The sequence below is a fragment of the Moraxella sp. CTOTU47616 genome (genome assembly GCF_032017465.1).
GTDB lineage: Bacteria > Pseudomonadota > Gammaproteobacteria > Pseudomonadales > Moraxellaceae > Faucicola > Faucicola tetraodonis.
Genome location: NZ_DALZPU010000007.1, coordinates 57672 through 115342, shown reverse-complemented (window position 1 = coordinate 115342; position 57671 = coordinate 57672). Strand labels below are relative to the sequence as shown.

General features: G+C 43.3%; 50 protein-coding genes, 1 pseudogene and 1 riboswitch (1 of these 52 only partly in view). Of the genes and pseudogenes, 29 read left to right on the top strand and 22 right to left on the bottom strand.

Annotated elements, in window-relative coordinates:
- Positions 1-72: pseudogene (locus RTS10_RS11010) on the top strand (glycine zipper domain-containing protein); its annotated part reaches 291 nt to the left of the window's first position; the annotation flags it as partial.
- 539 nt (positions 73-611) lie between these two features.
- Here RTS10_RS11010 and RTS10_RS09030 read toward each other — a convergent pair.
- The 5 genes from RTS10_RS09030 to dnaA form a co-directional block, all read right to left on the bottom strand.
- Entirely contained in the window at positions 612-1202 is a 591-nt protein-coding gene (locus RTS10_RS09030) for a manganese efflux pump MntP (protein WP_159373931.1), read from the bottom strand.
- A 95-nt stretch (positions 1203-1297) separates the two neighbouring features.
- A complete protein-coding gene (gyrB, locus tag RTS10_RS09025) occupies positions 1298-3790 on the bottom strand; it encodes a DNA topoisomerase (ATP-hydrolyzing) subunit B (protein WP_219331741.1) in 2493 nt (830 codons plus the stop codon).
- Positions 3791-4051: 261 nt separating this feature from the next.
- Positions 4052-5224 carry a DNA replication/repair protein RecF gene (gene recF, locus RTS10_RS09020; RefSeq protein WP_312540051.1) on the bottom strand — a complete coding sequence of 391 codons (1173 nt, stop codon included), beginning with the start codon at positions 5222-5224 and terminating at the stop codon, positions 4052-4054.
- A 52-nt stretch (positions 5225-5276) separates the two neighbouring features.
- The gene (gene dnaN / locus RTS10_RS09015; RefSeq protein ID WP_312540050.1) at positions 5277-6452 is read right to left on the bottom strand and encodes a DNA polymerase III subunit beta; all 1176 of its coding nucleotides are present in this window, start codon (positions 6450-6452) and stop codon (positions 5277-5279) included.
- Positions 6453-6556: 104 nt separating this feature from the next.
- Entirely contained in the window at positions 6557-7897 is a 1341-nt protein-coding gene (dnaA, locus tag RTS10_RS09010; RefSeq protein ID WP_312523185.1) for a chromosomal replication initiator protein DnaA, read from the bottom strand.
- Between the two features lie 502 nt (positions 7898-8399).
- Between dnaA and rpmH the strand changes: the two genes are divergently transcribed.
- The 9 genes from rpmH to RTS10_RS08965 all read left to right on the top strand — a co-directional run bounded on the left by rpmH (position 8400) and on the right by RTS10_RS08965 (position 17192).
- Positions 8400-8534, top strand: a complete 135-nt coding sequence (gene rpmH / locus RTS10_RS09005; protein ID WP_050326012.1) for a 50S ribosomal protein L34 — start codon at positions 8400-8402, stop codon at positions 8532-8534.
- Positions 8535-8776: 242 nt separating this feature from the next.
- On the top strand, positions 8777-9214 hold the full coding sequence (gene rnpA / locus RTS10_RS09000) for a ribonuclease P protein component (protein ID WP_095356243.1): 438 nt from the start codon (positions 8777-8779) through the stop codon (positions 9212-9214).
- A gap of 63 nt (positions 9215-9277) precedes the next feature.
- Positions 9278-9577: a membrane protein insertion efficiency factor YidD gene (yidD, locus tag RTS10_RS08995; protein WP_076776917.1), complete on the top strand. Its 300-nt coding sequence runs from the start codon at positions 9278-9280 to the stop codon at positions 9575-9577.
- A 181-nt stretch (positions 9578-9758) separates the two neighbouring features.
- The gene (gene yidC / locus RTS10_RS08990) at positions 9759-11450 is read left to right on the top strand and encodes a membrane protein insertase YidC (RefSeq protein ID WP_312540048.1); all 1692 of its coding nucleotides are present in this window, start codon (positions 9759-9761) and stop codon (positions 11448-11450) included.
- A gap of 152 nt (positions 11451-11602) precedes the next feature.
- Positions 11603-12994 carry a tRNA uridine-5-carboxymethylaminomethyl(34) synthesis GTPase MnmE gene (gene mnmE, locus RTS10_RS08985; RefSeq protein ID WP_312540047.1) on the top strand — a complete coding sequence of 464 codons (1392 nt, stop codon included), beginning with the start codon at positions 11603-11605 and terminating at the stop codon, positions 12992-12994.
- A 32-nt stretch (positions 12995-13026) separates the two neighbouring features.
- Complete coding sequence (gene nrdR / locus RTS10_RS08980; protein WP_036601355.1) at positions 13027-13551, top strand: transcriptional regulator NrdR; 525 nt, start codon at positions 13027-13029, stop codon at positions 13549-13551.
- A gap of 8 nt (positions 13552-13559) precedes the next feature.
- Positions 13560-14639: a bifunctional diaminohydroxyphosphoribosylaminopyrimidine deaminase/5-amino-6-(5-phosphoribosylamino)uracil reductase RibD gene (gene ribD / locus RTS10_RS08975; protein ID WP_312540046.1), complete on the top strand. Its 1080-nt coding sequence runs from the start codon at positions 13560-13562 to the stop codon at positions 14637-14639.
- 464 nt (positions 14640-15103) lie between these two features.
- Positions 15104-15772 carry a riboflavin synthase gene (locus RTS10_RS08970; protein WP_312385000.1) on the top strand — a complete coding sequence of 223 codons (669 nt, stop codon included), beginning with the start codon at positions 15104-15106 and terminating at the stop codon, positions 15770-15772.
- Between the two features lie 331 nt (positions 15773-16103).
- Positions 16104-17192, top strand: a complete 1089-nt coding sequence (locus tag RTS10_RS08965; RefSeq protein WP_312540045.1) for a CAP domain-containing protein — start codon at positions 16104-16106, stop codon at positions 17190-17192.
- A 52-nt stretch (positions 17193-17244) separates the two neighbouring features.
- Here RTS10_RS08965 and RTS10_RS08960 read toward each other — a convergent pair whose 3' ends face one another.
- Positions 17245-20067 carry a response regulator gene (locus RTS10_RS08960; RefSeq protein ID WP_312540044.1) on the bottom strand — a complete coding sequence of 941 codons (2823 nt, stop codon included), beginning with the start codon at positions 20065-20067 and terminating at the stop codon, positions 17245-17247.
- 136 nt (positions 20068-20203) lie between these two features.
- Here RTS10_RS08960 and fmt point away from each other — a divergent pair, with 136 nt between their 5' ends.
- The 3 genes from fmt to thrC all read left to right on the top strand — a co-directional run bounded on the left by fmt (position 20204) and on the right by thrC (position 24072).
- Complete coding sequence (gene fmt / locus RTS10_RS08955) at positions 20204-21220, top strand: methionyl-tRNA formyltransferase (protein WP_312540043.1); 1017 nt, start codon at positions 20204-20206, stop codon at positions 21218-21220.
- A 15-nt stretch (positions 21221-21235) separates the two neighbouring features.
- Positions 21236-22588: a 16S rRNA (cytosine(967)-C(5))-methyltransferase RsmB gene (gene rsmB / locus RTS10_RS08950; RefSeq protein ID WP_312540042.1), complete on the top strand. Its 1353-nt coding sequence runs from the start codon at positions 21236-21238 to the stop codon at positions 22586-22588.
- 68 nt (positions 22589-22656) lie between these two features.
- Positions 22657-24072, top strand: coding sequence for a threonine synthase (gene thrC / locus RTS10_RS08945; RefSeq protein ID WP_312540040.1), 1416 nt, complete (start codon positions 22657-22659; stop codon positions 24070-24072).
- A gap of 95 nt (positions 24073-24167) precedes the next feature.
- On the opposite strand, the gene RTS10_RS08940 is transcribed toward thrC, so the two are convergent.
- The 4 genes from RTS10_RS08940 to mpl all read right to left on the bottom strand — a co-directional run bounded on the left by RTS10_RS08940 (position 24168) and on the right by mpl (position 28085).
- Positions 24168-24914 (bottom strand): enoyl-CoA hydratase-related protein, encoded by a 747-nt coding sequence (locus RTS10_RS08940; RefSeq protein WP_312540039.1) that lies wholly within the window; start codon positions 24912-24914, stop codon positions 24168-24170.
- Between the two features lie 293 nt (positions 24915-25207).
- Positions 25208-25465 (bottom strand): GlsB/YeaQ/YmgE family stress response membrane protein, encoded by a 258-nt coding sequence (locus tag RTS10_RS08935; protein ID WP_036601338.1) that lies wholly within the window; start codon positions 25463-25465, stop codon positions 25208-25210.
- Between the two features lie 259 nt (positions 25466-25724).
- A complete protein-coding gene (locus RTS10_RS08930; protein ID WP_007116609.1) occupies positions 25725-26567 on the bottom strand; it encodes a ParA family protein in 843 nt (280 codons plus the stop codon).
- A gap of 84 nt (positions 26568-26651) precedes the next feature.
- Positions 26652-28085, bottom strand: coding sequence for a UDP-N-acetylmuramate:L-alanyl-gamma-D-glutamyl-meso-diaminopimelate ligase (mpl, locus tag RTS10_RS08925; RefSeq protein ID WP_312540038.1), 1434 nt, complete (start codon positions 28083-28085; stop codon positions 26652-26654).
- A gap of 293 nt (positions 28086-28378) precedes the next feature.
- Here mpl and gdhA point away from each other — a divergent pair, with 293 nt between their 5' ends.
- Positions 28379-29713, top strand: coding sequence for an NADP-specific glutamate dehydrogenase (gdhA, locus tag RTS10_RS08920; RefSeq protein WP_312540036.1), 1335 nt, complete (start codon positions 28379-28381; stop codon positions 29711-29713).
- A 79-nt stretch (positions 29714-29792) separates the two neighbouring features.
- On the opposite strand, the gene RTS10_RS08915 is transcribed toward gdhA, so the two are convergent.
- Positions 29793-30776 (bottom strand): YheT family hydrolase, encoded by a 984-nt coding sequence (locus RTS10_RS08915; RefSeq protein ID WP_284034847.1) that lies wholly within the window; start codon positions 30774-30776, stop codon positions 29793-29795.
- A 147-nt stretch (positions 30777-30923) separates the two neighbouring features.
- Positions 30924-31520, bottom strand: coding sequence for a YigZ family protein (locus RTS10_RS08910; protein ID WP_312540034.1), 597 nt, complete (start codon positions 31518-31520; stop codon positions 30924-30926).
- Positions 31521-31569: 49 nt separating this feature from the next.
- On the opposite strand from RTS10_RS08910, the gene RTS10_RS08905 reads away from it, so the two are divergent.
- Entirely contained in the window at positions 31570-32274 is a 705-nt protein-coding gene (locus RTS10_RS08905) for a pseudouridine synthase (protein ID WP_159375609.1), read from the top strand.
- Here RTS10_RS08905 and RTS10_RS08900 read toward each other — a convergent pair.
- Positions 32271-32930, bottom strand: coding sequence for a DUF2939 domain-containing protein (locus tag RTS10_RS08900; RefSeq protein ID WP_312540032.1), 660 nt, complete (start codon positions 32928-32930; stop codon positions 32271-32273). The genes RTS10_RS08905 and RTS10_RS08900 overlap by 4 nt on opposite strands.
- Before the next feature lie 253 nt (positions 32931-33183).
- Between RTS10_RS08900 and dnaJ the strand changes: the two genes are divergently transcribed.
- On the top strand, positions 33184-34350 hold the full coding sequence (gene dnaJ, locus RTS10_RS08895; RefSeq protein ID WP_312540031.1) for a molecular chaperone DnaJ: 1167 nt from the start codon (positions 33184-33186) through the stop codon (positions 34348-34350).
- A 220-nt stretch (positions 34351-34570) separates the two neighbouring features.
- Positions 34571-35377, top strand: a complete 807-nt coding sequence (gene dapB / locus RTS10_RS08890) for a 4-hydroxy-tetrahydrodipicolinate reductase (RefSeq protein ID WP_179286570.1) — start codon at positions 34571-34573, stop codon at positions 35375-35377.
- Between the two features lie 76 nt (positions 35378-35453).
- On the opposite strand, the gene RTS10_RS08885 is transcribed toward dapB, so the two are convergent.
- From RTS10_RS08885 to thiC, 3 genes are all read right to left on the bottom strand, one after another.
- A complete protein-coding gene (locus RTS10_RS08885; protein ID WP_095356265.1) occupies positions 35454-36065 on the bottom strand; it encodes a hypothetical protein in 612 nt (203 codons plus the stop codon).
- The gene (locus RTS10_RS08880) at positions 36062-37456 is read right to left on the bottom strand and encodes an AAA family ATPase (RefSeq protein WP_036590294.1); all 1395 of its coding nucleotides are present in this window, start codon (positions 37454-37456) and stop codon (positions 36062-36064) included. The genes RTS10_RS08885 and RTS10_RS08880 overlap by 4 nt, the downstream gene beginning before the upstream one ends.
- A 76-nt stretch (positions 37457-37532) precedes the next feature.
- Positions 37533-39551 carry a phosphomethylpyrimidine synthase ThiC gene (gene thiC / locus RTS10_RS08875; RefSeq protein WP_312116042.1) on the bottom strand — a complete coding sequence of 673 codons (2019 nt, stop codon included), beginning with the start codon at positions 39549-39551 and terminating at the stop codon, positions 37533-37535.
- 122 nt (positions 39552-39673) lie between these two features.
- A riboswitch (TPP riboswitch) is annotated at positions 39674-39776 on the bottom strand.
- Between the two features lie 230 nt (positions 39777-40006).
- Here thiC and RTS10_RS08870 point away from each other — a divergent pair.
- Positions 40007-41278, top strand: a complete 1272-nt coding sequence (locus tag RTS10_RS08870; protein ID WP_312540029.1) for a TolC family protein — start codon at positions 40007-40009, stop codon at positions 41276-41278.
- Between the two features lie 81 nt (positions 41279-41359).
- Here RTS10_RS08870 and pstS read toward each other — a convergent pair whose 3' ends face one another.
- A complete protein-coding gene (pstS, locus tag RTS10_RS08865) occupies positions 41360-42364 on the bottom strand; it encodes a phosphate ABC transporter substrate-binding protein PstS (RefSeq protein WP_312540028.1) in 1005 nt (334 codons plus the stop codon).
- A gap of 346 nt (positions 42365-42710) precedes the next feature.
- On the opposite strand from pstS, the gene phoU reads away from it, so the two are divergent.
- The 3 genes from phoU (at position 42711) to RTS10_RS08850 (ending at position 44903) form a co-directional block, all read left to right on the top strand.
- Positions 42711-43481, top strand: a complete 771-nt coding sequence (phoU, locus tag RTS10_RS08860) for a phosphate signaling complex protein PhoU (protein WP_076775614.1) — start codon at positions 42711-42713, stop codon at positions 43479-43481.
- A 140-nt stretch (positions 43482-43621) separates the two neighbouring features.
- A complete protein-coding gene (locus RTS10_RS08855; RefSeq protein ID WP_062333128.1) occupies positions 43622-44356 on the top strand; it encodes a phosphoglycolate phosphatase in 735 nt (244 codons plus the stop codon).
- Positions 44343-44903 (top strand): DUF4385 domain-containing protein, encoded by a 561-nt coding sequence (locus RTS10_RS08850; protein WP_050325310.1) that lies wholly within the window; start codon positions 44343-44345, stop codon positions 44901-44903. Before RTS10_RS08855 ends, RTS10_RS08850 begins: the two co-directional genes overlap by 14 nt.
- A gap of 39 nt (positions 44904-44942) precedes the next feature.
- Here RTS10_RS08850 and RTS10_RS08845 read toward each other — a convergent pair whose 3' ends face one another.
- Positions 44943-46436 (bottom strand): YifB family Mg chelatase-like AAA ATPase, encoded by a 1494-nt coding sequence (locus RTS10_RS08845; protein WP_312540026.1) that lies wholly within the window; start codon positions 46434-46436, stop codon positions 44943-44945.
- A gap of 208 nt (positions 46437-46644) precedes the next feature.
- Here RTS10_RS08845 and hemN point away from each other — a divergent pair, with 208 nt between their 5' ends.
- The 4 genes from hemN to RTS10_RS08825 all read left to right on the top strand — a co-directional run bounded on the left by hemN (position 46645) and on the right by RTS10_RS08825 (position 49604).
- Positions 46645-48123 carry an oxygen-independent coproporphyrinogen III oxidase gene (gene hemN, locus RTS10_RS08840; RefSeq protein WP_065253919.1) on the top strand — a complete coding sequence of 493 codons (1479 nt, stop codon included), beginning with the start codon at positions 46645-46647 and terminating at the stop codon, positions 48121-48123.
- A 12-nt stretch (positions 48124-48135) separates the two neighbouring features.
- On the top strand, positions 48136-48603 hold the full coding sequence (locus RTS10_RS08835; RefSeq protein WP_312540025.1) for a hypothetical protein: 468 nt from the start codon (positions 48136-48138) through the stop codon (positions 48601-48603).
- A gap of 21 nt (positions 48604-48624) precedes the next feature.
- Entirely contained in the window at positions 48625-48837 is a 213-nt protein-coding gene (locus RTS10_RS08830; RefSeq protein ID WP_128681029.1) for a hypothetical protein, read from the top strand.
- Positions 48838-48998: 161 nt separating this feature from the next.
- Complete coding sequence (locus tag RTS10_RS08825; RefSeq protein ID WP_312540023.1) at positions 48999-49604, top strand: class I SAM-dependent methyltransferase; 606 nt, start codon at positions 48999-49001, stop codon at positions 49602-49604.
- A gap of 10 nt (positions 49605-49614) precedes the next feature.
- Here RTS10_RS08825 and RTS10_RS08820 read toward each other — a convergent pair whose 3' ends face one another.
- Positions 49615-50187, bottom strand: coding sequence for a DUF4442 domain-containing protein (locus tag RTS10_RS08820; RefSeq protein ID WP_312540022.1), 573 nt, complete (start codon positions 50185-50187; stop codon positions 49615-49617).
- A gap of 108 nt (positions 50188-50295) precedes the next feature.
- Here RTS10_RS08820 and RTS10_RS08815 point away from each other — a divergent pair, with 108 nt between their 5' ends.
- The 4 genes from RTS10_RS08815 (at position 50296) to RTS10_RS08800 (ending at position 53547) form a co-directional block, all read left to right on the top strand.
- On the top strand, positions 50296-50679 hold the full coding sequence (locus tag RTS10_RS08815) for an HNH endonuclease (protein WP_145988447.1): 384 nt from the start codon (positions 50296-50298) through the stop codon (positions 50677-50679).
- A gap of 42 nt (positions 50680-50721) precedes the next feature.
- A complete protein-coding gene (locus RTS10_RS08810) occupies positions 50722-51078 on the top strand; it encodes a hypothetical protein (RefSeq protein WP_040403802.1) in 357 nt (118 codons plus the stop codon).
- A 206-nt stretch (positions 51079-51284) separates the two neighbouring features.
- Positions 51285-53123, top strand: a complete 1839-nt coding sequence (gene uvrC, locus RTS10_RS08805; protein ID WP_172460513.1) for an excinuclease ABC subunit UvrC — start codon at positions 51285-51287, stop codon at positions 53121-53123.
- Between the two features lie 67 nt (positions 53124-53190).
- Positions 53191-53547 carry a YkgJ family cysteine cluster protein gene (locus tag RTS10_RS08800; protein WP_312540021.1) on the top strand — a complete coding sequence of 119 codons (357 nt, stop codon included), beginning with the start codon at positions 53191-53193 and terminating at the stop codon, positions 53545-53547.
- On the opposite strand, the gene RTS10_RS08795 is transcribed toward RTS10_RS08800, so the two are convergent.
- The 3 genes from RTS10_RS08795 to RTS10_RS08785 form a co-directional block, all read right to left on the bottom strand.
- Positions 53544-54557, bottom strand: coding sequence for a hypothetical protein (locus RTS10_RS08795; RefSeq protein ID WP_312540020.1), 1014 nt, complete (start codon positions 54555-54557; stop codon positions 53544-53546). The two genes, RTS10_RS08800 and RTS10_RS08795, sit on opposite strands and share 4 nt — an antisense overlap.
- A gap of 140 nt (positions 54558-54697) precedes the next feature.
- Positions 54698-56005, bottom strand: coding sequence for a beta-ketoacyl-ACP synthase II (gene fabF, locus RTS10_RS08790; RefSeq protein ID WP_312540019.1), 1308 nt, complete (start codon positions 56003-56005; stop codon positions 54698-54700).
- Positions 56006-56255: 250 nt separating this feature from the next.
- Positions 56256-57485, bottom strand: a complete 1230-nt coding sequence (locus RTS10_RS08785; RefSeq protein ID WP_312540058.1) for an anhydro-N-acetylmuramic acid kinase — start codon at positions 57483-57485, stop codon at positions 56256-56258.
- Between the last annotated feature and the right edge of the window lie 186 nt (positions 57486-57671).

Genomic DNA, 57671 nt, shown 5'->3' with positions numbered 1-57671 from the left:
GGTGGCGCGATTGGCGCTGTAGCTGGCGGGGCAGCAGGTCATGAAGTCGGTGAAGCAGTCAATCCAACTGAAGCAGGCGAACAACGTAAAGAAGCTAACCCTGTTGCCAGTGGTACAGGTATGGCAGCCGGTGCCGCTACAGGCGCAGCGATTGGTGCGGTAGGTGGTCCCGTAGGTTCAGTGGTGGGTGGTGCAATTGGTGCCGTAGCAGGTGCAGCCACAGGTAATGCCGTAGCAAATACGCTTGAAGGTAATACAGAAGAAGATACCTACTGGCGCAATAACTACAATACCACGACTTACTATACCCAAGGCTATGATTACGATACCGACTATCGCTCAGCGTATGATTATGGTTACCGTGCCCGTCATCATTTTAATACCGCTAATGAGTTTGAAAGTGTTGAAAATGACTTACGTAATGATTGGGAACAATTCAAAGGTAGTTCTCGTTTGACTTGGGACCAAGCTCGCCTAGCAGCCCGTGATGCCTGGTATCGTATTGAGCGTTAATCTTTCGATTAAGTTAGCTTAAAATGAAAAAGACTTTCATTAATTTGAAAGTCTTTTTTATTTGAACTGTTAAAATCCGAGACAAAAAAGCTGGTCTATTAAATTACCATTTTGATGCCAATACCGATTAATACTAGCCCACCAAAAATTTCAGCCTTACTTTCTAGCCACGTGCCTGATTGCTTGCCCATAAATACGCCGATAAAGCTAAAAATACCTGTTACCACGGCAATTACCGCACAGGATACATAAGGATTGACTGGGATTAAATTTAAGGTAAATCCAGCTGCCATTGCATCAATACTGGTTGCAATCGCTAAAGTAGTCATGGTTTTATGCGTGATGACAACATTGGCATCATTGGCGATATCTAAAGCAATATTGTGCGGGGTGGAATCTTGTGATGCAGCATCTTCATCATCGCCAGATAAGGCTTCATACAGCATTTTTCCACCAAGCCCCACCAAAATAATGCACGCTATCCAAGGCGCCCAATTTGCGATAAATCCTAAGATTGAACGTCCACCGAGATAACCAATCAAAGGCATTAAACCTTGAAAGACGCCAAAATATACGCCTGCCATGACCGCAATTTTGGTCGTATCTTGGCGGTGTTTGGCACCGAGTCCAATCGCTACAGCAAAGGCATCCATCGATAAGGCTATCGCTAGCAGTAATAAGGCAATCATGTGATATCTCTTCTAAAAATTCAAGCTGAAATAAAACCACCTTATTACAACATAAGGTGGTTTCCATTGTATTAAAACACGACCCTAAAATTGGGTTAAATATCTAAGTTAGTCACCGTTAACGCATTCTCCTCAATAAAGGCACGACGCGGTTCTACATCATCCCCCATCAGACACGAGAATAAATGATCAGCAGCAATCGCATCTTCAATGGTGACTTTTAGCATATGGCGATTTTCTGGATCCATCGTGGTTTCCCATAATTGATCAGCGTTCATCTCGCCCAACCCTTTATAACGCTGAATCGCTAAACCACGGCGCGCATCACTCATAATAAATTGCCATAGATAACCCATGTCTTTGATCGGCAGTTTTTTATCGCCTTTAGCGACATAAGCGGTATCTGATAACATGTCTTTCCATTGGCTGGTTAAGCGATGCAAACGGCTATACTCACCTGAACCAATAAATGCGGTATCTAATAAGTACGCGTGTGGCAACTGATGGATAAAAATCGTCACGCGCGGTAGATAATAGGTTTTTTGATGATCGCCTTCTTGTTTGCTAAAGGACTCTAATTCAATTTGTGGGTCTAATCCGTCTGCCGTCACTGCTAGATTCTGCGCTAACGCTTCTACCCAATTTCGCATTTGCGCTTCATCTTCAATCATCGGTATGCTAAGTTTGCTGGTGATTGCCAACGCATCCAATACGGCGCTTGGATATTTGATTTGCAAACGGTTTTTGATGGTCTGAGTTTGGTTATAATCATTGAGCAAGGTTTCTAGCGCTTGACCTGTGACCGCAGGCGTACCTTCACTCAAATGCAACTGGGTATCATCAATGGTTGACGACAATAAATAGGCCTTTAACGCTTCATCATCTTTGACATACAATTCTTGGCGACCTTTTTTCACTTTATACAGCGGTGGCTGCGCAATATAAATATGACCACGTTCTAATAGCTCTGGGGTTTGACGGAAAAAGAACGTCAGGAGCAAGGTGCGAATATGTGAACCATCCACGTCCGCATCGGTCATGATGATAATTTTGTGATAGCGTAATTTGTCAGGATTGTACTCATCAGGCCCGATGCCTGTACCCAATGCGGTAATCAAGGTACCCACTTCTTGCGACGATAGCATCTTATCAAAACGCGCACGTTCTACGTTTAGAATTTTACCTTTCAGCGGTAAAATCGCCTGCATCTTACGGTTACGCCCTTGTTTCGCAGAACCGCCTGCCGAGTCCCCTTCCACAATGTACAGCTCTGACATCGCAGGGTCTTTTTCTTGGCAATCAGCAAGTTTGCCGGGCAGACCTGCGATATCAAGTGTCGTTTTACGGCGAGTCATTTCACGAGCTTTACGCGCAGCTTCTCGAGCACGGGCGGCATCGATGATTTTACCAGCAATCCCTTTGGCCGCATTGGGATTTTCAAGCAAGTAAGCGCTAAACTTATCGTGCATGGCTGATTCAACCGCGGGTTTGACTTCACTCGATACCAGTTTGTCTTTGGTTTGGCTTGAGAATTTTGGGTCAGGTACTTTGACAGAAATAATCGCCGTTAGACCTTCCCGCGCATCGTCACCTGTTACCGCAACTTTTTCTTTTTTCATCAAGTTTTCGCTATCCATATAGCTATTTAGGCAGCGTGTTAATGCCGAACGAAAACCAGAAAGGTGGGTACCGCCATCTTTTTGCGGAATATTATTGGTAAAGCATAATACTTTTTCGTTGTAGCTATCTGTCCATTGCAATGCTACTTCGACGCTGATACCGTCATTTTCTTCACTGGTAAAATGAAACACCTCATTTAGCCCAGTTTTGCCCGCATTGATGTAATGGACGAACTCAGATAGACCGCCAACGTGTTCAAACTCATGGCGTTTGTCATCGCGCTCATCCGTCAATACGATGCGTACACCCGAGTTTAAAAACGACAATTCGCGTAAACGCTTGGCGAGAATTTCAAAATCAAAAATCGTGCCTGTAAAAATATCATCGCTTGGATAAAAACGCACTTGTGTGCCTGTTTGCTGGGTGGTTTCAAGCTGCTCGATAGGCGCTACAGGCTCACCATCAGCATACGTTTGGCTATAGTGGTAGCCATCACGCCAGATATCGAGCACCAGTTTTTTTGATAACGCATTAACCACTGACACACCAACACCGTGCAAACCACCTGAGACTTTATAACTGTTGTCGTCAAATTTACCGCCCGCATGCAGTACTGTCATGATAACCTGCGCGGCTGACACCCCTTCTTCTGGGTGAATATCGACAGGAATACCGCGTCCATTGTCTTTGACGCTGACCGATTCATCTTCGTGGATGATGATGTCAATTTGATCACAGTGACCCGCCAAGGCTTCATCAATGGCGTTATCCACCACTTCAAACACCATATGATGCAAACCTGTGCCATCGTCGGTATCGCCAATGTACATACCAGGGCGTACACGCACGGCTTCTAAGCCACGAAGTACGCGGATACTATCAGAACCATAGGCTTTACTTTCTTGTTGACTTGATTGGGTAATAGATTGTTGTGTCTGATCGGCTACATTCGCAGATGTATCAGTCATGATGACTCCATAAGTTTTGCATGGCAAAAACGTCAGAACATACTCGATTTTATGGTCAAAATCGTTGATTTTTTTCTTAGTTTTTTGGCGAAAAATAAAGGGTTTATTGTAGCAAATTTTAGGGGAAAAGTCACTGAATATCCCTGCTTATGAGAGGTAAAATAGTGATTTAGCTCAGCTAAAAAGAGAGAGTTTAAGTTACATCAGTTTGAAAAAATACTTAATCATCTAACGTTAGTCACCTAAAAATATTATTGGTTTTTATAGGTCATTTTGAATAGGTTGTGTTTCAAGCGGTAATTGTCTAACGCTTCCCTGTTCCACGTGAAACAGTTTTATATTATCGTGCCAAATCTTCTGAATATTCTCGACGATATCTTGGGTGAGACTAGTGATAAACAGCTGCGAATTCACTTGTTTTAAGCCAGTTAATAACAGCATAAGCGCGTCATTGTCCAATTCTGCTGTGATATCGTCTACCAATACCAAGGGTACTTTATCGACCTGATTGAGTAACGGCAACTGCGATAAGCGAAGCGCCATGACCAATAATTTTTTTTCACCCCGTGACAGCATATCGGTGGCAAGCAATGTCTGCTTGTGTTTATGCCCTGATCCATCAGTATGCACTAAATCTAGCACAACATTGATATCAGCCCGATGGCATCCCATACGCGTATAGCCAAGCTCAATGTCAGACGCCAAACGATTGGCTAAGGTAATGGCTAAGCCAGCTTCAGTATCAAACCCCGGTGTATAACGCAATCTTAATTTTTGGGCATACTGGGGTAAAAATTTTTGCACTTGCGCCAAAAAATAGGGCTGCCATTGTTCAATAATGTGGGCCCTTGCTTGGTGAATTTTTTCTGCATGTTGGCTTAGCTGGTAATCCCAAGCGGAGAGTTCTTGCTGTTGCAGGCTGGTTAATGAGGCGTTGCCAACATTTTGCTTTAATAAGCTGTTGCGTTGTTTTAGTAGACGCTGATAAGACAGCCAATTGGGGTGGAATGATTGTTCCACGTGAAACCCTAACCAATCTAGCATTTCACGCCTTGCTTGACTACCGTCTTCTAGTTGGGCAAGGCTCACAGGCTCAAGCAATAGGGTCGGTAGCAGCTGCGCAAGTGGGCTTTGGGTCACAAGCGACTGACCATTAAGTCTCAATTGCGTGGTAGCGTCTTGGGATTTGGCAATAGCGACGGTTTGGTCATGATTGAGCTTAGCAAAAACCGTCGTATCGCTAAAACCATGCTCAATATAATGCCTCGGTTGATGATGGCGAAAACTTTTGCCGCGCGATAATAAATAGATGCTTTCTAATAGCGACGTTTTTCCGCTGCCATTTTGACCCAAGAACACATTACAACTGCTAGGTTGTAATTCAATCGTGTGAAGATTGCGAAAATGATGAATAGCTAATTGAATAATTTGCATGATTTATCTAATTAACTACTCATCACTGGATTGAAAAAAATATGCCCGCTAACTAAATACGCATTGGCATAACCACAAATTCGTGTTTGCTGTCATTGACTTGTTGTACCAATACCGAAGCATTGGCTTGGCTCATATTAAAGTCAATTTCGCCTTGCAGTACATTAAGTACATCTAGTAAATAAGCCACATTGAATGATATCTCTAATGCCTCACCTTGATATTTAACCTCAAGCTGCTCACTGGCTTCATCTTGCTCAGCATTACTAGCACGCACCATCAAATTGTTATCACCTGAAAAATCAAAAATCACGCCACGCGATTTCTCGTTACTCAAAATAGCCACGCGGCGAAGCACGTTCGCCAGCTGCTCTTGGCTGATACGGGCAATTTTGTTGGTCAATGATGGCATAACGCGGCGATAATCAGGGAACTTACCATCAATCAAACGCGCGGTAAAAGCCACCATGATGGCATTTTTTAGCTGACCTGTGCTATCGACTTCCCCAAAGGGGAGTAAAACTTGTAAAAATTCACGACCCACATTGAGGGTGATTTTATTGTCTTGATTTGGTAGCATGCGTTTAAGCTCTGCTAACAAACGCTGTAATTCAAGTACGGCTTTTCTTGGTAAAATTGCAGCCAGTGCCACGTTATCATCACACGCTATCACTGTACGAGCCAATGCCAAGCGGTGACCATCGGTCGATACTGTCGCTAATTGCCGCTCTTTAACCTCAAACAGCATACCGGTGAGATAGTAACGCACGTCTTGCACTGCCATCGCAAAATGCGTTTTATCGAGCAAATCGACTAGGTCTTCACGGCCCAATTGAATAGGCGTGACTTGCTCGGGCTCACCCAATAGGGGAAAGTCTTGGGCAGGCAAGGTGCTGAGTTTAAAACGACTACTACCGCAGACAATTAAACACTGATTGTCGTTAGCGACAGTGATAGAGACCGGTAAACCGTCGGGCAATAATTTTACGATATCTTTGAATTTGTTGGCAGGAACGGTGATTTCACCCGGTTGTTTGCACGCCGATGCTGGCAAATTAAGGGTGGCTTGTAATTCAAGCTCCAAATCTGACGCTACCATCACCAATTGAGAGTCGGTTAACGCCAATTTCATATTTCCCAAAATCACCATGTTATGGCGTTTGTCAGCGGCTTTTGAAATTAAATTAATCGCTTGTAGTAACAAATCGCGAGAGATTACTAATTGCATGGCACCGCCTCAAATCAAAATAAATGGTTATAACAAATGGAAAAATTACAATCTATTATACGGGGTAATTAACTAAAAATCTTTTTAATCGAGTTAACAAAATACTAGGTCTGTAACATTAATTTTAATGAGCGATAATCCTTGTCAAACATCAGATCGCTGACACAAAGTTCTTGTACTTTCTCACAAGCGTGCATCACCGTGGTATGGTCACGACCACCAAATGATTGCCCAATTTCTGTAAAGCTGTTATTGGTTAGTTCACGGGCTAAACTCATAGCCACCTGACGCGGACGAGCGATATGACGTAGACGCTTTTTACCCATCAGGTCTTTGACCGATATATCATAAAACTCAGCAACGACTTTACGAATATTATCCATACTGACCGCTTGTACACGAATGGCAATCAAATCTTTTAACGCCATTTGTACCAATTCTAAATGGATAGGCTGATTGAGCAGACGGGAAATGGCTAAAACTTTGTTGAGCGCCCCTTCCAACTCTCGCACATTGGCGATGATATGCTGAGCGATAAAAATAGCGCACTCTTTTGGCAAATTCACCTCTTGCGCTTTGGATTTTTTTTGCAAAATTTGAATACGGGTTTCTAACTCTGGCGGCTCTAGCGCTACTGCTACTCCCCAAGCCAGACGTGACTTTAAGCGCTCGTCAAAATCAGTCAGTGCGCTCGGGTGTTTATCAGATGCCAAAATCACTTGTTTATTTTTGCTCATAAAATCATTGAGCAATAGCAAAAACTGCTCGCTACTTTTTTGCTTTCCCGCAATCACATGAATATCATCAATAATCAATAAATCGGCTTTTTTAATTTTATCTTTGAACTCATCGATTTTTTGTTTTCTTAATGAATTCACCAGCTGGTTAACAAACTTATCGGACGTGAAGTAATAAAAACTTTTGCCTTGTTTTAAAATCTCGTGGGCAATTGCTTGCATCAAATGGGTTTTTCCCAAACCTGTCGCGCCATAAATAAACAGCGGATTATTTTTTGATTGACCCAAATTGTTGGCAGTCTCTCGGCAAATACTATAAGCGATTTGATTGGATTTTGCGGTTACAAATTGGTCAAACGTAAAATGCGGATCGATATACTGAAAAGAGCGTTGCTGCTCATTTTTTACCAGCGTCACTTTTTGCTCACCAAGCTCTTGTGTACCGACAGCGTCAGTGATTGCGTTACCTTTATCAATTTGAATCTGCACATGAATTGGTAGGGTTGGCTCAAGCTGGTGTAAAATCGTTTGAATTTGACTTAAATGATTTTTTTCAACATAGCTGGCAAAGTATTGATTAGGTACATTAACGACCATCGTGTTGTCATGCATTGAGGCGGATAATGGGCGAATCCACATGGTAAAAATATTATCAGGTACTTGATATTTTAATTCGTCAACGCACTTAAGCCATAATGCATCCGCCATAACTTCACTTTCCTAATTCAAGCATCTTCAAAATTGGTGTAATGTATCATAAAACCGCTATTTTACAAATAAAATTATTGTGGATAATAATGTGGATATAATTGTTGATAAGTTAAAAATGGAAGTTAATAACAAACTATCAACTATTTATATACAGGTTTATCAACATTATAAATAATTGTTTTTTATTATCATTTTACTATATATCCACTGAAATAGATGTGCTTAATAATAATAAATAATACTTATTTAATATATAATAATAAAAAAATTTTTTGTGGATAACTTTTTACTAAGTTGTATTTGTTATACAAAAATTTTATTTTAGATAAGCAAAATAATTGGTTGTACCAGTAATTTTAAGAAAGAAATTAATCGGTAAGCTTAGTTATCCTTGACCTATTGGTTAAAATTAAGGATAATACGAGATTAACTGTTTTGAAATTTTGTATTTTAACCGCTATCGGTTAAATGTCACGTAAATTTAGCCAAGGTGAATCGCATGAAACGCACTTTCCAACCAAGCGTAATCAAACGTAAACGTACTCACGGTTTCCGTGCTCGTATGGCTACTAAAAATGGCCGTCAAGTTTTAGCTCGTCGTCGTGCTAAAGGCCGTCATCGTTTAACGGTGTAATGTCTATTTTGTTAACTTGATTTAATGTTGATATTAAAACAGGTTATAGTAAAAAGCGATATACTTCTTATATCGCTTTTTTTATTGTTGTACTAATCGTTATGCTAGAAGTCCGTTCGTAACTAAGGATTAGCATACTCCCCTACTCTATTATTTCAGCCTGTTTTTACCCTATCTATAAAATATTTATAGCTTTGGCTTTTATTTTAATGGTGCTTTGGTATTGATTTGGACTTATCCTCATGACGGCAGACAAACCTTTTAAATTTGATAAATCACAGCGGCTGCTAACGCCTAAAGATTTTAAAGCGATGTCGGGTCGCCATACCAAAACTGGTGAAAATCAGTCACAGCCTGTTGTGATGTTTAAAATTCATCAGCCTAACTTATTGTTCTTTGTCAAAGTGGTTTTAGCCGATACCCAAAGACAAGCTGCAGTAAATCGGTTGGGTCTTGCGATCACTAAAAAGAAAGTCAAACGTGCCCATGAGCGTAATCGTATTAAGCGATTAACGCGAGAGCATTTTCGGTTGCATCAGCACCAGCTAAATGGTCAAGTTGATATTTTGTTAACTATCAAGCAGTTTTCCGATGACATGCCAAATGAAGCAATTGCGCAGCAATTAGCGATGGGCTTTAACTTAATCAACGATAAGATTAGAAAGTTGAAACGGAGTTAATTTTTTGGGCAGTTCGTAATATCTTTACTCAAATGAAGGTGATAAAAAATCTGGTCTTAATCCATGGATAAATTATTAGCAAAATTTTTGCTGGGTATGATTATATTTTATCAGCGTTTGATTAGCCCATGGTTGGCACCTCGTTGCCGGTTTTATCCAACGTGCTCTAGCTATGGTTTAGAGGCGGTAAGATTGCATGGGGGGTACCGGGGTGGGATATTGACAGTCAAGCGTATCGCGCGCTGCCATCCTTGGGGTGGGCATGGGATTGATTTTGTCCCTAAGCCATTATATCGCTACCGCTATCATTATATTAACACACGCCCGTCTTACTTTTTTGTATATGCTTACCACTATCATTAATTGATGTAGATAATTAAATTATAAAAATTTGTCGCCAGTCTCAAATAGCGTAATCGAGTCAACTATTTATAGAATATCTTTTTTAACTTTTTTTTAGTAGAATGTCTTCTATTTTTTAATTGTTTTTCCTTTATTAGCAACTAGTGATTTCAAGCAATATCATTAGATAGGGTAGCTATATATGCAAAAAATTTTACGGACATTGATTATTATCGCAATGTTGATTACGGGTTATTTGCTGATTCTGGCATGGCGGGATGATTATACCAATGTAAATAAACCCGTTGCGATAACCCCAACAACCACAGCCGTGAGTAGCAATGATGTGCCAGTGGCGGGGGCTTCAGGTACGCCAACGGGCGATATTCCCACGGCAACAGCAACCACATCAACCGCCGCTCCCACTACCCAGCAAACGGGCGCACAGCTCATTAGCGTGATGACGGACAAATATGATCTTCGTATTAATCCAGTCGGTGGCGATGTGGTATACGCGGCGCTTCGAGAGCATACCCAGACATTAGATAGTAAACAGCCGTTTGTACTTCTTGAAGAAAATAGTAATCGCGTATATGTGGCTCAGTCAGGGTTAATTGGTGCCAATGGTATTGATAATAGCAATGGCCGTGCTACTTTTACCGCGCCTAGTAACCAATTTGTCATGCAGCCTAACCAAGCCGAATTGGTCGTGCCTTTAACTTATCAAAAAGATGGCGTAACCGTCATCAAATCCTATAAGTTTACCAAAGGTCAATATCCTATCAATGTCAGCTACAACATCACCAATAACGGCACGCAGCCTTGGCAAGGACAAATGTATGCGCAGTTAAAACGTGATAATAGCGAAGACCCAGGTAAAGGTGACAAAGGCGCAATTAGCCTATCGACTTACCTAGGCGGTGCATGGGGTACACCAGATCAGCCTTATAACAAACTCAAGTTTGGTAATTTTAATGAGGGTTTAAAAGCCAGCAGTGATAAAGGCTGGATTGGCATGGTACAGCATTATTTTGTCACCGCTTGGATGCCAAAGGATTACACAGCAAATTTTTATAGCCGTGAAGCTGGCAAAGATCACATTATCGGGTTCACCAGTAACCCTGTGTCAGTCGCTCCCAACAAACAAGTGACGTTAACGTCTGCCCTGTATGCAGGTCCAAAAATTCAAACCAACTTAAAACCTTTGGCAGAGGGGTTAGATAAAACTGTTGATTACGGTATCTTATGGCCGATTTCAAAAGTCCTATTTTGGATTTTGGATAATGTACATAAAGTCTTGGGTAACTGGGGTTGGTCAATTATTGCACTCACTTTATTGGTAAAAATCGCGTTAATGCCTATCGCCAATAAAAGCTATCACTCGATGGCAAAAATGCGCGCAGTGGCACCACGATTACAAGCCTTAAAAGAAGAATATGGTGATGACCGTATGCGTATGTCACAAGAGATGATGCGCATCTACAAAGAAGAAAAAGTCAATCCGATGGCAGGTTGTTTACCTGTATTGCTGCAAATGCCGATTTTCTTGGCGTTGTATTGGGTACTGGTCGAATCGGTCCAATTACGCCATGCCCCTTGGATTGGTTGGATTCGTGACTTATCATCCATGGATCCATTGTTTATCTTGCCACTCATTATGGGCGCGGCGATGTTTTTCCAGCAGATGCTAAACCCACAGCCGCAAGATCCTATGCAAGCCCGTGTGATGAAATTTATGCCGATTATTTTCACCGTGTTTATGCTATTCTTCCCAGCGGGTCTAGTGCTGTATTGGACGGTCAACAACTTGTTTAGTATGGCGCAGCAATACTTTATCAATAAAAAAGTTGAGCGTGAGCAAGCAGCAAAAGCGGCAGCACGTAACGTGGTGTAAATCCATCAATCAGTAAGTTATCCACCCTTTAAACCGTTGTTTAAAGGGTTTTTTATTGGCAAAAAATAATCATGTTGTAATCAGTGAGTGGATGTTAAAATATCAGTATTAAGTCAATGCTGACTACCCGAAATGTTAGATTGTAAAAAATTATGTTAAATAACTCTCAGACAGCGCTTACTTCAACCATTGCCGCCATTGCAACTCCAATGGGTCGTGGTGGAGTTGGTGTGATACGCCTATCAGGTTCAAACAGTTACCAAATTGCCTTGGCGTTGACAGGTCGTCAAGCTTTCAAACCGCGATTTGCCTATTTTTGCCGATTTTATGATAGTGATGATACGGTGATTGATGAGGGATTGGTGTTATATTTCCCTGCCCCCCATTCTTTTACAGGTGAAGATGTGATTGAGTTGCAAGGTCACGGTGGTATGATTTTGCAGCAGCAACTTTTGACCCGTGTATTTGAATTGGGTGCAAATCAAGCGGTAGCCGGCGAGTTTTCGGCGCGGGCTTTTGATAATGATAAGCTTGATTTGGTACAAGCAGAAGCGATTGCTGATGCCATTGATGCCACCAGTGTGGCTGCCGCAAAAAGTGCCATGCGCTCGTTGACTGGTGAGTTTTCACAAAAAATTAATGCGCTGCTTGAGCAGTTAATTCAGCTACGGCTGTATGTTGAAGCCGCTATTGATTTCCCCGATGAAGAAGGGGTTGATTTTTTGGCAGATGAGCATATCGCCAAGCAATTACGCCAAGTTTGTGAGCAATTAAACAATGTGTTAGCCACTGCCAAACAAGGGCAGCTGCTGCGAGATGGTGTCTCAGTTGTGATTGCAGGGCGACCCAATGCGGGAAAATCTAGCTTGCTCAATCGGCTTGCAGGGCAAGAGCGGGCCATTGTGACCGATATTGCCGGGACAACCCGTGATATCCTACAAGAAACCATTGTGTTAAATGGTCTAACGCTAAATTTGACCGATACCGCTGGGCTGCGCCAAACCGATGATATTGTCGAACAGGCAGGCATTGAGCGAGCACGACAAGCCATCACCCAAGCTGATTTACTGCTTATGGTGTATGATGCACACCGTGAGCATGAGCCGTTACGATTGGCGAGCGAATTATTTGGTAGCCTACCCAATGCCAATTCGATATTAATGATTGCCAACAAAATTGATTTATCCGACAATCATCAAAATTTGCCCAAGCAACTTTCATCACAAGAGCAGATTTATCACCCCGTCTATGTGTCTTGTAAATATGGTACAGGGCTTGAAGAATTGGTCAATCAAATCTGTGATAAAGTCGGTTTTCATCCCCCTGAAAATAGCTTAATTGCACGAACCCGCCATCTTGATGCGCTGCGCCGTACCCAAATGGCGCTACGAGAAGCCGATGAGCAATTGCATTTGTTTCATGCGGGTGAATTGGTGGCGGAAAGCCTACGCCAAGCGCAGATTAGCCTCAACGAAATCACTGGTGAATTTACCGCCGATGATTTATTGGGTAAGATTTTTGGCAGTTTTTGTATTGGCAAATAAATTAAAAGCTTTAAACTTAGCTAGGAAATCGCATGCACTGTCCATTTTGTAATGCTGAAGATACCAAAGTCATTGATTCAAGACTCGCGGCAGAAGGTGCGCAGGTACGTCGTCGTCGTCAGTGTACCGCGTGCCAAGAGCGATTTACTACCTTTGAAATCATTGAGGCAGTAATGCCCCGTATCATCAAATCCAATGGTCGTATCGAGCCGTATGATGGACAAAAACTGCGTCGCTCAGTGCAGCTACCGTTACAAAAACGTCCGATATCGACCGACAACATTGAAGCCATGATTAGCCGCATTGAAAAACAGCTCAGACAGCTCGGTGAGCGTGAGGTGCCAAGTAAAATTTTAGGTGAAATCGTCATGAAAGAGCTGAGCCAAATTGACGATGTTGCCTACGTTCGATTTGCTAGCGTGTATCGTGATTTTCAAGATATTGAAGCGTTTAAACACATGGTGTCAAACCTCACCACTGACGCCAATAAACAAGAAATCAATCAACGTATCGAAGATTTGACTCACCCACACAAGCTCAAACATCTACAATCCTAAGTTTTATTATGACGGCAACTTTATCACCTGCTGAGCGCTATCAGCACCAATACTACATGTCACGCGCCATTGAGTTGGCTAAAAAAGGACGTTTCACCACCCGTCCCAATCCTAATGTCGGCTGTGTCATTGTCAAAGATAATCAAGTCATTGGCGAAGGTTTTCACTATCAAGCAGGACAACCTCACGCCGAAGTGTTTGCCCTTCGCCAAGCGTATGAGCATGATGCTAAGCAATTGCAGGGCGCAACAGCATATGTCACGCTTGAGCCTTGTAGCCATCATGGACGTACTCCGCCCTGTGCGGATGCGCTAATCAAAGCGGGTATCAGCCGTGTCGTGATTGCTGTTGTCGATCCTAATCCTAAAGTCGATGGTGGCGGTATTGCCAAACTGCAGCAGGCGGGTATCGAAGTCATTACCGGTATTTGTAAGCAAGCGGCTTATCAATTAAATGAAGGGTTTTTTAAAGTCATGCGTGGCGGCTTGCCTTTTGTGCGCTTAAAGATAGCGACAAGTCTGGATGGACGCACCGCGATGGCAAATGGCGAGTCAAAATGGATAACCAGTGACCAATCACGCGAGGATGTACAGCGTTTACGAGCGCAGGCAGGGGCAATTATTACGGGGAGCGAAACCATCCTACAAGACCATTCTGCGCTAAATATCCGTAGTCAGCAATTAGGGGTAAATTTAGACGACATACACCAGCCGTTATTGGTAGTGCTTGACCGCCGTCAACGTATCAAAATGACGGATGTATGGTATCAAAGTCAAATCAACAAGCGTCCCGTTTTGCTTATCCAAGACGCAACTATAAGCTTAACCCAACTACTTACCAGTCTAAAAGATAACTACCAAATCAATGATGTGTTGGTTGAAGCGGGTGCGACGGTCGCTGCTAGTTTCTTACAACATGGTTTGGTAGATGAGTTAATCGTGTATCAAGCGCCATGCATTTTGGGTAGCAGTGCTAAGCCCATGATTAACTTTACGGCACAGCATATGCACCAACAAATGGTCGCTTCACTCGTTTCACATGAAACAATTGGCAGTGATATCAAACTAATATATCGCTTTGATAAGTAAATCCACACAATCGGTTAGGTAAATCTTGCACAAAAAACCAGTCAAACTGGTATATTGTTTGCTTTTTAAAACTTATCCACATTATTAGCTAGAGTTAATGACCACATTAAAATTGCAATTTTCTTGTGGATAAGTGTTTCACATGAAACAATAATTAGAGTTAAATTTTACTGTAATACTAGACTATAAGCGGTGTTTCACATGAAACATCATACGAAATATCCATTATTTATTATACTCATCATCAGTGGATAAGTACATAAATAAGGTGATAAGTAGTCTACGATGGTAAGTTATCCACCAAAAGCTACTCTATCATTTTAATTTTTTGAACACTTGATGCTCGATTTGAATTAGAGTTACTCATTAATTATAATTTAATTATTCTAAATAATATTTTATGTTTGTGATAGTTGTAAAAGTACATTAAAATGCATTGATATCATAAATAACTAGGATAAACAATGTTCACAGGTATTATTGAAGCCACTGGAAAAATCGTTGCGATTACGCCAACACAGGGTGATGTACGCTTAAAAGTTCAATCTGATTATTTGGACTTTGCTGATGTCAAATTGGGTGACTCGATTGCAAGTAACGGGATTTGTCTCACTGTTATAGAACAAGGTAAAGACTGGTACGCCGTTGATGTTTCACGTGAAACACTCAATAAAACAGCGATGCAACAATGGCAAGTTGGCGATGTATTAAACCTTGAAAAAGCCATGTTGCCTACTACACGATTTGGCGGACACATTGTCACCGGTCATGTTGATACCACGGGTACGGTTAAACTTATAAAAAATGATTCGCGCTCGATTTATATAGAGATTGAGATTCCAAGCGAGTTTACCAAATATGTCGCTACCAAGGGTTCTGTAACGATCGATGGTATTAGCCTGACCAGTAATTTGGTGGAAGGTAATGTGATTAGTTTAAATATCATCCCGCATACAGCGCACGTCACCAACATAGCCAGACATTGGAAAGTGGCAACAAAAGTTAACATCGAGGTGGATGTGGTAGCCAGATATTTAGAAAAACTTCTTGTGTCAACACCAGACACCATGTCAAATTCTAATCATGAAGGCATTACCTTAAATTTCCTACAACAAAATGGATTTAGCAAATAACACCGATATATCCCCTGCCAAACTTTTAGCTGAACAAAAATTGTCAAATTTGGGGGTTTAGGGACTAAACAGGGTGTGATTACTGTAACGGCTACAAAGGTCGCCCGTTAAGGGATATTGGTGGCTAAATGATATTGGTAGTTAAAAATAACAAATAGCCAGTTGCTAATCGCAAAGCATAAATTTGTCAGCAATTGACGAAAAATTTTGAGTATGGTGAAAAATTGAACTTCTTTTTTCTCGAAAAAAGTGTAACAATAACTCAATCAAATCAATCTGTCATGATACATATTGAAACGTGAGGTTAAGGTTATAGGGAGTTTAAATGGACATGCTGCTATCAAATAATTTCTTCAACCGTGCTATTATGTTAACATTGTTAGCGACTTTATTAACCGCTTGTGGCGGCGGGGGAAGCGGTAACAGCGATAGCTCATTAACCCCATCATCAACCACTTCCCCAACCCCTATTCCTAACTCTACAACTAATAGCACAGTAGAATTGGCTGCGATAAAGTTGTTGAATGAAAATCGCAGTCAGTGTGGCTTTGGTAGTCTAACAGCCAATCAGAATCTTAACCTTACAGCAATGAATCATGCTAGCTATATGGCATCGGTAACTGAAACAAATAAACAGCCATTTGCAAGTCATGAAGAGCGAGTTGAAACGGGTTTATTAGATACAGGGATTACCAACCCCTATTATTCAGGTATTGATTTAGCCACTAGACTAAATCCCTCTACCTTGGGTAAAAAAGCAGTTAGCACTCATTACGATTATCAAGCGCAAGGTGAGAATATTTCGTTATCAAACTTCTCCACTAAGGATAGTAGTTATACGATAGATGACACTGCCAAAGTCGAAGCCATGTTATATCATTTATTTGCTGCACCTTATCACCTGCGCAGTTTAGTTTATCCGCAATTTACTGAGGTAGGATTAAGCTATCAATTAGTCAAATGGACCGCCAATAATGAAATTAATCATACAAGTCTATTAGAAATCGTATCTGCGTTACCTTTCAGCCAAAAATATATAGAAAATACCAAGCTTTTGAATTTCCCTTGTGATGGGGTTACTACTGACTATGAACTCAGAGATGAAACCCCGAACCCATTTGGTACAACCCGAGATTTAAAAGACCATCCGACTGGACAACCTGTATATGTGTTAGCACCTTTTGATAAAACTATCGCTGAGGCGACAGCCGCAATAACGCAAAATGGTACGTCGATAGGCATGATACATACGCTCACAAGCCTCTCTGACCCCAATAAACTATTAAGTAAAAATGAAGTCATCTTCATCCCAGATTTACCGCTTAAACCCAATACTGGCTACCAAGTCAGTTACCAACTGGTTTATAATGATGGGCAAAAAACCACCAACCAATTTACTTTTAAAACTCGACCCTCATAACGTTTTACTTCAAACAAAAAAAGACCAAGTTAACCTGGTCTTTTTTATTGTCTCAGACCATGTAATGATTGATGGCTTCGATGAGTTTTTGCTTGTTGATGGGTTTGGTCAAAAAACTGTCCATCCCCGCTTCTAAACAGATATTCTTATCATCATCAGAATCATTGGCGGTTAAGGCAACAATCGGCACACTATCTTTATTGAGGCGAATAATACGCGTCGCTTCAATACCATCTAGAATTGGCATGCGACAGTCCATCAACACAAGGCCGATTTGCTGACGATTTTCACTGAGTAACTTAACTGCTTGCTCGCCATCGGATGCTACAAGATAGCGATAACCCAAGGCTTCCAAATGCTTTTTGGCAATTTTTTGATTAACCGGGTTGTCTTCTGCTATCAATATCAATTTTTGGCTAGAAGAATGCGCATCGTTTGGGCTCTCAAGATTGGTGTGGCCCTCATCAACCACTTGAATTGGTCCATCCAATAACAGATTAGGGTTATTAACGGGGGGCGTTACGGATGCTACGTTAACGCTAGAATTAGAGGGATTGGGGTACTGCTGCAAAAATTGCTTAAAGGCCAGTTGTACGGGCAGATGGGTATTGGTTTTTTCTTTTTTGATTTTTAACGCATATAGATGATTCACCTCAGCAATCAACAGGCTTAAAGACGCAGGTTTTTGCAAATACCCATCAAATTGTAATTGCAGCTCGGGTGGCAGAGTTTTAGGTGATTCAATACTTAAAATAATTTTAATCGCATCATTATAAAAATGAATATTATCTAATAAGTGGTTATTGGCTTTGAGTGCTGCATCATCAATCACAAAGACAGGAACCAAGCCTTGCAAATTAAGGTTATTAATCGTATTGATAACGGTTTCATCAATAGTTGTGAAGATATGGTGCGATAATTCCACATAACTTAAAACTTTATTCGCTCGCTCAAAGATAGAAAATGGCGAGATAAGAATGAGTGTTACCCTTAAATTCCTGGTTTTATGTTGGTAAACAGGTTGCAGACTAAACTTTGGAATCGGTAAAAATAGTTGGAATTCGCTGCCTTGACCAAATTGACTTTCTAAATGAATAAAGCCACCCAATAAATGTGAAAAACTATTGGAAATAGCTAAACCAAGTCCTGTACCGCCAAACTGCCGACTAATGGAATCATTGGCTTGTTCAAAGTAGGAAAATAATTTTTGTTGGTCTTTTTCGCTAATACCTAAACCGGTATCTTTTACCGTTATTTTTAACCAATCTTTGCTGACAGTCATATTTTGGCTGGTTTTAGCCGCGATTAATGGGTGACGGCTATCGGTTTTATCAACCGTGATAGCCACGTAGCCCTCTTTGGTAAATTTTACCGCATTGGTCAATAAGTTTAAAATAATTTGCCGTAATTTGCCTTCATCACAATCAATAAAACGTGGGGTAAATGGGTCCACAAAAATATACAGACTAATTTTTTGACGTCGGGCGTTACCAACCATCAGTCCAGTGGTTTGGCGTAGTAACTGCAAGAGATCAATAGACGTGACATTGGTTTGTAGCCTGCCTGCGTCTAATTTGGCCACATCAAGCATATCATTGAGCAGTTGAATCATGGTCTGGCTAGATTGTTGCAGGGTTGCGATGGTTTCTTGTTGCTCGCTATTAAACTGCGCTTTATCTTCAGCAAGTAAATCTATCATGCCGACTAGACCACTAAGTGGAGTACGCAATTCATGCCCCACTACCGCCCACATTTTATTAAAATTGGTTAGTTTATCAGTAGTAAATTTATCCTCGACCCACGCTTTTTGCAGCTTATCGTGATAATCGGTGGTATCTTGTAAGCCACAGCTATAACCTTGTAGTTGACCGAAACGGTTATAATACGGGGTAATGCGTAAATCAAAATACAGATTTCGCTGTAGATTGGTCACGGGTAAGGTCGCATAAGTCTGAATATTCTCGAGCGAATTTAGTAACTGCTGCGTGGTTTTATTGGCACCGGTGATAAAGTCACTGAGAATATACATCGACCCCGGTTGAAACGGGGTATAAAACACTTGTGAAAATTTATGATTAAAGTACACAATCCGACCATTTCTGCTCATGATAAATAGCAAAATTGGTGAAGTATCAATCAAAATATTTTGTCGATAGGTTAACTCGCGAACCTTATCATAATATTGCCCCATCTTATAAGCATGACGATTAAACAGCTGAGATAAATAGCGTAATTCAGGGTGGTCACGAAACTCATGAAGCTTGGCAGGCTGATAACCTTGACTAATTTGCAATTGCAAATTTTGGGCATTATCGAGAAATTTATCCCAAACATCATAAACTTTTCGCAGCTGAATCATCATATATAAAAATAGGCAAAGCCCTAGTAGCAGCGGCAGCAAATAGATAGGGTTGGCAAAATTACGCCAAAGCGGGAAGTATTGTACTTTAACATATAAGCGGTAACCCGCTGCCAGATTCTGCCAAACTTCAAAGCCACGAGCATCATAAAATATTTTATTGCTTTGTTTGTTAGATAGCGTCCAATTGGGTAAGGGGACAGAAAAATCGTCATGGTTGTTTTTGACAACGGTAGTAGCACCCGTCGGCTCAACGATAATCAACTGATAATTTTTAATCACCGCATGGTGATCTAAAGTGACTTGGCTCCAATCGTACTCATGATGGCTAATTTTATGATTGAGTTTATCAACCAGCTCAACGAGGCAACTTTCACCGAGCTGCTGTTGCTGCTGCAACGCATAAAAACCTAGCAACCCATAACCTGCCACTATCAGTATCAGTTCGATAGCCACTAAGGTTACGATGAGTCGCCGAGCTGCCGGGCGATTGTAGAGAGAAAACTGGTTTGACACAGCGTGATATACCCAATAAAGAAAACGGTCAATGAAGGTAAAAGAAAAAAACCCATCATCACAATGCTAGATTTAAGTATTGTGCCAATTCATATTATAATAGCAGAAATTTATTGTATTTAAGACGAAATTTATCATGTCTCAAACCCCGCTTAGGGTCGTATTTGCTGGTACGCCCGAATTTGCTAAAGTCGCCTTACAAGCGCTCATCAGTCACCAAAAAGCCCTTAATATTGACGTTGTGGCAGTCTATACACAACCTGACCGCAAATCTGGTCGTGGGCAAAAAATTAGTGCATCGCCCGTCAAAGCACTTGCCTTGGCAAATAACATTGCGGTAGAACAACCTGAAAGCTTTAGCTTAAAATCAGCCAATGGGAGTGTTTCACGTGAAACACTCAAAAACTATCGACCCGATATCATGGTGGTGGCGGCCTATGGGTTGATTTTACCGCTTGGCGTGCTACATACCCCAAAATTTGGCTGTATCAATATTCATGGCTCATTATTGCCACGCTGGCGCGGTGCAGCGCCCATTCAGCGTGCGATTTTAGCAGGTGACGACACTACAGGTATTACCATTATGCAAATGGCGCAGGGACTAGATACGGGCGATATGCTGTATAAAATAGAATGCCCCATCACTGACACAGATACCACCCAACTATTGCATGATAAATTAGCCAAATTAGGCGGTGAAGCCATTGTGACGGTGCTGTCTGATTTAGAAAACTATCAACAAAAAGCCGAAAAACAAGACGACGCTTTAGCTAATTATGCCGAGAAAATCACCACGGCAGAGGGTGAAATTAACTGGCAAAATGATGCTATCAGTATTCAACGTCAAATCCGGGCGTTAAATGCCTTTACCTATCTTGATGAAAATAAAAACCCCAATCAGCGTATTAAAATAATAGAAGCAGCGCCCATTAAACTCGACCAACAAACCCATGAACCTGCAGGTAAAATCGTCAGTGTGGGTCGTAACGCGATTTTGGTTGCCTGTGGCAAAAACGCGACCAACCACCAACATCAGGGTGCACAACATTTGATTAATATCACCCAAATGCAGTGGCCAGGTGGTAAGCCGTTAACCGCTGAGCAAATTGCCAATGGAGATAAACTCAAAGATGGTGATATTTTTCACTCATAACCAATTAGGCACATCATGATCCAATTACATTCTCAGCTCAATACTCGCGCCAAAGTTGTCGCCACCCTCGAGCGTATCCAACAAGGTGAGTCATTGGCTAGCTTGCTTGACCCACTACTAAACCAAGTGAGCGAAAAAGACAAAGGCTTTGCCCATGAATTATTGCTTGGCACACTGCGTCAATGGTGGGCACTCGCTCGTATTGGTGAAAGCTTGATTGAGCATGAAGTCACTGATAAAGGCGTATGGGCAGCACTCAATATCGGACTGTACCAACTGCTGTATATGGACACGCCAGATTACGCGGCGATTGGTGAAACGGTCGAAGCAGTCAAACAACTGGATAAAGGTTACGGTGCTGGACTTATCAATGCCATACTGCGAAAGGTGCAAAAAAACCCTACCAAATTTGCCAAGAAAATTGAGAAAAACCACAGTCTACCTAATTGGCTTGCCAAGCAGCTCAAACAGGATTGGGGTGAATACTATGCCGAGCTTGGACAAGCGCTTCGCCAAGCTGCGCCCATATTCTTACGCGTCAATCGCAAATTTTGTAGTGTAGAGGATTATGCCGATATATTAACTCAACAAGGCATCGGTTTTGCCCTAGTGTCCATTGGCTTTGAGAAAGTACAAACCATTCAACTCACTGATTCTATAAGAATCACCGATTTGCCTAAATTTGCCGAAGGATGGGTCAGTGTGCAAGACAAACATGCCCAGTTATCAGCACATATTTTGGCAAGCCTCGCCTTGGATAAATCTTTGACGGTACTAGATGCTTGTACTGCACCTGGGGGTAAACTGGCGCATTTATTGGAGCTTGAGCAGTCAAAAACGTTTCACGTGAAACATCAAAATATCGCGTATGTAATCGCTTTGGACAACGATGAAAAACGTTTACAACGGGTAAGCCAAAACCTTGAGCGTTTGCAGTTAAACCAAGACAATGTACAATTGGTATGTGAGGATGCCACAACGTTTCAAGCAGATACCCAATTTGATATGATAGTGCTTGATGCACCTTGTACCGCAACGGGGGTGATTCGCCGCCATCCTGATATCGGATTGCTACGTACTGAAGAAGATGTAGGGCAAACTGCCGCGTTACAAGCCAATATTTTAGCAAACTGTTGGCATAATTTAGCCGATAATGGTTATCTACTCTATATCACTTGCTCGATGTTAAAAGCAGAGAATGAAAACCAATTACAAGCGTTTTTAGCCACACACAAAGCGGCGCAAATCGTGGATTTTAGCCTTAATTTATCCAACCAAATCAAACGGGACATCGGTTATCAATGCTTGCCGCTTCATCAAAACGATGGCGATGGCTTTTATTATGCCTTACTGCAAAAACTTGGGTAAAAAATTGGCATTCATTGCAATGCTAGGTTTATGCTAAACTGCATCAAATTGATTAAATGGATGGAAAGATGAACTATATCAGCACGCGTGGCAAAACAGCCCCTATGCAATTTAGTGATGTGTTACTGATGGGACTTGCCCCAGACGGCGGCTTAATGCTACCTGAAGAATACCCACAGATTGATGAAGTAACCCTCACCCAATGGCGCACTTTAAGCTACCCTGAGCTTGCCTTTGAAATCATGCAATTATTTGCCACCGATATTCCAAAACATGATTTAAAAACACTGATTGAGAAAACTTACACCGTACAAGCATTTGGCAATCCTGATATTACCCCTGTTCGTACACTCAAAGATGGCATCAAAATCATCGAGTTATCAAATGGTCCAACACTGGCATTTAAAGACATCGCCATGCAGTTTTTGGGCAATGCTTTTGAATATGTGTTAAAGAAAAAAAATGAGCGTCTGACTATCATCGGTGCGACATCAGGCGATACAGGCTCGGCTGCTGAATATGCGCTGCGTGGCAAAGACAATATCGAAGTGTTTATGATGTCGCCACATGGCAAAATGAGTGAGTTCCAGCGCGCACAAATGTATAGCCTCGATGACAAAAATATCCATAACATCGCCATCAAAGGTATGTTCGATGACTGCCAGGATATCGTAAAAGCCTTGCAGCAAGATGCTGAGTTTAAAGCCAAATACAGCCTTGGGACTGTCAACTCTATTAACTGGGGTCGTATCCTCGCGCAAATCGTCTACTATTTTAAAGGTTACTTTGCCAGCACCACCGACAATAGCGAAAAGGTCAGTTTCTGCGTGCCATCGGGTAACTTTGGTAATATCTGCGCGGGACATATTGCCCGTGAAATGGGATTACCCATCGAGCGTTTAATCGTTGCCACCAACGAAAACGACGTTCTGCACGACTTTTTTACTACTGGCAAATATAGCCCGCGTACCGCCGACAAGACTTATGTGACCTCAAGCCCATCGATGGATATTTCAAAAGCGTCGAATTTTGAGCGTTTTGTGTACTTGCTCGCTGAGAAAAATGGCAAAAAAATTAATACGCTTTGGCAGGATGTCAACGCAGGGAAAGGCTTTGATATGTCGGATTTGATGGCAAACATCAATGGCAAATATGGTTTTGCATCGGGAAAATCAACCCATGCCGACCGTATCGCCACGATAAAACAAGTGTATGCCGAAGACAACCAGCTCATTGACCCGCACACCGCTGATGGGATAAAAGTGGCACGTGAAGTACGCAAAAAGGGTGAAGTCATTGTCTGCGCCGAAACCGCCTTGCCAGCCAAATTTGCCGAGACCATCACCGAAGCTGTCGGTCAACTTGACATTCCCCGTCCCAAGCATACCGATAATATCGAAAGCTTGGCGCAGTATGTGACTGTGCTTGATAATGATGCAAATTTGGTGCGTGCGCAAATTGAACAGTTTGTGGTAGCCAAATAATGCCTATCTAATAAATTGGCTAATAAATTGAATTAAATAAAAGCCTTTTAATTTTCTAGTTAAAAGGCTTTTTTGCATTATTTTTCTCTTTTGCCTTACTGTTTATGGACAAATTTGCGCAGTATCGCTTTGACTTCATCCGTCTTCAGACGGTTACTAAAGTGAATGTTTTCTTGTTGGATACGCGCTAGGATTTCTGTGGCATTACGCATCAAGTCTTTAGTTTGTCGTACCGATGACACCGATTTTTTGGCAAGTATTTCTGCTTTTTGGCGCGCCGTGTTTAGTACCTCATCGCTACTAGCAAAAGCTTGGTTGGCTAAACCCAATTCAACTGCCTGTATACCTGTGATTTTTTCACCCATCACAAACACCTCAAAGGCACGCTGATAACCAATTTTTTGCGTCAGTAAAAGGGTCGAACCTGCTTCTGGTACCAACGATAAATCCACAAATGGGGCTAATAATTTAGCGTTTTCTACGATATACACCAAATCACAATGAAGTAGTAGCGTCAAGCCAATGCCAACGCCTGAGCCTGTCACCGCTGCTACGATGGGTTTGGGATAGTCACCCAGAAATTGCACAAAATCTAACGCATTAAGCTTGGCATCGTCATTTTCTGCTTTGTTTAAAAAATCGACAAGATCATTGCCTGCGGTAAAAAAATCACCGGTTGACGTAAACAAAATCACTCGAATATTATCGTCACTTTTTGCCTGTTCCATCGCGGTTTGTACGGCTTGGTACATGGCATTGGTTAGGGCATTTTTTTTATCAGCTCGATTAAGTTGGATTTCTAAAACGCCATTTTGCGTTTGAAAATTGACAAGTTGTTCCATGAAAGCGTTTACCTTAGTATCTCATTAGTGTCTAATAGGGGTCTAGTAGGTATCTGGTGCTAAAAACCAAGTCAACAATATAGCATTATTCTAAGCGGAGATTCCAAACTTAGTAAGACAATGAGGGCAAAAAAATTAAACTGAAAAAAATTAAAGCCAAAATGCCAAGTGTTAGATGCTATGAGTTAGATGCCAAGCGTTCAGAAAATTTTAGCCAATAAAAAAGGCATTTAAATTAAATGCCTTTTTTAAATAGATATTCTAAATTGATTGCATAGTTAACTAATACAGTATTAACCAATACGGCGTTTACCAGTGGCTAACTCATAGACGAATAGCACAATAATAGCACCAATGACTGAGAAAATTAGACCAGTAAAGCCACCATTGGCATTCATACCTAGCATACCTGCTAAGAAACCGCCTACTAACGCACCAATGATACCCAATACAATAGTAAGAATCCAGCCCATTGCGTCCGCACCTGGCTTGATAGCACGGGCGATAACACCAACGATAAGACCCATGATAATCATATAAATAAAGCTCATTTTAACACTCCTAATTTTTTAACCTGTGTAATTTTTAACTTATTTTTTTACCTAATCGATTGGCAGGCGTTACAGCGCTAAATTGTTATATTTATGGTTTTAACTAATAACTGCCTCTCTGATGACTGTTATTTTATAGACAAGCTACCCGCAGTTAAAATGTTGGTTTGTTAATTATGTAAGTTCTCTTTGAAGTATTAAGAGGATTTTTTATTTAATGTAATGCTATGTCAGTAGAGACGATTAAATGTAAGTTCCGTTATCTGGATTCGATTTCTTGATAAAGCGCAGCGTATTGTTGGGTGAGTTTATGTTTAGCGTCCAAATAAATTAGCGGTAAGCTTTGATGGTGGGACTGTTTCATGATAATTGAAGGGCTAAGTTTGGTCTCATACACAGGATAGCCTTCATTGACCAACGTTTGTACCACTTCTTTGGGTAAATTGGCGCGTGGGTCAAACTGATTGACGATGATACCTTCAATTAACAAGTCACTATTATGGTCCTGGCGCGTCTCTAAGATGTTTTGCACCAAGGTTTGCAGCGCGCGTTTGGAGAAAATATCACAATCAAACGGGACGATGACACGATCAGCCGCGATCAATGCCGACAAAGTAAAAAAGTTAAACGCCGGTGGTGTATCAATGTACACCCGATCAAACTGCTGACTTAAAAGGTTTAAGCCGTCTTTTAATTTATAAATTTTATGTTTGCTTTCAAGGGGCTGCAAAATATCGGCAAGCATGGGACTGGCTGGAATCACTGATAAATTATCAAATCGGGTGGTGTGAATACAGTGCTCCAACCCTTGATTGCGACTACCCGTCATACCGCCAAACGGAAATGCAAACATCATCGGCATGGGGCTAGACGTCGCTTGCAGGGTTTGCGAAAAGAAATTTTCAATATTGGGTTCTGTGATATGCGCGGGATGAATGTCTGTGGCCGCATCGCCGATGATATATTGGGTAGCGTTGCACTGTGGGTCAAGGTCGATAAGTAAGGTACGCAAACCTTGATGGGCGCTCATCGCGGCAAGATTGACAGCAATGCTGGATTTACCAACACCGCCTTTTTGATTAAAAATGACTCGGGTAAGCATTGTGTAACCTAATATTTGTACAAGTAATCATGAGTATGCTAAAAAATCACGATTTTTGCTAGCAAATTTACAAGGTTAGAACAGTTAGGCTTGCTGCAGTGCCTTCACCAGTCGACCATGAATGCCTTCAAAGCCGCCATTTGACATCACAATCACTGCATCGTCATCGCCAATGTGCGCTGCAATATGCTCAATAATCGCATCGGTCGATGTCATCACTTGTTGGTTGGCAGCATTGCCAATCGCATCGGCAACTGACCAATCTAGATTGGCAGGTTGATACCAGATGACTTGGTCGGCGATACTCGCTGATGGCGCAAGCAAACCTTGGTGGGTACCGAGTTTCATGGTGTTTGAACGCGGTTCAATCACCGCCCAGATTTTACGGTTTGGGTTATCCGCGAAACGTTTTTTGGCGCCATCAAGCGTGGTTTCAATGGCGGTCGGGTGGTGGGCAAAGTCGTCATAAACTTCTATATGTTTGCCGTGGTTATCGATTGTGCCGACCAGTTCCATACGGCGTTTGATACCCGCAAAATTGGATAAGGCTTCACAGGCTTGTGCAACCGATACGCCAACATTGTAGGCTGCCGCAATTGCCACTAAACCATTATTGACGCTATGTAGACCGCTCATCTGCCAATTGACTTGTCCTTTGTGACCATCAAACATGACTTCGTATTGGCTTCCGTCTTGTTTCACTAGCTTGGCTTGCCAATCGGCATGGGGATTAGTGCTAGCAATCGCTGTCCGCCAAATCGGTGTCCAACAGCCTTTTTTAAGGGTTTCTTCCAAGCTTTCGGTATTTGCTGGCATGATGATTTTGCCATGTGACGGTATCATGCGTATCATGTGATGAAACTGGGTTTGGATGGCGGCAAGGTTTGGGAAGATATCGGCGTGGTCGTATTCAAGGTTGTTTAAAATTGCGGTGGTTGGGCGATAGTGGACAAACTTGGAGCGTTTATCAAAAAAAGCACTGTCATATTCATCCGCTTCGATGACAAAGTAACCTTCATGATCCGCAGTTTTATCACTCCCCAAATAACTACTGTGGGCAAACGCTTGTTGTAGGCGTTCATCTTGGGTATCAACAAGTGGCACGCCACCAATCAAAAAGCCGGCATCAATGCCTGCATAGTGTAAAATCCATGCCAGCATCGTGGTAGTGGTGGTTTTGCCATGCGTGCCTGCGACGGCTAATACATGACGGTATTGCAATACCTGCTCTGCCAAAAACTGCGGACCTGAGGTATAAGCAATACGCTCATTGAGCATATATTCAACCGCCTCTATGCCGCGCTTCATGGCATTGCCGACAATCACCAAATCAGGTGCAGGTTGTAAATGACTAGCAGCGTACCCTTGCATAATCTCAACACCCGCATTTTCAAGCTGGGTGGACATTGGTGGATAGACATTGGCGTCTGAGCCTGTCACGGTATGTCCAAGGTCACGCGCAAGCAGCGCCAACGAACCCATGAAGGTACCACAAATACCAAGAATATGAATGTGCATAAGTTTGCCTTAGGTCAAATACGCATTAGCGGCTAACCAAAGCCGCTAAACCTTGCTAAAAATTAACAATTTTAAAGGACAAATTAGGCTTTGTCAGCTATTAAATCCAGTTGTAGGTTAACTTGCTCGCAAACACCCATGTCTAGTTTTCGGCAACCCACCGTGCCAAAACCGTGCCAAAGAGGTACAGAAAAATAGTTTTACAAATTACTATGACAGTGCTAAGTTACTATAAATTCACCAAAATAGTGTTTTTGCACTATTTTTATGAAGTTAAAGCATTGAGGAGTGGTATGAAAAGCAGTGAGTTATTAAGCATTTTAAAGCAGTGTCATAGCAATGAGCCAGAGTTTATCCAAGCGGTCGAAGAATTCTGGGAAGATATCGCAGCGGTTTATGACCAATCCACTGTTTATCAACACCTTAATCTATTTGACCGCTTAACCAACCCTGACCGTGTTATTCAATTTCGTATCAACTGGGAAGATGACCAAGGCAATGTTCAAGTCAACCGCGGTTGGCGTGTGCAATTTAACAATGCATTAGGCCCTTACAAAGGCGGTATCCGTTTTCATCCCAGTGTGAATCTTTCGGTACTAAAATTTTTAGGGTTTGAACAAATCTTTAAAAACGCATTGACCGGTCTGCCTATGGGTGGGGGTAAAGGCGGTTCAGACTTTGACCCAAAAGGTAAATCAGACGCTGAAATTCGCCGATTTTGCTATGCCTTTATGCGCGAATTAGCGCCTTATATTGGTGCAGATATAGACGTACCTGCGGGTGATATCGGTGTCGGTGGCCGCGAAATTAATTATATGTTTGCCATGTATAAGACGCTTAATCGTGAGTTTACGGGGGTATTAACCGGTAAGACGGTGGGACAAGGTGGTAGCTTGATTCGTACCGAGGCAACGGGGTTTGGTCTGGTTTATTTTTTACAAAATATGCTAGAAGCCCATCATGATGGCTTGATGGCTAAGACTGCTCTAATCTCAGGTGCGGGCAATGTATCGCTACATGCCGCACAAAAATGTATTGAGCTTGGCGCACAGGTACTGACATTATCAGACTCAAAAGGTACCTTATATCTCAAGCATGGCTTTACCTTAGAGCAAATTGAAGCGCTCAAAACTTATAAAGCGCAAGACAAACGTTTAAAAGACTTCGTCGGCACCAGTGATGACGCAGAATGGATCGACGGTAGCCGTCCATGGCATATCAAAGCCGATATTGCCCTACCTTGCGCCACCCAAAACGAAATCAACGGGCAAGATGCGCAAAATCTGGTCAATCATGGCGTTAAATACGTGGCAGAAGGTGCCAACATGCCCAGTGATGCCGATGCCATCGCCATCTTCCAAAGTAATGGCGTCATCTATGCGCCGGGAAAAGCCTCGAATGCCGGTGGGGTCGCGGTGTCAGGTCTTGAGATGTCACAAAACTCGGTACGTCAATACGCAACCTTTGCGGTGCTTGATGAGCAATTAAAAACCATCATGAAAAATATCCATGACGATTGTTTTAACCATGGTAAGCAAGCGGATGGGAGCATTGATTATAAAAAAGGCGCCAACCTAGCAGGTTTTAACAAGATTGCTAAAGCCATGGTGAATTACGGCATTTTATAATGTTAAAAAACCCCTCATTAACTTTAATAAATAAAAAGCTCCCTCATTGTGAGGGAGTTTTTTATTGAAGCAATAGCAATCAGTCAGCACAAGCCTGAAAAAATTTAAAGCTGGTGCTAGGCAGCCAATTCACATTGAGTTTTTTGTTTTGTAATTGCACAAAGCCCACATGTCCACCATGCTGGCTATACAGTAAGCGCACACAAGGTGACACATCGGCTTGGGTGGCAAGAATGCCCAAAAATGGGTCATCTTTGGCAGTGATAATCAGCGTAGGTTTAGTGATGTTTTTGAGTACAGGTAGGGCAGACGCTTGGATGTAATAATTCGCCCCTGTACCAAAACCATGGCGCGGCGCGGTATATAACTCATCAAACTCGTCAATCATCTTGATATTTTTTAATGCGTTGATTAGTGCTGGCTCATCGACCTTTTTTAAGGCTTTTTGCAATAAAGGATTGAGCAAATAAGGCGTATACACCCGTTTGGCGACAAAACGATGCATGGCTTTTGCCGAAGTCGTCAAATCGACAGGCGCAGAAATCACCACCGCTGCTTCACAGGCAGCTGCATCGCCTTGCTCACCCATATAACGAGCCAGCATATTGGCGCCGAGCGACACGCCACTGGCTACAATTTGGGTATAACCGTACTGAGTTTTTAGCAGGTCAAACATATGCACCGCTTCGGCAGTATCACCCGCGTTATAGTCCAATTCTGAGGTATTATCCACCCCGCCGCAGCCGCGAAAATGGACGATAACCGCATCATACCCCAATCGGTGCGCTTGGTGGGCAAAGGCAATGGCATAATGGCTATCACTGCTGCCTTCAAGCCCATGAAACATCACCGCCAATGGCTTATCAAGGTTTGGCTGATTATCGGTATTGGCAAATACAAAGTCATAAGCCACTTGGGTGGTACCGGTACGGTCAGGGTGAAGGTGTCGCTGATAGTTAGGTTTTGGCAGTTTGATAAACTTGGGTAAAATGGTTTGAACGTGGGGGTTGGCTAAGAAAAACGGGGTGCGAAATGGCGTTAGGGGTAGTTGATGAATATTCATAATATGCCTAGTGATTGTTATGATTTTTGACTATTTTACGGCTTTTTGACAGTTTTTTCATGGCGACTTGTGAAGTAAGTTTGGGGTGTTGTGTAGGGTTTTTGAGGACAATTTTGCTAGGCTATCACTTTTACGCTGCTGCTGTGGTTATTCACTGGCTTTCACAGTCCCGTAAAAGCCGATTTTTTCGCTGAGTGCTTGAACTGACTTTTGCGCAAGCTCCACTGTCAAAACGACATTTTTACCATAATCAACCTTTAAAATCGTGGCATTAAAGCCGTCTAATGTATGTCTGACAAAGGACTCATTGGCAAAATCGGTTTCAATCATTATCACGCTTAACGGCACAAACGCGTGCAAATTCATGTTATCAACCACGGCTTGTGCGGTGCTACTATAGGCACGTGTCAGCCCACCTGCACCAAGTTTGATACCGCCAAAGTAACGCACCACAATGGCCACGCAGTTACCAATTCCCTTGTGTTGTAACACGTTTAAAATCGGCTTGCCTGCCGTACCACTGGGCTCACCATCGTCATCAAAACCTGCCGAGGTGGTGTTGTGCGGGTCGCCAATGATATAGCCATAGCAGACATGGCGCGCATCGGGATATTGGTTGCGTAATTGTTCCACGTGAAACATTAATTGCTCGCGGCTATCAATGGCAAAGCCAAAGCCCAAAAATTGGCTTTTTTTAATCTCAAGTGTGGCAGTACATGGCGCGCTAAGCGTGTAATAGGTCATGGTTAATCTATGTTACAATAAGCAAAACAAGCACTAGGATAACAAAAAAATGCGTTTAGACAAATTTTTAAGCAAAGCCACTGAGCTATCGCGCAAAGACTGCAAAAAAATCTTGCACGCAGGCGAAGTCACTGTCAATGGCGAGGTGGTCAAAGATTCAAGCCTACATATCGATGAAGTGGATGACGATATCGAATGGGCAGGTGAGCCGTTATCGGTTGCGATGGGCAATCGCTACTTACTGTTATATAAGCCAGAAGGCTTTGAGTGCACCCTAAAGCCAAAAGAGTGGCCGATTGTCACAGACTTGATTGATGTACCCCAGCTAGGTAGCTTGCGGATTGCAGGGCGACTCGATGTCGACACCACGGGTGCGCTGCTACTTAGCGATGATGGTGGCTTTTTGCACCGCGTCACCAGCCCCAAACATCATGTGGCAAAAGTGTATGAGTTGACGCTTGCCGAGCCAATGACTGAAGCACAACAGGCATTTGCTATCCAAGAATTGGCAAAAGGCATCATGCTTGAAGATGAGTATGATAAAACTAAACCCGCTGAGTTAAGTTTTTCTGATGCTACTCATGCCAAGCTGGTACTCACGGAAGGCAAATACCACCAAGTCAAGCGCATGATGGGCTACTTTGGCAATAAAGTCATTGAGTTACACCGTGCCAGCATCGGTAACATTACCTTAGCAGGATTAGAAAAAGGTGAAAGCCGATTTTTGACCGCTGAAGAAATTGACCAGTTTTAAGCATTTAGCGGCAGTGTCACACCCACGATTTTCCAATGAATAAGCCCTTGGCGCTGCAAGCGGAGCGTTAAGGGGTAGCCACGCACCTGTCCGCTGACTTCAAAACAGTTAACACCACAATAGTGTGTGGTCGGTTGGGTCTGTGACGTTGCTGTGGTGGCGTTGGGATTAGGCGATTGTAGTTGTTGTTTGATTTTTTGATTAAGCTCAGCTGAATTGCGCGCTAAAATCAAGTCTTTGATATCAATCTTATCCATCGCTACCGCCACCAACCCTCCTAGCAGTTTGACGTTTGTTTTGAGCGGCTCGCTAGTCGCTTGTCCTGTCAGCGCATACTGTACGCCCTCTGGCGTGACGGTATTATCCACGGCTTGATTGACCATTTTATTCACTAGGTCATCAGGGTTTAGCGTGATATTGAGCATCTGCAAAATAGGGGATTTTGCCACATGATTGGCTTTTTCCACCAATACAGGGGTTAGCTGTGATTTAATACTTTGCTGCAGTTGCGTAAATTCAATCGCTCCACTGATAGTGTCTGCTTGTTGTGCATCATAGGCTTTTTTCAGTTGGTACATTGCCCAATAAGGGGAGGCAAATACCCATGCGACGACAATCAGTGCCAGGATGATTAGCAAAGATAATACTTTTTTCATAAATGACTATCAGGGTTAGAGTTTGCTAATTAGTTTAAAACAACGGGCTAGGCTATTGCGTATTTTTCTTGCAAAAAAAGGAAAATATTTTTGCGCTGATAGCCGATTATTTGCTTGATTATTTGACAGAAATCGCCACTATATTGCATATTTTTAAATTTTAGTCTTTCACAGGTTTGGCAGCTGTTAAACGTTGCTACTGGTCGAACCCACTCTTCCGTACTGTCAACACTATGCTGCCAAAGGAGTTACTATGTCAAAACGCGATTTTTATGAAGTATTAGGGGTAGATAAAACCGCTAATGAACAAGAAATCAAAATAGCCTACCGCAAACTTGCGATGAAATATCATCCAGACCGTAATCCTGATGACCCTGCCGCCGAAGAAAAATTCAAAGAAGCCTCGATGGCATACGAAGTGCTAAGTGATGACAGCAAACGTTCAGCGTATGACCGTATGGGGCATGCCGCGTTTGAGAATGGCATGGGCGGTGGCGGCTTTGGCGGTGGAAACTTCCAAGACATTTTTGGCGATATTTTTGGCGGCATGGGCGGCGGTCGTGGTGGCAGCGCGGGCGGCTTCCAAGACATTTTTGGCGACATTTTTGGGGGGCGCACAGGGGGTGGACGTAGCAGACGTGGTTCAGATTTACGCTATATGCTTGATTTGACGCTTGAAGAAGCGGTACAAGGGACAAAAAAAGAAATTACCTTTACCGCACCTGCCCCTTGTGAAACTTGTGATGGTAAGGGCGCCAAAGACAGCAGCGATATCGTGACCTGCGCAACTTGTGGTGGTGCGGGTGTGGTACGTATGCAGCAAGGCTTTTTTGCTGTGCAACAAACCTGCCCCAACTGTGGCGGCTCAGGTAAACAAATCAAGAATCCTTGCAATGACTGTTATGGTTCGGGTGTTAAAGAAAAATCACGCACCCTTGAAGTCACTATTCCTGCTGGTATCGACAATGGCGATCGGGTACGTTTAACGGGCGAAGGTGAAGCGATTACAGGCGGCGAAAGCGGTGACTTGTATGTTGAAATCCGTGTGGCACAGCACCCTATTTTTACCCGTGAAGGCGCTGATTTATACATGGATGTGCCAATCAGCTTTGCGGATGCAGCCTTAGGTCGTGAGGTGGAAGTACCAACGCTTGAAGGACGTATCAATTTACGCATTCCCGAAGGTACCCAAAGCCATAAAGTATTCCGTATCAAAGGCAAAGGCGTTACCCCCGTGCGCACGACGATGAAAGGTGACTTGTTATGCCGTGTGGTGGTAGAGACACCGACCAATCTCAACAATGAACAAAAAGAGCTACTTCGTCAGCTACAATCATCCATGGGTGATCATCAACAATCGCCCCAGAAAAAATCTTTCTTTGATAAACTCAAAGAAGATGTCAAAGACTTGTTTGACTAGGTTTTATTGGTTTATAGTGTTTGATAGATGTTTCACGTGAAACATCGGACCCTTGTAATGATTGCAAGGGTTTTTTTGTATAAGGCAATATTGAGCTAAGCTAGGATTCAGCGAGACAAGCTGTTATGATTTGAACTTAGAAAGTTATACTAGAAAATCAGGCTAGAAAATCAGATTAGCAAGTTACACTAGGTAATTGGGCGAGATAAAGGATAAGCAAATGGTAAAAATCGGGGTCATAGGCGCAGGTGGGCGCATGGGACGTATGCTGATTCAAGCAGTGGCACAAAATCCACAAACTACCCTTGCAGGGGCGATAGAGCGTCAAGGCTCAAGCTTGTTGGGCGTGGATGCGGGCGAGCTAGTTAATCTCGACAAAACTAATGTCGCTTTGGTCGATGACTTGGCAGGGGTCATTCATGATATTGATGTACTCATAGATTTTAGCTTGCCTGAGTCGACTGCCAAAAACTTACAGCTTTGTGCTGATCAAGGCGTCAATATGGTCATTGGGACAACAGGCCTAAATGATGAGCAAAACGCCATCTTAAAACAGGCAAGTGAAAAAATCGCCATCGTGTATGCAGGCAACTACTCAACTGGGGTGAATTTAACCCTTAAACTGCTTGAAATGGCTGCCAAAGCATTTGGCGACAGCGCCGATGTCGAAGTCATCGAAGCCCATCATAAACACAAAATTGATGCGCCATCGGGCACCGCTTATATGATGGCTGAAGCGGTTGCCAAAGGACGCGGTCAAAACCTAAAAGACGTGGCGATTTATGGCCGCGAAGGTCAAACTGGGGCGCGCAAAGCAGGCGAGATTGGTATCCATGCCATTCGTGGTGGCGAGATTGTCGGCGACCATACCGTGATGTTTATCGCCGATGGCGAGATAGTTGAAATCACCCATAAAGCCCGTGAGCGCATGACCTTTGCCGCAGGGGCGGTGCGTGCTGCGGTGTGGGTCAATGAGCAGCAAACAGGACAGTTTGATATGCAAGATGTGCTTGGGTTAAAGGAGTAATTTATTATCCTTAAGGATAATTGATATTTTCAAGTTATGAATTAAATTTAAGGATAATAAATGAAACTTATTATCCTTAGTTAATTTTAATTAGAAGAGATTTGTCTAAATTTTTAGTATTAACAACTTTTATTTGGTGTCTCACCATACCTTTTAGTTTTCTGCTAATTATTTCTAATTCGTAAGGATCTTGGCTGTTTTTCAATACTATCAAAAAAGAGTAACTTAAATCATTGCTAAAATTAATTTTTCTACAATATCTTTCGATAATCGCTATGGAACCAAACCACTTATTCTTAAATTCGGATATTACTTCACTCCATATTTTTGTATGAACAAAATCTTTTGCTTTGTCCTTATTTTTTAATATCATTTGAACATAGGTTAAATCTTCATTATCGAAGTCTTTAGTAGCTTTCATACAATCTTTATAGTCGGATGATAAATCACTTAATTCTATAATTTGCGCATTATTATTTATTTCATCTAATAAAAAATAATCAGCTTGCTTAAAATCGCTAGGAGAGAATCCAACTAAAGAGCATAGACCTTCATTTACTGTAATATTAGACCCAATCTTTTTCCCACTATCAATTTTATATGCTTGATATATTGATGATTCAGGTTGTACTTCATTCTTACCTAAAGCATGGCAAATTGGCTCTTTAACGATTTCAAGGTCAATCACAACGCATAACCTCTAAATAATAAGTCTTCATATGGTTCTAATAATTTCATACGAGCTTGTTCAATGCTGCTCAAATCAGACTCTTCCATGTTCAATAAAGACCCATTATCTTGGAAATATGATATTGATAAAAAATTATTTTCTAATTTTCTTTCCTTGGTAATGATATCAAATGCTTTTAACATATCAGCACTGTGAGTTGTAGTAATAACATATACACCATTTTCTGCAAGGCTAATTAAAACATCTGCTAAGATTACTTGCCATTCAGGATGCAAATTAGACTCAGGTTCATCTATAAATACAAATGAACCCTTAGTGATGATACCTTTTTCAAGCAAGGCATGAATCATGCCTAAATTAGTCATACCAAAAGAAATTAAATTTTTTGTGATTGTTCTTGATGAATTATTATCAATAAAGCTAACTTTCCCATCATTAAATTTGAATTTACCTTTCAAAGTATCTTCAAGCTTTTTAATTAAATCTGGAAAATGCTTTTCAGTTGGTTCAGTATATTCATTATTCAGAAGAGTATCGAGTTCATAAAAATACTCAGGAACACCACTTAGGACTCTATTACTAAAAGGATAAGTAATTCTTTGCCCTCTTTTTCTATCAATTAATGCCTCTCTCACACGCCAATAAGCTGGAGACTCAAAGAAAACAACTTGACTTAATGAAAATACATCTTTCATTAATTTACTTTTGAAATTCAGTTCTAATTCAGTTTTATCATCAAAAAGTGTATAAGTTAAAAAATTGCTGATTTGAACTTTTGCAAAAGATTTATCAAAGGAAATTAATTCCGAGGAATTTGAAATTTGGAAGTTTAAGTTCAAGTCTTTATCAATACTCTCTTTGATAAAATCAGTGTAGGCATTCTCACTTCCCAAAATCATTTCATTAATACGTTCAGCTCTGAATTTCAAAGTATCTAAAATCTTTGAAACTGTTTCTGAAGATTTTCGTGCTGACTCATTTAATCTTTTTTCGATAATACTAATTTTATTCTGAAAATCTTTGATTTTTTTACTAAGTTCTTTTGATGAGCTAAAAAAACCCTCCAATTCAAAGTCAGATAATTCAAAAATATTATCTTGAAGGGAATTTGATATAATTCTCAAATCATTAATTTCATTAGTGTCCCTTTTACCTTTGTAAGGAATTTCACTTTCTAAAAAATCTAGAAGGCTATCTAACATTCTTAAATCTTTTAGTACAGTTGGTTTAAAAAGATTTTGATTGAGAATATTAATAATAGAATACAGTGTTTTAGTAAAAAAGCTTTTACCACTTGCATTACTACCAGTGATAATGGTGAGAGGCTTTACAAAGATTGTAGAATCACTAATCTTGCCTAAGTTCTGTACCTTAACCTCGAAGTCCATATTAAACCTTAATAATTTTTTTGTAAATTTTATGCGATAATATCAGCTTGACATTATCGCATAAAAGTATTAAGACTTAAACTTCTTTATACAACTGCTTGCCTTCTTCAATAAATTTTTGCTTCATCTGCTCCATACCTAGGCGGACTTCATCGGCAGACGCTTCACCGACTTGCCCGACCAATTCAGTATCCACCTGCTTGATAGCGTGGCTGGCATCCGATAACTCGCCTGTATCAGGGGTAATGTCTTGCCCAAGCTGTGGTTTATTAAACTCAAGCCCTGCTGCATAATCCCGCACGTTTTGGGTGATTTTCATCGAGCAGAATTTTGGACCGCACATCGAGCAAAAATGCGCTGATTTATGCGCTTCTTTTGGCAAGGTTTCATCATGGAATTCACGTGCCGTGTCTGGGTCTAGGCTGAGATTAAACTGGTCATCCCAGCGAAACTCAAAACGCGCTTTTGACAAGGCGTTATCCCGCGCTTGGGCACCTGGATGTCCTTTTGCCAAATCTGCCGCGTGCGCTGCGATTTTGTAAGTGATGATACCGTCTTTGACATCCTTTTTGTTCGGCAGACCTAAATGCTCTTTTGGCGTCACATAACACAGCATGGCCGTACCATACCAACCAATCATCGCCGCACCAATGGCAGATGTGATATGGTCATAGCCTGGCGCGATATCCGTCGTCAAAGGTCCAAGGGTGTAAAAAGGCGCTTCCTTACAGACTTCAAGCTGTAAGTCCATGTTTTCTTTGATACGGTTCATGGCAACGTGCCCTGGACCTTCAATCATGACCTGTACATCATGTTGCCATGCCACTTGGGTCAGCTCGCCCAAGGTTTTGAGCTCACCAAACTGCGCATCATCGTTGGCGTCTTGTAGGCAACCGGGGCGTAAACCATCACCCAGACTAAAAGCCACATCGTAGGCTTTCATAATCTCGCAAATTTCTTCAAAGTGGGTATAAAGAAAATTCTCTTTGTGATGGGCAAGACACCACTGCGCCATAATCGAGCCGCCGCGGCTAACGATGCCTGTCAAACGATTGGCGGTCACCGGTACGTAGCGCAGCAGTACGCCCGCGTGAATGGTAAAATAATCGACGCCTTGCTCGGCTTGCTCAATCAAGGTGTCTTTAAAGATGTCCCATGTCAAATCTTCGGCAACGCCATCCACTTTTTCTAGGGCTTGATAAATCGGTACGGTACCGATAGGCACCGGAGAGTTACGGATAATCCATTCACGGGTTTCATGGATATGCTTACCGGTTGATAAGTCCATGATGGTGTCCGCGCCCCAACGGGTAGCCCAGGTCATTTTGGCAACCTCTTCGTCAATGCTAGAGCCCAGGGCTGAATTACCGATATTGGCATTGATTTTGACCAAAAAATTGCGCCCAATAATCATCGGTTCTGATTCGGGGTGATTGATGTTATTGGGAATAATCGCCCGTCCCGCAGCGACTTCGGCACGCACAAATTCTGGGGTGATGAGTTTGGGGGTGTTGGCGCCAAAGTTGTTACCAGCGTGCTGACGCATATCAGTTAGGTCATGCTGCTTTTGGGTTTCACGGATGGCGATGTATTCCATCTCTGGGGTGATGATGCCTTGTTTGGCGTAGTGCATTTGGGTGACGTTTTTGCCATTGATTGCCCGTCTTGGCTTGTCGATATGCCCAAAGCGCAGGTTAGCCGTGGCGATGTCATTGGCACGCTCATTGCCGTATTGGCTTGACAGTTTGGCAAGCTGCTCGGTGTCGCCACGCGCTTCTATCCAAGCTTGACGCAGTTTTGGTAAGCCTTTGGTCAGGTCAATTTCGACGTTGGGGTCAGTATATACTCCTGAGGTGTCATACACATAAAACGGTGGGTTTTTTTCGCCTTCTGCCTTGCCAAAACCGCCCACCGGGGTATCGGTCAAGGTGATTTCCCGCATCGGTACTTGGATGTCAGGGCGTGAGCCTTGGATGTAGACTTTGCGAGATGCCGGTAACGCGCGCGTCAAATCACGCGCTTCTTCTTCAAAGCGGTCGTCGGTAGGGTCACGGTGGGCAGGGGTTTTGTGAGTAACGTTGGTAAGTTGGTTCATAGCGAGTCCATGTTATGTTATGAAGTGATGGTTTGCTGGACTCGGGCGAAGATAGGTGAGTGTGACTGTTTCTAAAAAACTGATTCTAGAAAAAACTGATTCTAGAAAAATACTGGTCTAACTAACCTAATAGACGACTTCCCTACGACGGTATTAACCGTGTCAGGTTCGACGGGTATGTCTCAGCCGCTGGTATGTCATCCAACTGCACCCCGAGTCAATACTGCCATATTAACAAAAACTCACAGGTTTACCTAATAGATTTTTAACCATTTTGTACCGATGATTTACTCAACTAAATTACTGATTTTTTTGACAACTATCGGTATGATAGAGGCTCCTTGGTTGTTGAAAATGTTGTAATTATTGATATGGAATGCATCTGTTTGTGGAATCGTAAAGCGCCTGGCACCCGATGGCGGTTAGGGGCGATGGCAGTATCATTGATAGGGTCGATGTCCCTCAGCCCAGCCGCGATGGCAAAGGATTTGTGGGAATTGTATAGCGCAGCCCAGCGCACCAATGGCAATTGGGCAGGGCAGCAATATGACTATCTGGCAACGCAAAAAAATGTGCAGCTAGCGTTTGGCGATATGCTGCCGCAAGTGGGGCTGCAAGGCAGTGTCAAACATAACCAGTTTTATCCCAAAGACGATAACATCCCGGACACGGGCAATACTGCAAGCCAAGTCGGTATCGGACTGCGCCAAGCCTTGTTTCGTGCTGATAAATGGGCAAACTATGAAAAAGCCGTGCTCGCCAGTCAAGCCAATGACATCCAGCTATTACAGCAGCACCAACAACTAATCGAGCAAATCAGCAAAGCCTATCTCAATGTATTGCGCGCTGAAGCGATGACAGATAGCCTTAATGCCGAGTTCACCGCACTCAAAGCACAAAATGACATGATGCAAGCGAGACTCGCACAAGGGGTAGCGGCGCGGGTAGATACCGAAGAAAGCCGTGCAAGGCTTGAAAGCGTCAGCGCCTCTATCGCCAACAATGACGTGGCAATCGTAAATGCCAAACAGCAGTTATCACTGCTCACCGGTCAACCAATCAATCAGCTAGACAGTATCAAGTTACCGCCTGATTTGAATCTTGTGGCAAGTCAAAGTATCGACAACTGGATGCAGCAGTCACAAAATAATAATCTCGATATTCAGCTAGCACAAACCCAAGTGGCGATTGCTAACAAACAAGTCGATTATCTCAAAGCCAATACCTATCCCCGTGTCGATTTGGTAGGCAATGTGGGGTGGCAAGACTATACCCATAATAATGTTAGCGCTATTGATGGCACCAATTATAGCTTTGGGGTGGAAGTGGATTTCCCGTTTTATACCGGTGGGCGTACACGCGCAGGCGTTGAGCAAGGCAATCTACAAGCGCAAGCGGCAAAAAGTCGCCTCGCCTATGCGTACCAAGCTGCGATGACTCAAACTAGCCAAGCCTATCTAAATTTGATCGCACAGCGTGCCACGATTAAAGCCCAGCAAGTTGCCGTGGAGGCTAATCGCCGCGTCGCCCAAGCGTCAAAAACAGGCTATGATTTGGGGGTGCGCTCGATGGTAGATACACTACTGGCAGAACGCCAATATCACGCTGCCAAACGCGATTTGATTAATGCGTATTTTGATTATTTAAATGCCTACATTGACCTACAAAAAGCTGCGGGCAATCTGACCGATGAGACGGTCAAAGTGTTAGATAATCAGCTGATTTGATGCTCTTTTTTGGCAAAATTTTAAGCTAAAAAACCCCGCCAATCGGCAGGGTTGGTTAATCTAGTAAGCTGACGCAAATGACTATTTAACTTTCGTCCATTCTTTACGAACCGCAGCTTTGGTGTCGGCAGGTAGCGGAACGTAGTCGAGTGCGGTTGCTTGTGCATTGCCGTTAGTAAATGCCCAGTCAAAGAATTTAAGCGCTTCTTTGGCTTTTGCACCACCCGTACGGGGTACGAGGATGAACGTCGCTGCAGAGATTGGCCAAGCGTTGGCTGCTGGCATGTTAGTAATCGTCACCGCAAAACCAGGGTATTGTGCCCAGTTAATGTTTGATGCTGCGGCAAACGTTGAATCGTCTGGTAGTACAAATTTACCCGCGCGGTTTTGTAATTGGGTATACGCTAAGCGGTTTTGTTTTGCATACGCATATTCAACATAACCGATGGAGTTTGCAACACGTTGTACGTTGCTTGATACGCCTTCGTTACCTTTACCACCCACGCTTGCTGCAGCATTAGGCCATTTAACGGTTTTGTCCGCGCCTACTTTTGATTTCCAATCGCTTGATACTTGGCTTAGGTAGTTGGTAAATACGAAAGTGGTACCTGAACCGTCTGAGCGATTAACAGTTGTAATCTTAGCGGCAGGTAGGGCAACACCTGGGTTTAATGCTTGGATACGTGCATCGTTCCAAGTAGTGATTTTGCCCATATAGATGTCAGCAAGGACGGTGCCCGATAGTTTTAATTGACCGGGTTTGACGCCAGCGATGTTTACCACAGGTACGATACCACCAATGACTGCGGGGAATTGGATTAAGCCGCTGGCATTTAGCTCTGCTGGGCTCATTGGCGCATCAGTGGCACCAAAATCAACCGTTTTTGCTTGGATTTGTTTGATACCGCCTGAAGAGCCGATACCTTGGTAGTTTACTTGATTACCCGTTGCTTTTTGGTAGTCGCTTGCCCATTTTGAGTAAACAGGTTGTGGGAAGGTTGCACCAGCGCCTGTGATGTTGACAGCATTGGCTTGTACACCTACAGCGGCGAATGCCACACTGATGATTAAATGTGATAGTTTCATAATAATTCCTTGATGGACAAATGAGATGATTGTCAGGGAAGATGGTAACTTAGCTTGGGAGTCGCCAACCAATATGTCGCGTTTTAAATCACCCAAAGCTGAAAAATTGTTGCCATGTTAATGTAACAAAATGTCAAATCTATTACGGTTATGTTAAAGTTTGATGACATTGAAATGTTTGTTAGGTTTTTTGCTCGGTTTATATGATGCAATATCAGCGAATAGGCGCGCTATTTTTCATCATTTTGTCGTAATTTTTAGTTATAGTTAGCTTTTCTTTAACGTCTTTTTTAATCACAATTTTGCACAGTCCATGAGTCACAATCCATGAGTTAGGAAGGGAAATATGAATTTAATTGGTGAGCATTTATCAAAAAGTTATGACCAAGATTTACAAAACTTGGTCAATTTATTTTTAAAAATGGGTGGCATGGCAGAAGCCAATCTCACCAAAGCAATTGAATCTTTGGTAAAAAGTGATGTGGCGCTTGCCGAAGATGTCATTGATGGTGACAAAGAAATCAACTTTACTGAGCAGCAGCTTGATGATTCGGTGGTCAAAGTATTGGCACGTCGTCAACCTGCTGCTACCGACTTACGCCTAATCATGGCAGTGAGCAAATGCAGTGCTGACATTGAGCGTATTGGTGATGAAGCCAAAAAAATCGCCAAGATGGCGCGCCGTGCCACCCGTGAAGGTCAATCACCGATTGGGTATCATGAAGCGCATCAAATGGGTAATTTTGTGCAGATGATGCTAAAAAATGCGCTAGAAGCCTTTGCCAAGTTTGATGCAACAGGTGCTTACCAAGTGATAGAGCAGGATAGTGAAATTGATGCAATGTACAAATCTGCGTCACGCGCGATGATGACATACATCATGGAAGATGGTCGCTATGTAGCAAAAGTCATTGATATTTTATGGGTGCTACGTTCGATAGAGCGTATTGGTGCGCATGCGCGTAATATCTCTGAGCAATTGATTTTTTGTATTACCGGTGAAGATGTGCGTTATCAAAAACTGGGCGCCAAAAAGGACAGCGCGCTGAATCCCGAAGCTAGCAATGAAATCGCTGATGCCTCACTAGATTATCAACCGAGTAATGGCGAAAACTAACGTTTTTTAGTCAAACCTGCTCTTAGGCGGAATTGGTTGTCAGGGTTAGGTTATTTTAATGGACGGTTGCATGGTATTTTTAAGTGATTCTGCTACACTGTAGCCTATTAATTTTTGGTGAAAAAACGATAGGAAACACCATGTCTAGCGAATCACTTAATAGCCCAATCCCCCCATCCACTGGGGAAAATATCACCCAAAAATCGTTACTTATTTTTGACTTGGACGGTACGTTGATTGATAGCGTGCCAGATTTGGCTGACGCCGTCAATGCGATGTTAACCGCGCTTGGCAAAGCCAACTTTAGCGAAGATGTCATCCGCAACTGGGTGGGCAATGGCGGCAAAGTATTGGTGCAACGTGCCTTATCAGGCTCACAAACCATTGACCCCAATCTCACGGAAGATGATACCAATCAGGCGCTTGCTCTATTCTTTGACTACTACCATCAAAACACCTGTGTCAGAACCCAGCCCTATGCAGGGGTGGGCGAAGGGTTGCGTCAGCTTAAAGAGCAAGGCTATACCCTCGCTATTGCCACCAATAAACCCATTGATTTTGTTCCTGCGATTGTCGAAAAATTGGGTTGGCAAGCCCTTTTTGCCTATATTTTGGGTGGCGATAGTTTGCCTGCCAAAAAACCTGACCCGATGCCGCTACTGCACGTCTGTGACAAACTGGGCTTTAGCATCGCTCAAAGCTATATGATTGGTGATTCCAAAAACGATATTTTGGCAGGGCAAAACGCGGGCATGGATACGCTTGGGTTGTCGTATGGCTATAATTATGGGCAGGATATTCGCGATTATCATCCGACCCAAACCTTTGATGACTTTGCCACGCTGACCGAGTTTTTGAGTCATGCACGAGTTTAACTATCATCTGAGCTTTGACACGCTGAATTTTCGCGAGCATCCAGCGTTGTATCGGGTGGGGCGCGGTGAGCAAGGGGTATTATTGGTAGAGCCGTATAAATCCGAGATTTTACCGCATTGGCGATTTGCTACGCCAGAACTTGCGCGTGAGAGCAGTGATACCATCTATGCGATGTTTTTGGACTACCTTGCCCAAGGGGATTTTGTCGGTGCTGATATGGCGCGTAAATTTATCCAAATGGGTTATACGCGCTCGCGTCGTTATGCCAATCACAAAGGGGGCAAAAAATACGACGGCGCTGTCCCTGACGCTAAAAAAGGACAAAGTGGCGCGCATGGGCGTGAGCAATTGCCGCAGCAATCACAGCAGCTTGAATCCGCACAAATCAAAGCCCAATCTGCACAAATTTTTAAGCAAAAATGGGATGAATGCCGAGCCAATGCGGATTATAAAGCGCTAAAAAAACAGTTTGAAGCCAAATACGTCAACGACACCCAATACGATAACCTGCCGCCCACATTTTTTCGCGAGCATCCGTTTTTATAGGCTTGCTATATCTTGCTCTATGATGAGTTAGCACGAAACTTAGGCATTCGTTAATTGACTACGATAACTTAATGCCTCTGTCAGATGCGGTGTCTGAATATTGTCACTGCCTGCCAAATCCGCAATCGTGCGGGCGACGCGAAGGACGCGATGATAGCCACGCGCGGACAGATTCAGCCGACTTTGAGCCATTGCCAAAATACGACTTTCTGCATCGCCAAGCGGCGCAAATTGGTCAAGTTCACTGGGGGATAGTTCATTATTGGCTTTGCCCTGTCTGGCTTGCTGGCGCTGATAGGCTTGTATCACCCGCTCACGCACTGCCGCAGAAGACTCACCCCTCTGTGCTGACTGCAAATCACTGGCAGGCAGGGCAGGCACGGTAATATGCAAATCGATACGGTCAAGCAAAGGTCCTGATAGCTTTTCTTGATAGCGTTTGATTTGCTCAGGTCGGCACTGGCAGCGACCTGATTTATCCCCATAGTAGCCACAGGGGCAGGGATTCATCGCTGCTACCAGCTGAAAATTGGCGGGAAAGCGTACTTGAGAGTTGGCACGGCTGATGACAATTTCTTTGTTCTCGATGGGCTGTCTGAGTACCTCAAGCACCTTGCGATCAAACTCTGGAATCTCATCCAAAAATAACACTCCCCGATTGGCGAGCGTGATTTCACCGGGTTTGGGCGATGAGCCGCCGCCCACTAGCGCCACCGCTGAGGTGGTATGATGGACTTGGCGAAAAGGGCGTGTGCCGTAGTCATAATCACTGTTGGCAATCGAGTAAATACTGGCAACTTCAAGCGCTTCATGGTCGTTGAGCGGTGGCAAAATGGTGGGTAGGCGAGATGCCATCAAAGTTTTGCCTGTCCCAGGTGAGCCACAAAATAGTAGCGAATGTCCGCCTGCTGCCGCAATCTCTAGCGCACGTCTGGCTTGGTGTTGTCCTTTGACATCGGCTAAATCTAGCTGATAATTGGCTGATTGGTAGGATGCCTTATGCTCGGCTTGGCTGAGTTGTTGCTCGTTCATCAAGTGTTGGCACACAGCTTTGAGGGTATCGGCTTGCAACACCTTCACGCCATCGACTTTGACCGCTTCATCGGCATTGTCTTTGGGAACAATCAAGGTGCGCTGGTCTGCTTTGAGCGCGCGTGATACTGCCAACGCCCCAGCAATGGCTCGTAAATCGCCATTGAGCGCCAATTCGCCAATAAACTCGTACTGCGCAAGCACGGTTTCATCAATTTGACCACTCGCTGCCAAGATACCTATGGCAATCGGCAAATCAAGCCGTGCGCCATCTTTGGGTAAATCGGCGGGCGCAAGGTTGATAGTTAATCTGCGATTGGGAAATTGAAAACCCGAGTTGATAATGGCAGAGCGCACCCTATCTTTACTCTCCCGTACCGCGGCTTCAGGCAAGCCGACCATGGTGACTGCGGGCAATCCTTGCGATAAATGTACTTCAACCATCACGCTTGGCGCGTTTAAACCCACCACCGAGCGTGTATATACTTGAGCAAACGACATTTTTAATATCCTTTTCCAACCAATTGGCGGCTACCTTGACACAAGACAGGCCGTTTTTTTATGGCAGCAACTAGACAATTTTTGATAAAAAACGGCTAAATCATAGCATAATTCATCTGCTTTCTCATCATCGGCTATCTAGGATGACTATGTTATAATCACAACCAATATTCCGAGAATTTTACGCTACACGCTATACGAGACTATTATGACAGACCAAACTCGCCCTTTATCTGACAGCGAACTGCCCACCTTTGATCGTCCTGTCGAAATCATCGAAAATCCGTATGCCAATGCCAATCGTAGCTACACGACCCAAACCCATTTGTTTAATGAAGCTATCATCAATAAATACAACCGCTCAGGTCCCCGTTATACCTCGTACCCAACCGCGCTAGAATTTACCCCGATTACTGACGGCATGGAAGCCCGCGTTTTGGCAGAAAAAGACCCACGGGTGCCAGTGTCTTTGTATTTTCATATCCCGTTTTGCCGCCACCTCTGCTATTACTGCGGCTGCAATAAAATCATCACCAAGAAAAACAGTGATTCAGGCGACTATTTAGCGTATCTTTTTGCCGAAATTCGGCATAAACGCAGCTTGATGCAAGGGGACCCTATCGTCGAACAAGTACATTTTGGCGGCGGCACACCGACCTTTTTGACCGATGATGAGCTGGTCAAATTGTGGAACTTTTTGCAAACCCAATTTACTTTTAGCGATAAACCTACCGCTGATTATTCGATTGAAATTGACCCGCGAGAATTGCGCCCGACCACGCTTGAGATATTGCGTGGACTTGGGTTTAATCGGGTGAGTTTTGGTGTGCAGGATTTGCAAGAAAAAGTGCAAATTGCCGTCAATCGCGTGCAGTCAGAAGAAATGATTCGAGGCGTGATGACGGAAGCTCGCCGCCTTGGGTTTCATTCTATCAATATTGACTTGATTTATGGGTTGCCGCACCAAACGGTGGATAGCATGCGCAATACGGTTGAGCGCATCATCGCTATCTCGCCAGACCGTCTGTCTGTTTTTAACTATGCGCATTTGCCAGAGCGATTTAAAGGTCAGCGTCAAATCAATGAAGCCGATTTGCCAAGCCCTGCCGACAAATTGACCATGCTCGGTAATACCATCCACGCACTGACTGACGCAGGCTATCAATATATCGGCATTGACCACTTTGCCAAGCCTGATGATGAGCTGGCGATTGCGCAACGTGAGGGCAAATTGCACCGCAATTTTCAAGGGTATACCACGCATGGCAATTGTGATTTATTGGGTTTTGGGGTGTCGTCGATTAGCCAAATCGGTCTGCATATTTTGCAAAATCCAACGGATTTAAGCGATTATCAAAATCTCATCAATGCGGGAAAATTGCCTGCGGTGAAGGTGATTTCTGCGCGCTTGCCTGACTTGCTGCGCCGTTATGTGATTATGAATCTGCTATGCCATGATTATATTGATTTTAAAGATGTGAATGCGCGCTTTAGTATTGACCCGATGACCTATTTTATTGATGAAATCCGCCAACTGGGGGAGATGCAAGCGGATAAACTCGTTGATATGGATGCCAAAGGGATTCGCGTGTTGCCAAAAGGGCGTCTTCTGGGGCGAAATGTGGCGATGGTGTTTGATACTTATTTGGCGAGTAAAGAAGGCAATCGTTTTAGTAAGGTGATTTAAAAGGATTTTAAAATGTTTTCAAAGTTAAAAATGGTTGGTTTAACGATGGTTTTTGGCTTGTTTGGTTGTCAGCAAAATACGCCTATAGAAAAAGCTGAAATGCCGCCAGCTTCCACACCAAAACCTGTTGAAATAGGTAAAGAAATTCCCGCTTCAAGAGTAGCGACTTTTGTACGCCCCAAACCAAAACCCAATGAAATTCCTACTTGTATGACAGCCGCATTAAGTGGTCGTTTAAAAGTACAAGGTAGTTGTTTGGTAATAGCGAACGGAAACAATTATACCCAACCTATTTTTGAAAAGAGTTCCATAAATTGGGATGAAGCCAGTAAAACACTTACTTTTGAAGGTAAAAAGTATAAGGAAGGCGATGAAATTCGTGTTGGAGGCGGTGGTTTACCGACTGATGAAACTTATCCAAAAAAAATGAGTATGGGTATTCCTGACTGCCCAAACTCTCATTTATTTCTTGTTTGTTAATAATAGATTTAAGGAATAAAATTGCAAATCACTAATCCAAGCCCAACGATTGCCCAAGCCGTTCACCAATTGCAAATACTGCCGCCTGCAAGTCAGCAAACAGCATTGGATTTTATCAATTTTTTGGTCACTCAAAATTTAGGAAAATCCTCACAGCCTAGCGAAAAACCAAACGCCAATTTGGGCAAATGGTTGGCAAAGGCAGTTTTACCATCAAAGATGATTTTGAGATGACCGAAGAAGAATTTATCAATCTATGAAAAAGCTGTCAAAAAAACTAAAGCCCCATTTTATCGTTGATACGCATATTTTACTATGGCTTGTTTTTAGTCCGCCGGCAAATTCAGCACGTATCAGCCATTTGGCTTAACCCTTCTTTAATTTTTGGAATAAACATGCACCCCATCGACCCTGACTTACTCAAAAAATCTGCCTACTGGCGCGAAGACATCCAGTTCACCCAAGATGTGCTTGGCAAGCCGTTTCACTTTACCAGCACTTGGGGAATTTTCTCGCCCGAAAAACTCGACGAGGGTAGCCTTATGCTGCTTGACTATATCGAGTTCAAAGCCGATGACCACTCAATCGACCTAGGCTGTGGCTATGGCGTACTGGGTATGACGGCCGCCCGTGAATGCCCAAACGGACAGCACCTGCTCATCGACAAAGACTTTGTGGCGGTGGAATATGCCAAACTTAACTGCCAAAAAAATCATTTAAATAACGCCCAAGTTCAGCTATCGAATGGCTTTCGTGATGTTGAAAAAGATAAAAAATTTAGCCTAGTGATGAGTAACTTACCTGCCAAAGCCAGTAAAGAACAGCATTATCTGTATTTGCTCGATGCCTACAATGCGATGGAAAGTGGCGCACGGTTCTATGTGGTGACCATCAACGGCTTGCGGGACTTTATGAAACGCTCATTTACCGAAGTGTTTGGTAATTCGGATAAAATCAAGCAAGGTAAAACTTATACCATTACCTTAGCAGTCAAAGACTAACGCCCTTCCGCTAAATTCTGACCGTTTGGTCTTTTGATTTACTGTAGGCTCGTAACCGGATGTACAGGGTCTTGGTGACGGTGGCAACCACCTCATTTTGGTCGTCAACCACCTGTACCTCATAGTTGCGGAACACCGCTTTACCATCCTTTGCCAAGGCTTTTATGGTATCGATTTCGGCGTCATCAAGGTGAAAATCGGCAAACACATCGCTTTTGCCCGCTTTAACAAAATCAATGCTCGCCGACTTATCCCATACCACGTACGCATTGCCCAACGCTTGCATCAACAAAATCATCAAAAATGGGTCAGTCATCGAATACAAACTGCCCCCAAACTGGGTGCCGACGATGTTTTGATTGAGTTTGTTTAGCGGTAAACGCACGCGAATATGGTGGTTGGCGAAATCAAGGCTGTCAACACGAATACCCGCCCCAAAATATGGCGGATAAAAGTTAAAAAACTGCTTTAACAACTTGGGGTTATGAAACGGATTAAGGTAGTCTTTGGCTTGAGATTGAAAGGTTTGGCTTAGCTTAGATAGCTTGGATAACCTAGATAGCTTGGATAGCTTAGATAACATGGCAGACTCGTTTTTAACATGAAAAAAAGATATGGTACAACACGCCATTGGCAAGGTAACAATGCTATTGTATGATGGATACAACTGATAGCAAAGCGTGACAAAATAATGGCAAAAGGTAAAGCAAAAAATAACGAAGATGCAGCATTCTGGGAGGCGATTTTGGCTGAAAAAGCGCCATCGCCACCGTGTGAATTGTGTGGACGTGATGAAGTTGAATTAACCCAACATCATCTGATTCCCAAATCCCGCCACGACAAAGCCCGTACCAAACGCGAATTTAGCCGTGATGAAATGAAAAACGACATCGCCATGCTGTGTCCTGCTTGTCATGCACAAGTGCATGAAGTGTTTAGCAACCAAGAATTATCCAGCTACTACCATACGGTTGAGCGGCTAAAAGAACATACCGAGATGCAAAAATTTATCAATTGGGTCAAAAAACGCCCGGCTGGACAAACTATTCGTGTCAAAAGTGGGGGTTCGGATTAGTAGTTTAAGATTGAAATTACTTAAAAGTCAAAACAGTGATATATGAGTATAAATCAAATGCCTTTAAGTTATGAAGAAACTAGACTAGAGATTTTGGATAGTTTATACATACATTTGATTCAAAATGCGAATAATGACCAAATTTCAAGAAGCTCTCTTGATTATCTAATATATGATTTTGAATCTAATTATTCGAAAGCACAAAGATTACTTATTAATTTTTGTATTTTCGTTCTAGCCGAAAATTTATTTCAGGATGCTTATGTATCGAAATTATTGAAATCTGATATCACACAGAGTATCCCATTTAACTTAAGACATCTAATGAATCAATTAGAAGGCGAAGATAGAGAGTGTTTTATAACAGACTTTTGTTTAATGGGTTTTGCAATTGACTAATAGTGAGTTGAACTATAGTAGAAAGGGTTACTTAAAATGTTATTCTTATAAGTACAGTGAATTCTACATTCAGCTACTATTTTATAATATAGATTGAAAATCAATGAAAACAACTAAATATAGTAGCAAAACCATATAAAAGTAAACTAAATCAAATGCCCAAAGAAAGAAAAAGCAGCGTGAATCCAGCCATCGACCCTGCAACCATTGAAATTGCTGCAGCGACTGCCGACCGCAAAGCGCGATTGGATCACTTGATTAAGCGCCTGCCCAACTTGCCAGGCGTGTACAAAATGCTGGGCAAAAATGGCGACATCATCTATGTGGGCAAAGCCAAATCGCTCAAAAGCCGCGTCAACAGCTACTTTGCCAAAACCATCGACCACCCCAAAACGCGGGCGCTGGTGCAACGTATCGACAACATCGAAACCATCATAACCCGCTCTGAGACCGAAGCGCTGCTGCTTGAGCAAAACCTCATCAAGCTGCATCGACCGCCCTACAATGTGCTACTGCGTGATGATAAATCCTATCTATACGTGTTTATCTCAGCGGATAAACCTTATCCAAGACTTGCCTATGGGCGCGGCAAAGGGCAACACCAAAAAGGCAGATTTTTTGGACCTTTTCCTTCGGCACATGCCGCCAAACAGACCTTATTAATGATGCAAAAAATGTTCATGGTACGCCAATGCACCAATGCATTTTTTGCCCAGCGTCAGCGACCTTGCCTAGAGTACCAAATCAAACGCTGTAAAGCGCCGTGTGTCGGGCTGGTATCGCCCGAAGAGTATGCCGATGACGTCAACAACACCATTCGATTTTTAAAAGGGGAAGGCACGGATTTGCAAGTCAAATTGGTGGGTAAAATGGAGCAGGCGGCTGAAGACATGAACTTTGAGCAAGCCGCCTTGTATCGCGACCAACTCTCGATGCTACGCGAAGTACAAGCCAAACAAGCGGTATATACGGTCAAAGGTGAAGCCGATATCATCGCCATCGCCAGTCAAGCGGGCATTACCTGTGTGCATGTCATGAATGTGCGTAATGGGCAGGTTTTGGGTGGCAACAATTATTTTCCTGATGTGGATAGTGAAAACGACATAGCGGATAACTTGTCTGAGTTTGTCAGCTCGTTTTATTTTCAAGTCAGTGATGATTTGCCCGAAGAGCTGATTATAAGCCATGAGTTGCCCGACCAAACCGCGATGACAGAAGCCTTAACTGAAACCTTTGGCAAAAAGGTGACGATAAAAACCAAAGTTCGTGAGCAGCGGAGCGAATGGCTCACCCTTGCCCAAATGAATGCCAACAACGCCCTGCAAACCAAATTGGGCGATTATTTGGAAGTTAAATCTCGCTTTAACGCGCTCAATGCGGTATTAAAAGAGGCGCTACAAGGCAAATCGCTCGACCGTATCGAATGTTTTGATATCTCCCATACCATGGGTGAAGCCACCATCGCCAGCTGTGTGGTCGCTGACCAAGGCGGACTGCGCAAACGCGACTATCGCCAATATGCCATTCATGGCATCACGGGCGGTGATGACTATGCTGCCATGAAGCAAGTATTAAACCGCCGCTATAGCAAACAGCCGCTGCCAGATTTATTGCTGATTGATGGCGGTAAGGGGCAGCTTAATATGGCAAAAGACGTACTGAGCGAGCTAGGGATTTTAACCCAAACCTTGCTCGTCGGGGTGGCAAAAGGCGAAGGTCGCAAGGCTGGGCTTGAAGTACTGCATTTTATTGACCGTGAGCCGCTCGATTTGCCAGCTGATAGCAAGGCACTGCATTTGATTATGCATATCCGCGATGAAGCGCACCGCTTTGCCATTACCGCACACCGCAAAAAACGCGATAAACGCCGTTCAAGCTCAGTACTAGAAGCCATCCCTGGGCTTGGCGAAAAACGCCGCCGAGAGTTGCTCAATCATTTTGGCGGCTTGCAGCAGCTGCTTGGCGCATCACAAGATGAAATCGGACAAGTCAACGGCATTGGTAAGGTAATGGCCAATACCATTTATAAAGTGTTGCATGGCTGATATTAAATTTTTAGCCGTTTTGGCTGAAATGGGTAGTTAACAATGATAATGACATGGCATTGTAACAATGGCAGAAATTTTTTTTAAATCAAGCGCAGCTTCGGATAGCGATACCTGCATGCACTGTGGCGCATGTTGCGCTAACTATCGGGTGTCTTTTTATTGGGCAGAAGGCGAGGCACTCGGTATCCCCGAGGAGATGACGGTCAAAGTCAATGATTTTTATACCTGTATGAAAGGTACCGAAACAAAGCCGGTCAGATGCGTGGCACTCGCTGGCGAAGTCGGTAACTCGGTGGCTTGCCAAATCTATGATAAACGCTCAAGCACCTGCCAATCGGTACAAGTAGGTGACGAGCAATGTATCAAAGCCCGTCATCACTATGGGTTATCTAACGATATCTTTAGTCAAGTGCCTGTTTAATGGCTTTGTGATAAACGAACAGTCAGCTGTTTTTCCACTTCGGTTTTGAGCCATTGATTCAAATCCTCATTCATCAGCGTCATTGATTCGAGCAAATAGTTGTCGATATAGCCTTGCAGCTGTTTGACGATATCTTGTTTGATTTGTTCAATAGCGGGCGTGGTGGCGATAGATGGGTTGTCAATATCGGCAAGTGGGTCAGTAACGCTCGTTTCATGGGTCATCACGGCCGCTGTTGTGTCATCAGCTAACGGCTCAGCAAAGTTATCAGTGTTATCAGCGGTATCAGTGTGATCAATGGCATAGACCATCTCACTGCGATGGCGTTCAATCGTGACATCGTTGGTTGCGGTATCCGTGGTTTGAGCTTGTTCATCTAGCTCGTGATTTGCACCCTCGATTGAGCCAGTTGATAGTTGCGTCGCTGGTTGGGGTGGGTTTGCCTGTTTTGCTAGATGCGCTTGTTTGGCAATGGCGCGTTCTTGCTCGAGTAGCGCAATGGCTGCGTCATCTTGTGCTTGGCGTTCACGTTGTAGACGTTCCTCTTGCGCTTGGCGTTCTTTTTCGTTTTCCTGTGTTAACTGTGCTTGTTCAAGGCGCTGTTGTTCAAGCTGTTCTGCTTCACGCCTTTCTTGTTTTAAACGCTCAGCTTCAAGTCGTTGTTGCTCAAGGCGCTCTTTTTCCAAGCGCTCGGTTTCTAGGCGTTTGTTTTCTAAGCGTTCTTGTTCCAGTCTGTGTTGTTCCAATCTTTCTTGTTCTAGGCGTTGCTCTTCAAGCTCTCGCTCACGTAGTTGCGCTTGTAATTTTTCTTGGTGGTCACGCTCGATAGCCAGTAATTCTTCGACTTTATCATGCAGATTAGGCACGCTAAACTCATATTCATCAAGGTCGGTATCGGGGTAAAGCAAGGTAACGATATCATCGAGTTCTTGAATAATGGCGTGTTTGACAGGGGTAGGGGTGGCGAGCCAGCGCTTTGAAAATTGGTGGGAGAAGGCAAATCCTGACATGAATGGTGTCCAGCGTTAAGGATGAAATAGGATAGCTTCATTTAACGAAAAAACGGCTACAATTTCAATAGCCGTTTTCAAAATTCACACCGTTAAAAGATTAATGAAAGGGTCAATGTTATCATCGCAGTGATTGCTATTTATCGTGACTGCCATTTGGCAAACAACAGCGAGCCGTTGGTACCACCAAACCCAAAGCTGTTAGAAATCGCATGGGTTAAGTTGTCGACTTTACGGGCTGTATGCGCTACATAGTCAAGCTTGCACTCAGGGTCTTGATGATCCAAATTGATGGTCGGTGGCAATATTTGTTGTTGCAGCGCCTTAACGGTGAAAATCGCTTCGATACCGCCTGCAGCGCCCAGTAGATGACCGGTCATCGATTTGGTGGAACTTACTACCATGTTCTCACCAAAGATACTCGCAATCGCACGACTCTCTGCCACATCACCCGCTGGGGTACTGGTGCCATGGGTATTGATGTAGCCAACGTCACTGGGTGCAATGCCAGCATCATTCAAGGCGTGGCGCATCGCCATAGCGGCACCTTCACCATTTTCCGGTGGCGCAGTGATATGACTGGCATCATCACTCATGCCAAAGCCGACAAACTCTGCCAGAATCGTCGCACCGCGCGCTTTGGCGTGGGCAAGGCTTTCCATCACCAGCACGCCTGCACCATCACCCAGCACAAAACCATCACGGTCTTTGTCAAATGGACGACTGGCTTTGGTCGGTGCATCGTTGCGCGTTGATAACGCTTGCATTGCCGAGAAACCACCAATACCCAGCTGGCTTGAGGCTTTTTCACAGCCGCCCGCCAAAATCACATCGGCATCGCCATACGCAATCAACCTTGCCGCCAAGCCAATCGCATGAGTCGCTGTGGTACAAGCGGTAGAAGTGGCAAGATTTAACCCTTTAATCCCATGACGAATCGCCACTTGTCCAGCTGCCATATTCACAATGGCTGAGGGCACAAAAAACGGCGAGATTTTACGCGGACCTTCGCTATGAAGTTTTACCGCTGTGTCTTCAATGGTCGTGATACCGCCAATCCCTGAGCCGATAATCACCCCGATACGGTCGGGGTCAACCTGCTGTACAGGCGCGGCTTGTAACTCACTGATAAAGCCTGCTTGCTTCAAGGCTTGTGCTGCTGCGGCAACGCCATATTGCACAAAGGTGTCATACCGACGCGCGTCTTTGGCATTCATGTACAAGCCGATATCAAACCCATCCACTGTGCCGGCGATTTGTGCGCGGTAGTCAGTGGCGTCAAAATGGCTAATCGCTTTGATACCGCTTTCGCCATTAATGAGCCGTTGCCAAGTGCTCTCTACATCGAGTCCTAGCGGGGTAATGGCTCCCATGCCGGTGATGACAATACGCTCATGGTCAGGGCGTTCGTCGTAGCGGGGCTTTTTTTGGCTAAATTTTGTGGTCATTTCATGCTCGAATTTTTGAATAATATTTTTTGAATAACATTTTATGAAAGTTTAGCAAAAATAGTGTACGAGTGTAAACACAATAACTTTAACGTCTTTAGGTTGATTGTATATATCTATAGCTCGTTGAACAATATTAGGAATTGCTCAAAGACAACCAAAGTGGAAGGCAAGCGCTATACATCAGCGCTATAAGTAAGTGCTATCAATACCATTGTCATCATTGTCGACGTAAAACACACACGCCGTGTTAAAAACACACCTGCCCCAACACCACTTTTTTATTTGCCCCTGTGACACTGGGTAAGTTACTCGGTACGTTCAAAATTGTCTGCTGAGCTAGCCACGCAAACGCTACGGCTTCAACCCACAACGGCGACAGCCCAATTTTATCAGTAGTTTGTATGCTCCAAGTGGCTAAATTATCTTGTAAACGGCTCATTAAATAGGTATTTAATGCCCCACCACCACAGACAAACAACTCGCCTTGCGCACCATCAGTGACGGACACAATGGCATCGCTGACGGATTTAGCGGTAAGCGCCACCAACGTCGCTTGCACATCGGCAGGTGAATACGCCAAATTGGGGAATTGCTGACCCAATTGTTCTAGCATAGCCTCAAGCCAAGCCAAATTAAACTCCTCTCGCCCAGTGCTTTTTGGGAACGGCTTGGCAAAAAATGGGTGGGTCAAAAGCAAATTTAATAGCGGCTCAAGCACTTGTCCGGATTTTCCCCAATCGCCATTGTGATCATAAGCTTGTTGGGTATGACGCTGACACCAAGCATCAATGAGCAAATTTGCCACCCCTGTATCAAATCCAATCACATCATCGCTGCCATCAAGTACGGTGATATTGGCAATACCGCCTAAATTTAAAATCACTTTTGGCATGACTTTATCGGCATGATAAGGCGGTGTAGCAAACATGGCTTGGTGAAACGCAGGCACGAGTGGCGCGCCTTGCCCACCCACTGCCATATCACGGCGCCGAAAATCGCTCACCACCGCAATAGTAGTGCGCTCAGCGAGTACATTCGGGTCAAGCAGTTGCAAGCTAAATGACCACTGTGGGCGATGACGCACAGTTTGCCCATGACAACCAATCGCAGTTACTTCATCAGGGGTCACCTGCGCTTTGTCGAGCAATTGATTGACCAAATTTGCGGCAAACTCAGCATAAAACACACTCGCCCAACCATATACATCAAGTTCGCTCTCGAACGCCAAATTATCATCAGCGATGAGTTGTGCCACCCCGTTTGGTTGGGTGAGCGCTAACAACACGGCGCGTAAATCATCGGGAAACGGCTCGCTTACCGTCGCCAAAATCTCGACAGGCTCATCATTGTCTTCATCAATCTCATAAAACTGGCACAGCACCGCATCGAGTCCGTCAAGGCTGGTGCCACCCATCATGCCAATCACATACGGCGAGTCGGCAAGCGGGTTTTCTTTGGTTGTCATCATATCATCCATGATGTTGGTAAAATGGCTAAAAAATCCTTCATCAAAAGGCAGGTTGGCAGGTAGTCCAGTCGGCAACGTTTGGCTCATAATTATTCTCGTTCGGGCTGTGAAAGTAGAGAGTGCCTTGATTATAGCATACTAAAAGCCTGCCTTACTTTATCTGCAAATTTGCTATAATGGCTAAACTTCACTTTT

Excerpts from the sequence above, each read along its gene's own strand:
- mnmE (WP_312540047.1), top strand. The coding sequence starts at position 11,603 with ATGTTAAATAACTCTCAGACAGCGCTTACTTCAACCATTGCCGCCATT.
- RTS10_RS08835 (WP_312540025.1), top strand. The coding sequence starts at position 48,136 with ATGTTTTCAAAGTTAAAAATGGTTGGTTTAACGATGGTTTTTGGCTTG.
- fmt (WP_312540043.1), top strand. The coding sequence starts at position 20,204 with ATGTCTCAAACCCCGCTTAGGGTCGTATTTGCTGGTACGCCCGAATTT.
- gdhA (WP_312540036.1), top strand. The coding sequence starts at position 28,379 with ATGAAAAGCAGTGAGTTATTAAGCATTTTAAAGCAGTGTCATAGCAAT.
- RTS10_RS08785 (WP_312540058.1), bottom strand. The coding sequence starts at position 57,485 with ATGGATGATATGATGACAACCAAAGAAAACCCGCTTGCCGACTCGCCG.
- recF (WP_312540051.1), bottom strand. The coding sequence starts at position 5,224 with ATGCAAATTATTCAATTAGCTATTCATCATTTTCGCAATCTTCACACG.
- dnaJ (WP_312540031.1), top strand. The coding sequence starts at position 33,184 with ATGTCAAAACGCGATTTTTATGAAGTATTAGGGGTAGATAAAACCGCT.
- RTS10_RS08850 (WP_050325310.1), top strand. The coding sequence starts at position 44,343 with ATGCACGAGTTTAACTATCATCTGAGCTTTGACACGCTGAATTTTCGC.
- RTS10_RS08900 (WP_312540032.1), bottom strand. The coding sequence starts at position 32,930 with ATGAAAAAAGTATTATCTTTGCTAATCATCCTGGCACTGATTGTCGTC.
- RTS10_RS08935 (WP_036601338.1), bottom strand. The coding sequence starts at position 25,465 with ATGAGCTTTATTTATATGATTATCATGGGTCTTATCGTTGGTGTTATC.
- RTS10_RS08820 (WP_312540022.1), bottom strand. The coding sequence starts at position 50,187 with ATGTTATCTAAGCTATCCAAGCTATCTAGGTTATCCAAGCTATCTAAG.
- ribD (WP_312540046.1), top strand. The coding sequence starts at position 13,560 with ATGACGGCAACTTTATCACCTGCTGAGCGCTATCAGCACCAATACTAC.
- RTS10_RS08815 (WP_145988447.1), top strand. The coding sequence starts at position 50,296 with ATGGCAAAAGGTAAAGCAAAAAATAACGAAGATGCAGCATTCTGGGAG.
- RTS10_RS08940 (WP_312540039.1), bottom strand. The coding sequence starts at position 24,914 with ATGGAACAACTTGTCAATTTTCAAACGCAAAATGGCGTTTTAGAAATC.
- dnaA (WP_312523185.1), bottom strand. The coding sequence starts at position 7,897 with ATGGCGGATGCATTATGGCTTAAGTGCGTTGACGAATTAAAATATCAA.
- rsmB (WP_312540042.1), top strand. The coding sequence starts at position 21,236 with ATGATCCAATTACATTCTCAGCTCAATACTCGCGCCAAAGTTGTCGCC.
- thrC (WP_312540040.1), top strand. The coding sequence starts at position 22,657 with ATGAACTATATCAGCACGCGTGGCAAAACAGCCCCTATGCAATTTAGT.
- RTS10_RS08845 (WP_312540026.1), bottom strand. The coding sequence starts at position 46,436 with ATGTCGTTTGCTCAAGTATATACACGCTCGGTGGTGGGTTTAAACGCG.
- RTS10_RS08795 (WP_312540020.1), bottom strand. The coding sequence starts at position 54,557 with ATGTCAGGATTTGCCTTCTCCCACCAATTTTCAAAGCGCTGGCTCGCC.
- RTS10_RS08870 (WP_312540029.1), top strand. The coding sequence starts at position 40,007 with ATGTCCCTCAGCCCAGCCGCGATGGCAAAGGATTTGTGGGAATTGTAT.
- dapB (WP_179286570.1), top strand. The coding sequence starts at position 34,571 with ATGGTAAAAATCGGGGTCATAGGCGCAGGTGGGCGCATGGGACGTATG.
- nrdR (WP_036601355.1), top strand. The coding sequence starts at position 13,027 with ATGCACTGTCCATTTTGTAATGCTGAAGATACCAAAGTCATTGATTCA.
- hemN (WP_065253919.1), top strand. The coding sequence starts at position 46,645 with ATGACAGACCAAACTCGCCCTTTATCTGACAGCGAACTGCCCACCTTT.
- phoU (WP_076775614.1), top strand. The coding sequence starts at position 42,711 with ATGAATTTAATTGGTGAGCATTTATCAAAAAGTTATGACCAAGATTTA.
- RTS10_RS08810 (WP_040403802.1), top strand. The coding sequence starts at position 50,722 with ATGAGTATAAATCAAATGCCTTTAAGTTATGAAGAAACTAGACTAGAG.
- rpmH (WP_050326012.1), top strand. The coding sequence starts at position 8,400 with ATGAAACGCACTTTCCAACCAAGCGTAATCAAACGTAAACGTACTCAC.
- RTS10_RS08910 (WP_312540034.1), bottom strand. The coding sequence starts at position 31,520 with ATGACCTATTACACGCTTAGCGCGCCATGTACTGCCACACTTGAGATT.
- RTS10_RS08905 (WP_159375609.1), top strand. The coding sequence starts at position 31,570 with ATGCGTTTAGACAAATTTTTAAGCAAAGCCACTGAGCTATCGCGCAAA.
- thiC (WP_312116042.1), bottom strand. The coding sequence starts at position 39,551 with ATGAACCAACTTACCAACGTTACTCACAAAACCCCTGCCCACCGTGAC.
- yidC (WP_312540048.1), top strand. The coding sequence starts at position 9,759 with ATGCAAAAAATTTTACGGACATTGATTATTATCGCAATGTTGATTACG.
- RTS10_RS08930 (WP_007116609.1), bottom strand. The coding sequence starts at position 26,567 with ATGCTTACCCGAGTCATTTTTAATCAAAAAGGCGGTGTTGGTAAATCC.
- fabF (WP_312540019.1), bottom strand. The coding sequence starts at position 56,005 with ATGACCACAAAATTTAGCCAAAAAAAGCCCCGCTACGACGAACGCCCT.
- pstS (WP_312540028.1), bottom strand. The coding sequence starts at position 42,364 with ATGAAACTATCACATTTAATCATCAGTGTGGCATTCGCCGCTGTAGGT.
- yidD (WP_076776917.1), top strand. The coding sequence starts at position 9,278 with ATGGATAAATTATTAGCAAAATTTTTGCTGGGTATGATTATATTTTAT.
- RTS10_RS08970 (WP_312385000.1), top strand. The coding sequence starts at position 15,104 with ATGTTCACAGGTATTATTGAAGCCACTGGAAAAATCGTTGCGATTACG.
- rnpA (WP_095356243.1), top strand. The coding sequence starts at position 8,777 with ATGACGGCAGACAAACCTTTTAAATTTGATAAATCACAGCGGCTGCTA.
- mpl (WP_312540038.1), bottom strand. The coding sequence starts at position 28,085 with ATGCACATTCATATTCTTGGTATTTGTGGTACCTTCATGGGTTCGTTG.
- RTS10_RS08965 (WP_312540045.1), top strand. The coding sequence starts at position 16,104 with ATGCTGCTATCAAATAATTTCTTCAACCGTGCTATTATGTTAACATTG.
- gyrB (WP_219331741.1), bottom strand. The coding sequence starts at position 3,790 with ATGACTGATACATCTGCGAATGTAGCCGATCAGACACAACAATCTATT.
- RTS10_RS08855 (WP_062333128.1), top strand. The coding sequence starts at position 43,622 with ATGTCTAGCGAATCACTTAATAGCCCAATCCCCCCATCCACTGGGGAA.
- RTS10_RS08915 (WP_284034847.1), bottom strand. The coding sequence starts at position 30,776 with ATGAATATTCATCAACTACCCCTAACGCCATTTCGCACCCCGTTTTTC.
- RTS10_RS08880 (WP_036590294.1), bottom strand. The coding sequence starts at position 37,456 with ATGGACTTCGAGGTTAAGGTACAGAACTTAGGCAAGATTAGTGATTCT.
- RTS10_RS09030 (WP_159373931.1), bottom strand. The coding sequence starts at position 1,202 with ATGATTGCCTTATTACTGCTAGCGATAGCCTTATCGATGGATGCCTTT.
- RTS10_RS08825 (WP_312540023.1), top strand. The coding sequence starts at position 48,999 with ATGCACCCCATCGACCCTGACTTACTCAAAAAATCTGCCTACTGGCGC.
- RTS10_RS08800 (WP_312540021.1), top strand. The coding sequence starts at position 53,191 with ATGGCAGAAATTTTTTTTAAATCAAGCGCAGCTTCGGATAGCGATACC.
- dnaN (WP_312540050.1), bottom strand. The coding sequence starts at position 6,452 with ATGCAATTAGTAATCTCTCGCGATTTGTTACTACAAGCGATTAATTTA.